The organism is Mycobacterium spongiae (genome assembly GCF_018278905.1).
Classification (GTDB): domain Bacteria; phylum Actinomycetota; class Actinomycetes; order Mycobacteriales; family Mycobacteriaceae; genus Mycobacterium; species Mycobacterium spongiae.
Window position 1 is genome coordinate 4092060 of sequence record NZ_CP046600.1, and the last position, 57671, is coordinate 4149730.

47 protein-coding genes (2 of these 47 cut by a window edge) are annotated in these 57671 nt (G+C 65.0%); 25 read left to right on the plus strand and 22 right to left on the minus strand.

Going from position 1 to position 57671, the window contains the following annotated elements; all coding sequences use genetic code 11:
• The 3 genes in view from F6B93_RS16580 to F6B93_RS16590 are tightly spaced (at most 20 nt apart) and all read right to left on the minus strand, a layout consistent with a single transcriptional unit that may run on beyond the window.
• Positions 1 to 1444: the 5' portion of a GMC family oxidoreductase gene (locus F6B93_RS16580; protein WP_211696051.1), read on the minus strand. Its footprint begins 143 nt before the window's first position; 1444 of the gene's 1587 nt are visible here — the first part of the coding sequence; its start codon is at positions 1442 to 1444; its stop codon lies off the left edge, out of view.
• Positions 1445 to 1464: 20 nt separating this feature from the next.
• The gene (locus tag F6B93_RS16585) at positions 1465 to 4113 is read right to left on the minus strand and encodes an AAA family ATPase (RefSeq protein WP_211696052.1); all 2649 of its coding nucleotides are present in this window, start codon (positions 4111 to 4113) and stop codon (positions 1465 to 1467) included.
• Positions 4110 to 5270 (minus strand): metallophosphoesterase family protein, encoded by a 1161-nt coding sequence (locus F6B93_RS16590; RefSeq protein WP_211696053.1) that lies wholly within the window; start codon positions 5268 to 5270, stop codon positions 4110 to 4112. The genes F6B93_RS16585 and F6B93_RS16590 overlap by 4 nt, the downstream gene beginning before the upstream one ends.
• A 128-nt stretch (positions 5271 to 5398) precedes the next feature.
• Between F6B93_RS16590 and F6B93_RS16595 the strand changes: the two genes are divergently transcribed.
• The gene (locus F6B93_RS16595; protein WP_211696054.1) at positions 5399 to 6778 is read left to right on the plus strand and encodes an HNH endonuclease signature motif containing protein; all 1380 of its coding nucleotides are present in this window, start codon (positions 5399 to 5401) and stop codon (positions 6776 to 6778) included.
• Positions 6779 to 6811: 33 nt separating this feature from the next.
• A complete protein-coding gene (locus F6B93_RS16600) occupies positions 6812 to 7318 on the plus strand; it encodes a SixA phosphatase family protein (RefSeq protein ID WP_211696055.1) in 507 nt (168 codons plus the stop codon).
• Positions 7319 to 7349: 31 nt separating this feature from the next.
• Here F6B93_RS16600 and F6B93_RS16605 read toward each other — a convergent pair whose 3' ends face one another.
• Both F6B93_RS16605 and F6B93_RS16610 read right to left on the minus strand, forming a co-directional pair.
• A complete protein-coding gene (locus F6B93_RS16605) occupies positions 7350 to 7892 on the minus strand; it encodes a DUF3558 domain-containing protein (protein ID WP_211696056.1) in 543 nt (180 codons plus the stop codon).
• Positions 7889 to 8458 carry a DUF3558 domain-containing protein gene (locus tag F6B93_RS16610; RefSeq protein WP_425518464.1) on the minus strand — a complete coding sequence of 190 codons (570 nt, stop codon included), beginning with the start codon at positions 8456 to 8458 and terminating at the stop codon, positions 7889 to 7891. Before F6B93_RS16610 ends, F6B93_RS16605 begins: the two co-directional genes overlap by 4 nt.
• 182 nt (positions 8459 to 8640) lie before the next feature.
• On the opposite strand from F6B93_RS16610, the gene F6B93_RS16615 reads away from it, so the two are divergent.
• The 3 genes from F6B93_RS16615 to F6B93_RS16625 all read left to right on the plus strand — a co-directional run bounded on the left by F6B93_RS16615 (position 8641) and on the right by F6B93_RS16625 (position 13314).
• On the plus strand, positions 8641 to 10386 hold the full coding sequence (locus F6B93_RS16615) for an ABC transporter ATP-binding protein (RefSeq protein WP_211699553.1): 1746 nt from the start codon (positions 8641 to 8643) through the stop codon (positions 10384 to 10386).
• Entirely contained in the window at positions 10386 to 12323 is a 1938-nt protein-coding gene (locus F6B93_RS16620; protein WP_211696057.1) for an ABC transporter ATP-binding protein, read from the plus strand. The genes F6B93_RS16615 and F6B93_RS16620 overlap by 1 nt, the downstream gene beginning before the upstream one ends.
• Before the next feature lie 160 nt (positions 12324 to 12483).
• Positions 12484 to 13314, plus strand: a complete 831-nt coding sequence (locus F6B93_RS16625) for a phthiotriol/phenolphthiotriol dimycocerosates methyltransferase (protein WP_425518465.1) — start codon at positions 12484 to 12486, stop codon at positions 13312 to 13314.
• 16 nt (positions 13315 to 13330) lie between these two features.
• On the opposite strand, the gene F6B93_RS16630 is transcribed toward F6B93_RS16625, so the two are convergent.
• Complete coding sequence (locus F6B93_RS16630; protein WP_211696058.1) at positions 13331 to 14125, minus strand: SDR family NAD(P)-dependent oxidoreductase; 795 nt, start codon at positions 14123 to 14125, stop codon at positions 13331 to 13333.
• 169 nt (positions 14126 to 14294) lie between these two features.
• Here F6B93_RS16630 and F6B93_RS16635 point away from each other — a divergent pair, with 169 nt between their 5' ends.
• From F6B93_RS16635 to F6B93_RS16665, 7 genes are all read left to right on the plus strand, one after another.
• A complete protein-coding gene (locus F6B93_RS16635) occupies positions 14295 to 14627 on the plus strand; it encodes a DUF732 domain-containing protein (RefSeq protein WP_425518466.1) in 333 nt (110 codons plus the stop codon).
• A gap of 118 nt (positions 14628 to 14745) precedes the next feature.
• The gene (locus F6B93_RS16640) at positions 14746 to 15486 is read left to right on the plus strand and encodes an LppX_LprAFG lipoprotein (protein ID WP_211696059.1); all 741 of its coding nucleotides are present in this window, start codon (positions 14746 to 14748) and stop codon (positions 15484 to 15486) included.
• Positions 15487 to 15565: 79 nt separating this feature from the next.
• Positions 15566 to 15937 carry a DUF4189 domain-containing protein gene (locus F6B93_RS16645; RefSeq protein WP_211696060.1) on the plus strand — a complete coding sequence of 124 codons (372 nt, stop codon included), beginning with the start codon at positions 15566 to 15568 and terminating at the stop codon, positions 15935 to 15937.
• 337 nt (positions 15938 to 16274) lie between these two features.
• Positions 16275 to 17447, plus strand: coding sequence for an ATPase/transcriptional regulator EmbR (embR, locus tag F6B93_RS16650; protein ID WP_211696061.1), 1173 nt, complete (start codon positions 16275 to 16277; stop codon positions 17445 to 17447).
• A 312-nt stretch (positions 17448 to 17759) separates the two neighbouring features.
• The gene (locus tag F6B93_RS16655) at positions 17760 to 19562 is read left to right on the plus strand and encodes a serine/threonine-protein kinase (protein ID WP_211696062.1); all 1803 of its coding nucleotides are present in this window, start codon (positions 17760 to 17762) and stop codon (positions 19560 to 19562) included.
• 156 nt (positions 19563 to 19718) lie between these two features.
• Entirely contained in the window at positions 19719 to 22091 is a 2373-nt protein-coding gene (locus tag F6B93_RS16660; protein ID WP_211696063.1) for an FHA domain-containing protein, read from the plus strand.
• 131 nt (positions 22092 to 22222) lie between these two features.
• Positions 22223 to 24199, plus strand: coding sequence for a serine/threonine-protein kinase PknH/PknJ (locus tag F6B93_RS16665; RefSeq protein WP_211696064.1), 1977 nt, complete (start codon positions 22223 to 22225; stop codon positions 24197 to 24199).
• A gap of 32 nt (positions 24200 to 24231) precedes the next feature.
• On the opposite strand, the gene F6B93_RS16670 is transcribed toward F6B93_RS16665, so the two are convergent.
• Positions 24232 to 24816 carry a hypothetical protein gene (locus F6B93_RS16670; protein WP_246541150.1) on the minus strand — a complete coding sequence of 195 codons (585 nt, stop codon included), beginning with the start codon at positions 24814 to 24816 and terminating at the stop codon, positions 24232 to 24234.
• Between the two features lie 72 nt (positions 24817 to 24888).
• Positions 24889 to 26127 (minus strand): adenylate/guanylate cyclase domain-containing protein, encoded by a 1239-nt coding sequence (locus F6B93_RS16675; RefSeq protein ID WP_211696066.1) that lies wholly within the window; start codon positions 26125 to 26127, stop codon positions 24889 to 24891.
• A gap of 38 nt (positions 26128 to 26165) precedes the next feature.
• On the opposite strand from F6B93_RS16675, the gene F6B93_RS16680 reads away from it, so the two are divergent.
• A complete protein-coding gene (locus F6B93_RS16680; protein ID WP_211696067.1) occupies positions 26166 to 26684 on the plus strand; it encodes a DNA-deoxyinosine glycosylase in 519 nt (172 codons plus the stop codon).
• Here the strand turns inward: F6B93_RS16680 and F6B93_RS16685 are convergent.
• The gene (locus F6B93_RS16685; RefSeq protein ID WP_211696068.1) at positions 26679 to 28070 is read right to left on the minus strand and encodes an amidase; all 1392 of its coding nucleotides are present in this window, start codon (positions 28068 to 28070) and stop codon (positions 26679 to 26681) included. The genes F6B93_RS16680 and F6B93_RS16685 overlap by 6 nt on opposite strands.
• Positions 28071 to 28154: 84 nt before the next feature.
• Here F6B93_RS16685 and F6B93_RS16690 point away from each other — a divergent pair, with 84 nt between their 5' ends.
• The gene (locus F6B93_RS16690; RefSeq protein ID WP_211696069.1) at positions 28155 to 28589 is read left to right on the plus strand and encodes an HIT family protein; all 435 of its coding nucleotides are present in this window, start codon (positions 28155 to 28157) and stop codon (positions 28587 to 28589) included.
• A gap of 4 nt (positions 28590 to 28593) precedes the next feature.
• A complete protein-coding gene (locus tag F6B93_RS16695; protein WP_211696070.1) occupies positions 28594 to 29052 on the plus strand; it encodes a nitroreductase family deazaflavin-dependent oxidoreductase in 459 nt (152 codons plus the stop codon).
• Between the two features lie 75 nt (positions 29053 to 29127).
• On the opposite strand, the gene F6B93_RS16700 is transcribed toward F6B93_RS16695, so the two are convergent.
• From F6B93_RS16700 to F6B93_RS16715, 4 genes are all read right to left on the minus strand, one after another.
• Positions 29128 to 29379 (minus strand): hypothetical protein, encoded by a 252-nt coding sequence (locus tag F6B93_RS16700; protein ID WP_211696071.1) that lies wholly within the window; start codon positions 29377 to 29379, stop codon positions 29128 to 29130.
• Positions 29380 to 29530: 151 nt separating this feature from the next.
• Positions 29531 to 30574, minus strand: coding sequence for an LLM class flavin-dependent oxidoreductase (locus tag F6B93_RS16705; protein WP_211696072.1), 1044 nt, complete (start codon positions 30572 to 30574; stop codon positions 29531 to 29533).
• A 54-nt stretch (positions 30575 to 30628) separates the two neighbouring features.
• A complete protein-coding gene (locus F6B93_RS16710) occupies positions 30629 to 31756 on the minus strand; it encodes an FAD-binding protein (RefSeq protein ID WP_211696073.1) in 1128 nt (375 codons plus the stop codon).
• A gap of 3 nt (positions 31757 to 31759) precedes the next feature.
• On the minus strand, positions 31760 to 32587 hold the full coding sequence (locus F6B93_RS16715; protein ID WP_211696074.1) for a uracil-DNA glycosylase: 828 nt from the start codon (positions 32585 to 32587) through the stop codon (positions 31760 to 31762).
• Between the two features lie 71 nt (positions 32588 to 32658).
• On the opposite strand from F6B93_RS16715, the gene tap reads away from it, so the two are divergent.
• The 4 genes from tap (at position 32659) to F6B93_RS16735 (ending at position 37239) form a co-directional block, all read left to right on the plus strand.
• On the plus strand, positions 32659 to 33912 hold the full coding sequence (tap, locus tag F6B93_RS16720) for a multidrug efflux MFS transporter Tap (protein WP_211696075.1): 1254 nt from the start codon (positions 32659 to 32661) through the stop codon (positions 33910 to 33912).
• A 32-nt stretch (positions 33913 to 33944) separates the two neighbouring features.
• Complete coding sequence (locus tag F6B93_RS16725) at positions 33945 to 35312, plus strand: FAD-binding oxidoreductase (protein WP_211696076.1); 1368 nt, start codon at positions 33945 to 33947, stop codon at positions 35310 to 35312.
• 104 nt (positions 35313 to 35416) lie between these two features.
• Complete coding sequence (locus F6B93_RS16730; RefSeq protein ID WP_211696077.1) at positions 35417 to 36646, plus strand: cytochrome P450; 1230 nt, start codon at positions 35417 to 35419, stop codon at positions 36644 to 36646.
• Complete coding sequence (locus F6B93_RS16735) at positions 36646 to 37239, plus strand: TetR/AcrR family transcriptional regulator (RefSeq protein ID WP_211696078.1); 594 nt, start codon at positions 36646 to 36648, stop codon at positions 37237 to 37239. The genes F6B93_RS16730 and F6B93_RS16735 overlap by 1 nt, the downstream gene beginning before the upstream one ends.
• Here F6B93_RS16735 and F6B93_RS16740 read toward each other — a convergent pair.
• From F6B93_RS16740 to F6B93_RS16750, 3 genes are all read right to left on the minus strand, one after another.
• Positions 37211 to 37927 (minus strand): siderophore-interacting protein, encoded by a 717-nt coding sequence (locus F6B93_RS16740; protein ID WP_211696079.1) that lies wholly within the window; start codon positions 37925 to 37927, stop codon positions 37211 to 37213. The two genes, F6B93_RS16735 and F6B93_RS16740, sit on opposite strands and share 29 nt — an antisense overlap.
• A gap of 78 nt (positions 37928 to 38005) precedes the next feature.
• The gene (locus tag F6B93_RS16745) at positions 38006 to 39145 is read right to left on the minus strand and encodes an acyltransferase family protein (RefSeq protein ID WP_211696080.1); all 1140 of its coding nucleotides are present in this window, start codon (positions 39143 to 39145) and stop codon (positions 38006 to 38008) included.
• Positions 39142 to 40815, minus strand: coding sequence for a DEAD/DEAH box helicase (locus F6B93_RS16750; protein WP_211696081.1), 1674 nt, complete (start codon positions 40813 to 40815; stop codon positions 39142 to 39144). The genes F6B93_RS16745 and F6B93_RS16750 overlap by 4 nt, the downstream gene beginning before the upstream one ends.
• Before the next feature lie 68 nt (positions 40816 to 40883).
• Here F6B93_RS16750 and F6B93_RS16755 point away from each other — a divergent pair, with 68 nt between their 5' ends.
• Complete coding sequence (locus F6B93_RS16755; RefSeq protein WP_211696082.1) at positions 40884 to 41492, plus strand: LppP/LprE family lipoprotein; 609 nt, start codon at positions 40884 to 40886, stop codon at positions 41490 to 41492.
• A gap of 40 nt (positions 41493 to 41532) precedes the next feature.
• The gene (locus tag F6B93_RS16760) at positions 41533 to 44955 is read left to right on the plus strand and encodes a TM0106 family RecB-like putative nuclease (RefSeq protein WP_211696083.1); all 3423 of its coding nucleotides are present in this window, start codon (positions 41533 to 41535) and stop codon (positions 44953 to 44955) included.
• Positions 44956 to 44965: 10 nt separating this feature from the next.
• Here F6B93_RS16760 and F6B93_RS16765 read toward each other — a convergent pair whose 3' ends face one another.
• Entirely contained in the window at positions 44966 to 46738 is a 1773-nt protein-coding gene (locus F6B93_RS16765; protein WP_211696084.1) for an MFS transporter, read from the minus strand.
• A gap of 221 nt (positions 46739 to 46959) precedes the next feature.
• On the opposite strand from F6B93_RS16765, the gene F6B93_RS16770 reads away from it, so the two are divergent.
• From F6B93_RS16770 to F6B93_RS16780, 3 genes are all read left to right on the plus strand, one after another.
• A complete protein-coding gene (locus F6B93_RS16770; protein ID WP_211696085.1) occupies positions 46960 to 47727 on the plus strand; it encodes a hypothetical protein in 768 nt (255 codons plus the stop codon).
• Positions 47728 to 47875: 148 nt separating this feature from the next.
• Entirely contained in the window at positions 47876 to 51577 is a 3702-nt protein-coding gene (locus tag F6B93_RS16775) for a multifunctional oxoglutarate decarboxylase/oxoglutarate dehydrogenase thiamine pyrophosphate-binding subunit/dihydrolipoyllysine-residue succinyltransferase subunit (protein ID WP_211696086.1), read from the plus strand.
• Positions 51578 to 51718: 141 nt separating this feature from the next.
• The gene (locus F6B93_RS16780) at positions 51719 to 52555 is read left to right on the plus strand and encodes an SDR family NAD(P)-dependent oxidoreductase (RefSeq protein ID WP_211696087.1); all 837 of its coding nucleotides are present in this window, start codon (positions 51719 to 51721) and stop codon (positions 52553 to 52555) included.
• Positions 52556 to 52579: 24 nt separating this feature from the next.
• Here the strand turns inward: F6B93_RS16780 and F6B93_RS16785 are convergent, their stop codons facing one another.
• Entirely contained in the window at positions 52580 to 53452 is an 873-nt protein-coding gene (locus F6B93_RS16785; protein ID WP_211696088.1) for a glycine betaine ABC transporter substrate-binding protein, read from the minus strand.
• Between the two features lie 6 nt (positions 53453 to 53458).
• Positions 53459 to 54448 carry a malate dehydrogenase gene (locus F6B93_RS16790; protein ID WP_211696089.1) on the minus strand — a complete coding sequence of 330 codons (990 nt, stop codon included), beginning with the start codon at positions 54446 to 54448 and terminating at the stop codon, positions 53459 to 53461.
• A gap of 233 nt (positions 54449 to 54681) precedes the next feature.
• On the opposite strand from F6B93_RS16790, the gene corA reads away from it, so the two are divergent.
• Positions 54682 to 55788 (plus strand): magnesium/cobalt transporter CorA, encoded by a 1107-nt coding sequence (gene corA / locus F6B93_RS16795; RefSeq protein WP_211696090.1) that lies wholly within the window; start codon positions 54682 to 54684, stop codon positions 55786 to 55788.
• A 31-nt stretch (positions 55789 to 55819) separates the two neighbouring features.
• Here corA and F6B93_RS16800 read toward each other — a convergent pair whose 3' ends face one another.
• The 3 genes in view from F6B93_RS16800 to F6B93_RS16810 are tightly spaced (at most 4 nt apart) and all read right to left on the minus strand, a layout consistent with a single transcriptional unit that may run on beyond the window.
• Positions 55820 to 56437, minus strand: a complete 618-nt coding sequence (locus F6B93_RS16800; protein ID WP_211696091.1) for a suppressor of fused domain protein — start codon at positions 56435 to 56437, stop codon at positions 55820 to 55822.
• Positions 56434 to 57624: an ABC transporter ATP-binding protein gene (locus tag F6B93_RS16805; RefSeq protein WP_211696092.1), complete on the minus strand. Its 1191-nt coding sequence runs from the start codon at positions 57622 to 57624 to the stop codon at positions 56434 to 56436. Before F6B93_RS16805 ends, F6B93_RS16800 begins: the two co-directional genes overlap by 4 nt.
• A gap of 4 nt (positions 57625 to 57628) precedes the next feature.
• Positions 57629 to 57671, minus strand: the 3' portion of a protein-coding gene (locus F6B93_RS16810; protein ID WP_211699556.1) for a carbohydrate ABC transporter permease. Its footprint extends 782 nt past the window's final position; the window shows 43 of its 825 coding nt (coding positions 783-825); its start codon lies beyond the right edge, outside the window — the gene reads right to left on this strand; its stop codon occupies positions 57629 to 57631.

Consider the following 57671-nt stretch of genomic DNA (forward strand, 5'->3'; position numbering starts at 1 on the left):
CGCTGGCGTCGTCATTACCCATGCGGCAGGTGCCCATCGGGTGGTACAGGGTGTGCGAGCAGGTGTTGAGCGCCAGTTCAAGGGTGGCCTGGTCGAGCTCGGTGCGGTCGCGCGGTCGCGCGATCGGCCCGAGGAGCGTGCCTAGCGCACGGGTTTCGGCGAGCCGCGCGCACATTCGTAAGCCCTCCATCATTGCCGCGCGATCCGCGCCGCCTGGATCCGAAAGGTAACGCGGTTCGATGATCGGCTTGGCCTGCGGGTCGGCGGACCTGAGTGTGATCTGGCCGCGGCTTTGGGGGGCGACCAGGATCGGGCCGAACACCACGCCATGCCCCGACGGTGCGACCAGCGCCTCGTCGTAAAAGGGAGCTGGAGCAAAGATCAATTCAAGGTCGGGGAGCTCCAGTTCGGGTCGGCTCCGGACAAACCCATACGCCTCGCCCACGTTGGAGGTGAGCATGCCGCGGCGTCGCAGCAGATAGCCGATCAACTGGTTCGGCTTCTCCGCGGCGAACAAGCTGTCGGCCGCGACGTCGAAGCCGAGGACTGCCACGAGGTGGTCGATGAGGTTCTGTCCCACCTCGGGCGCGTGGTAGACGGTCTCGATACCGTGATCGGCGAGGTGGTCGCGGTCACCGACGCCAGAGAGCATCAGCAGCTGTGGGGTGTTGATGGCGCCGGCGCAGAGCACCACCTCGCGGCGTGCATAAGCGATGCACGGCTGGCCATCTCGTTGATAGTGGACACCGACCACTCGGGATCCGTCGAGGAGAAGGCGGGTTGCGGTTGCTTCGGTGAGCACGGTGAGGTTCTTGCGGCGCAGTACCGGTTTCAGATAGGCGTCGGCGGTGCTGAACCGCGCGCCCCGGCGCTGGGTCACGACGGTCTCGCAGAAACCCTCCGGTGCTGGGGAATTCGGTTGCGCAGCGGGAAATCCGCACTCTCGGGTCGCTGCCAGCCAGGCCGCGGTCGAGGGCCGCGGGCTGCGCTGACGGGAAATGCGCAGCGGGCCGGTCACTCCGCTGTCGTCGCCGTTGACAAAATGCCATGCGTCGGTGACGTTCTCGATGCGGCGGAAATACCCGAGCACCTCCGCGGACGACCACTGCGGGCCGGCGCGGAGTGCCCATTCGTCGTAGTCGGCGGCGAATCCGCGTACCCACATCATCGCGTTCATCGCCGACGAGCCACCGAGCACCTTGCCGCGAGGCCAATAGATTTCGCGGTCCGCGAGCTCAGGCTGCGGTTCGGTCAGGTAATCCCAATCGATCTCGCTGCGGAACAACTTGGCGAAGGCCGCGGGAATCCGGATGAACCTGTTCTTGTCGCGGGGCCCGGCTTCTAGCGCCACCACCGTCGTGGCCGGATCGGCACTGAGTCGATTGGCCACGACGGCCCCAGCTGACCCGGTACCGACTACTACATAATCGAAGTGAGCGTCCATCGCACATCCCTGTTTTGGGCTCAGTGTACGGCGTGGAGATCGATCCGGCGCGCACCTTTGACGCCCTGGTAGCGGTCGGGACTGCAGGTCAACACGATCACCTGTCCCTGGCCGCCGACCGTGTCGAGGACCTGCCCCATCTTGGCCAACCGGTCTGGATCGGTGAACCCCAATGCATCATCGACCACCACCGGAACAGTGTCCTCCTGAGCAACCAAAGCCGCGCCAGCCAACCTGGCCAGTATGCCGAGCTGCTCTTTCGCACCGCCAGACAGGGACTCGTACGGCACCGTGGTCTCGTTCAAGGTGCGGCTGTTGATCCGCAAGTCGCTTCCAACCTCGACCTCGAACGTAGGCCCGAACACGGGGCGACCGAGACGTTGCAGCTCGGCGCGGTACGGCGCGACGTAACGCAAGCGGGTGGTGTCTCGGTGGCGCGTCATGACCGACCGTAGTAGCTGCGCGGCCCGGGCCCGGCGGCCCACCCGTGCGTGCTCGTCGACGGCATGCTCGCGCTCCGTTTCGGCCACGTCAAGCTTGCCTTTACGCCCCTCGCTGCCGAACACCGCAAGTTCAATACTGATCTCGCGTAACGCACGGCTGGCATCGCGGTGGCGTTCCTCCAACGACTCGGTCGCTTCTGCGGCTTCGGCCAGTTCCACGGTTACCGCGTCCGGCGCAGTGGCGGCCAGCGCTTCGTTCAGCTCCGCCAGTCGCCGCTCGGCGGCCTGTTGAGCACGCATATCCGCGTCGGCCGCGCAGGCGAGTTCCTCATCGCGGACCAACGCCCGCTCCCGGGCCAATCGAGCTGTGGCCACATCGAGTTCGCCGCGTTGCGTTGCTGCGTTGTTCCGCAGCACCGTTAACCCCGTTGATGCTTCGGTGCAGCGGTCAGCGGCGGCACCGGCGATCAGACGGCGGCTCTCGTGCTCGGCCGCCGCCGTTGCACGAGCCGCCTCCGCCGCCTCGAGTTCGGCTCGGGCGGCCTTGCTATCGAAACAACCGTCCGTCGTCAGCACATCGGGTTCGCCCGGTTGTCCAGCAAGCAACTGCGCGAGCCGTTCGCGCAGCTGGTCGACCTGATCATCTCCGCACAGACCGGAGAGGGTGGCGGTGAGCTTGTCTCGGCTGCTCTCCAATTCGCGACGCCGCAGGTCCTCGGCCCGTGCGGCGCCAAGATCCGCAACATCGCCGGCCACCAGTGCCTGAGCCAATGTTTCCTGTGCCGCAGCATATTTCGCCTGCACGTCGAGTGCGGTGGCGCCGGGGGTAACCCGCACCGTCAGGACGCCGGGCACGTCCACCTCGGTGGGGCCGGTGGCCGTGACCGACCAGCTCTGGCCGGCCGCCAACGATACCCGCCGCTCGCCGGCGCTCAGCTCGATGTCGGCGACCGACGTGAATTCCACCGCGGTCGAGATCGATGCCAGCTGTGCGGCGATGCGGTCGACGGCGGCGGCGGCATCGTCGATTCGGCCCATCACCTCGGTGTCCACCGTGACCGCGGACAAACTCGCGCACACGCGGTCGCGCTCATGCCGGATCTCGTCGACTTTGGCCAGCCGACCTCTCAACCGGTCGGCCTCCTCGCGGTCGAGCAGATGATCGAGAGCGCGCCGAGCAGATTCGACGCGAAGCTGTCCCGTCGTCAGTGTCCGAGTGGCATTCTCGAGCGCGCTGTCGCAAGCCTCCGCAGCCGCGCTCGCTGTCGTCAGTTCATCGGCGGCTTCTGCGGCTTCGGCCTCTAGGCCGGCGACCGTTGCAGTGCGAGTGTCGATTTCGGTCAACAGCCCCAACCGGGCGGCGTGGACGCCGGCCGACGCAGCGGCTGTCGCCGCCGCGGCCGTGGCAATGAGGTTCGCTTCCCGCGCTTCATCGGTGAGCGCCGCGAGCTGCTCGGCCGCGGCCCGCGCCGCCTCAAGCCGGGGACCGCTAGCCTGCCGTTGCCGTGCCAGCTCGGCCACCCGGTGGGTCAGTGCGGCGTGGCGCCCAGCTCGGTCGTCGACCTCGGCTACCGCCGCCGCGCATTCCGCCGCCGCGGCCTCCGCGCCGGCCAACCGCGAGATCGCCGCGCTCCACTCGCCAGTGGGACGCCCGGTCGGGGTGAAGTAGCGGGCATATTCGGCCTCGATTCGCTCGATGAGCACCGGCTCGGTACCTGACAGCGCGGCGTCGGCACCGGAATCTGCGGCGGCGATGTCGAGCGCACGCGAGAGCGCGTCGCAGCCGGACAGGTCCACCGCCGCCGTGGAGGCCGCCTGCAACACTCGCTGCGCATGCCAGAGCTCGGTGTCGAGCGTCTCGGCCAGCATTGCTCGGACGCGCTCATGCGCTTCGTCGCCCGTCAGCTGTTCGCGGCGCGGCGCTAGGAGCGTCAGCGCCGTTTCACACTTCTTGTGAAAGCGCTTGCGGTATACGAACCGGTAAGGACCGCTGCTGATTTCGGCGGTGATCTCCGAGCCGACGTCGGCATTGGTCGGCTTGACCCGCCGGACTTCCTTCTTTGTTGACCGGTCCTTGAACTCGAGGAGTAGATCAAGCGCCTCGATCATCGACGACTTGCCGATCTCGTTGGCACCGCACACCACGACGACGCCGTGGTCGGGAAACTCGATCTCCCGATGCGCGATGCCGCGGTAATTGGCGAGGACCAGCCGGTGCAACTTCATGCCGCACCCCGATCGGCGAGCCGGAGCAAGAGTGCCAGTGCGGCCTGGGCATCGACCGACGTTTCATCGTCGCTTGCGCGCGCGGTCGCGACCAGTTCGTCGACGGCGGCAGCAGCGAATCCCCCGAATCCAAGGTCGGAGAACTCCCCATCGGCAGGCATTACCGTCAGCTCGCTGTGGCGTTCCCACAGCCCCAACCAAGCGAAGAGCCGCGCGTACCTGTCCAGGCAGGCATCGAGCGCGGCACGGTCGGTGACCGTCAACGAGCCGGTCAGCACAAGCCGCACCACGGTACGGTCCTTCTCGGTCATCAGGTCCAGGTTCAGGTCCAGGTCAGCGATGTCACGGCTGGTATCCACCTGATGGCGCAACGTGACAAACCGCCAACGGCCAATTCGTCGGGCTTCGACGGTGACAGCGCGGTCTGGGTCGTTGTCGTCGATGTCGACGACGAGTACCTGACCCGGATCGGATTCGACGTCGTCAAAGTTGGTGACTTCTGGCGAGCCGGAGTACCACACTCGGCCGGTGCCGCCGACCCGAGTGAGCGAGTGCTTGTCCCCCAAAGCGACGTAGTGCACTGTCCCATTGGCCAGCGCTTGGTGGACCTCGGTGAGCCGGATCAGCGCGGGGTTGTCGCGGTCGGGGTCCAGCGCGTCGATGCCGCCGTGGGCGACGAGGACACGGGTGCCAGCGTGCTTGGACAAGTCCCGCAGAGCTTCCAGCGCTTCGGTGACCAGGTCGGTGGTGGGGGCCTTGGACCGCCACGGAGCGGCGACGATCTGCACGCCCGGTCTGACCTCATGAATGCCGGCCAGGTCGAGCACGGTGACGTTCTGCGGGCATTCGGCTCTAAACAGCGCGCTGGTGTACACCGACGTTGCATCCAAGGGGTCATGGTTTCCCGGAAGCAAATAGACCGGAATACCGATGGCGCGCATGGCTTCCAAGGATTGGCTGATTACCTGCGGCGCGAGCTGATTGTGTTCGAAGACGTCGCCGGCCACCACCACGAACTCGGCACCGACCTCGTCGGCCAGCGCGCCCAGCCCGGCGACTACGTCGCGGCGGGCCGCCGAATAGCGCGGCTGGGCGTCACCTGCCAGGAAGTGGCGGGTCATGCCCAGCTGCCAGTCGGCGGTGTGCAGGAACCGCATCGTGTCGCTCCTCCTGATGGCTCGCGGTGAAGGCAAGGCGAGTCTATGGCTGGGCACCGACATGGCGTGGGACGTCGCAGCGATTTCGGCGCGGGATTCGTGTCGGTCGCCTGTCATAGAATTCGAACATGAGTTCGAGCACTCGTGAGGAGATCCTGGCGGTCCTCGACGCGCTCGAAGACGGTCTGGACCGCGCCTGCGGGTTGTCGTTCGATGCCCTGACGACGCCGGAAAGGCTGGCGCTGCTCGAGCGCGTGGAGACGCTGCGCCGCCGGCTACCCGTCGTCGAGCATGAGTTGATCAACCAGATCGGCGAGCAGGCCACCGCGACCGAGCTCGGCGCCACGCTGCCCAGAGCGCTCGCCGACCGGCTCCACATCACCCGCAGCGACGCCAGCCGCCGGATCACCGCGGCCGCCGACCTCGGGCCCCGCCGTGCCCTGACCGGCCAACCCCTGGCACCGCTGTTGACCGCGACCGCCCAAGCCCAGCGCGACGGCCTCCTCGGCGACGGCCACGTCCGCGTCATCCGGGAATTCCTCGGTCGGCTGCCCACCACGGTGGATGCCCACACCCGCGAGCACGCCGAAGCCCACCTCGCCGCGCTGGCCACCGGGTTTCGCCCCGACGAGCTGGCCAAGCTGGCCCAGCGGCTCCTGGACTACCTCCACCCCGACGGCGACTACACCGACGAGCACCGCGCTCGCCGGCGCGGACTCACGCTGGGCAACCAAGACATCGACGGCATGTCGAAGCTGACCGGCTGGCTCACGCCCGAGGCGCGCGCCACCCTCGAGGCGGTGCTGGCCAAACTGGCCGCACCCGGAATGTGCAATCCCGACGACCAGACCCCGGTGATCGATGGTCCCGCTTCGGAGGAGACCGCCCAGAGGGATACCCGCAGCAATGCCCAGCGCCAGCACGACGGGCTCAACGCCGCGCTGCGCGCCGTGCTGGCCAGCGGAAAACTAGGTCAACACAACGGATTACCGGCGAGCATTATCGTGTCAACCACGCTGCGCGAGCTGGAATCGGCCACGGGCAAAGCACTCGCCGGCGGGGGCAGCTTGTTGCCGATGGCCGATGTCATCCGGCTGGCCCGCCATGCCCACCATTACCTGGCGATTTTTGACAAGGGCAAAGCCATCGGGCTCTACCACACCAAACGGCTGGCCTCGCCCGGGCAACGCATCGTGCTCCACGCCAAAGACCGCGGCTGCACCCGCCCCGGCTGCGATGTGCCCGGCTACCAGTGCGAAGTGCACCATCTCACCCCGTATGCGGCCTGCCGCACTACCGACGTCAACGACCTGACCTTCGCCTGCGGCCAAGACCACCCGCTCGCCGAAAGAGGCTGGACCACCCGGAAACGCGCAAACGGCGACACCGAATGGATCCCTCCCCCGCACTTGGACTCTGCGGTTCTACGGGGCCAGCCCCGCACCAACAGCTATCACCACCCCGAAAAGCTCTTGTGCGACGGCGACGAAGATGACGACGCGGCGTAGCGACTCGACCGACTACTGATTAACGTGAGCCCGGTGAACGAGCAGCGTCTCAATCTCGTGTTGATGCGGCACGCGAAGTCCGCATACCCCCACGGCGTCACCGACCATGATCGGCCGCTGGCGCCCCGGGGGGTCCGCGAGGCGGGGCTGGCCGGCGATTGGCTGCGCGCCAACGTGGCGCCCGTTGACGGCGTCCTGTGCTCGACGGCGACGCGCGCCCGAGAAACGCTGGGACACACTGGCATCGATGCGCCGGTCCATTATGCCCAGCGGCTCTATGAAGCCACCCCTGGCACGGTCATCGAGGAAATCAACCGGGTCGCCGAGGACGTCACGACGCTACTGGTGGTTGGACACGAGCCGACGACGTCTTCGCTAGCGATCATTTTGGCCGGGGCTGCCGGTACCGACGCCGCCGCGCAGCAGCGCCTCGCGGAGAAGTTCCCGACGTCCGGGCTCGCCATGCTACGTCTCGACGGTTCCTGGGAAGATCTCGAACCGGGCGGCGCCGCGCTCGTCACCTTCCACGTGCCACGCTAAACAAGCAACTACGGCCCCAGCGAACTGCGCCCTAGGCGTTGGTGGCGAGCGTCAGCTCCATCAGCTTGATCGCCTGCGCACAGGCATCAATGCCGGGCGCTTGCGGATTGACCCACCAACCGACAACTCCTGCCGCATCGCTCGCGACGCCGCAGGACCCATTCGGGTCGTCGGGCCGCATCACAATTGAGTCAATGCCCTGAATCGAGCGGGTCTGGACGTCGTAGTGCAGGCCATCGGCGACCTTGCGTTCGTTGCTCAGACTGCCCTGCTCGAACCAGAACCGGGTGATGTCAATCAAACCGGCAGGGTTGGCGGCCTGCCACCGACAGATCGCCCCGACGAAGGTGCTTTGGATATCAAGCGGATCGGCACCGACGGTCTTGGCCAGGATATCGCTGGTCAGGACCTCACATTCCTTCAGCAGATTCGGATACCGCTCTTGAGAGTCATTATTACGCGGAACGCCGGCACCACCCGCCTTGACCGCGGTGCCCGAGATGGACTTCGTGCAGCCGGTCAGAATACCCAATGCGGCAATCACCACGGCCGCGCACGCGAGTAGGCGCTTCATTTCGAGTTCGCAATCGATTGACGAGTCAGTTCTTTGGCGACGTCGCAGGGTGACGGGAAGGGTTTGCGACTGAAACTCACCGACCACTCAATGAAGTCGTCCTGAAACTGGATTCCGACTTCGCAGAGCGAGTCACCCAGAGTGGGCTCATTGCCGATGGCGATGAAACCGTTGTGACCATCGATGTTGATGTCCTCGACGCTTGCGCGCGACAACTCTTCGGTCTTGCGTTCCCGCCCGATCGGGCTACCGCGGTACCAGGAGAACGAGAAGTGCGGACCAAGGATGCCGCCGCCTGCCAGCCATTGACAGCCGACCGAATTCTTGGCCGTGTTGATCAGCCCGGGCACCCTGGTTAGCTCCGCCACCGTTTGATCGCTGACGCCACCGCACTGGGGAAAGAAGGGACCGTGACGGCCCTCAGCGTTCCCCGGGGTCGAGGGGATCGTCGCTCCCGGCTCCTCGTCGCCGGATGAGGAGCACCCGGCAACCGTCGGGATCACAACCATCAGGGCCATCAACGCTGCCCGTGCCGCCAACGCCAGCGTCCGCGCGTTACGTCGCACTGCTGGGTCTCCTCATGCTGGTCCTTCTGCTGATCACAGCAGTCACTGTAACCGCAGGCCCGCGGGTCAACCACCAATGTCGCTTGAGCTGGCGTTTCGGCCGCGTCCGCGGAACCAGCGCCAGTGGGAAACCCGTCGTTGGTGGTGGGACCTGGGCTTCGGCGATGTGCGACAGTTACCAGATGCTTCTGGCCTTGCTGCGCCAGTACATCCGGCCATACCGGCGGCTGATCGCCGTGCTGATGGTGCTGCAGCTGATCAGCACCCTGGCTTCGTTGTATCTGCCGACGGTCAACGCCTCGATCATCGACGACGGCATCGCCAAGGGCGACACCACGACCATCGTCAAGCTGGGCATGGTGATGCTCGGGGTCACCGCCCTACAGATACTGTGCTCGGTCGGCGCCGTCTACTTCGGCTCACGGACCGGGACAGGCTTCGGCCGCGACCTACGCTCCGCCATGTTCGAACACATCATCACCTTCTCCGAACAGGAGACGGCCCGCTTCGGGGCGCCGACGTTGTTGACTCGGAGCACCAACGACGTCCGGCAGATCGTGTTCCTGGTTCAAATCGCCGCCACCGTGCTGGTCAGCGCCCCCATCATGTGCGTCGGCGGGATCATCATGGCCGTTCACCAAGAGGTCGCGCTGACCTGGCTGCTCCTGATCAGCATCCCAGTTCTGGCGATCGCCAACTACTCGATCATGAGGCGTACGCTGCCGCTATTTCGCAGCATGCAAGGCCTCATCGACGGCATCAACCGGGTCATGCGCGACCAGCTGTCCGGTATGCGGGTAATCCGCGCGTTCGCCCGCGAACGATTCGAACGCGACAGGTTCGCCGCCGCCAATGCCGCACTATCGAACACCGCAATCAGCGCGGGCAATTGGCAGGCGCTGATGCTGCCGGTGACCACCCTGACGATCAACCTGTCCAGCGTCGCGGTGATCTGGTTCGGCGGACTCCGCATCGACCGGGGCCAGATGCAGATCGGCTCGCTGAGCGCCTTCCTGGCCTATTTCGCACAGATCTTGATGGCGGTGTTGATGGCGACGATGACGCTGGTCGTGCTCCCCCGCGCGGCCGTCTGTGCCGAACGGATCACCGAGGTGCTCGCTACGCCTGCTTCGCTACACAATCCGGAAGATCCCCAGTATCCGGCAGAAGGGATCACGGGTGTGGTGCGCCTCGACAGCGCGACATTCGCCTATCCCGGCGCCGACCTCCCAGTGCTACACGATGTCTCGTTGGCGGCACTGCCCGGCACCACAACCGCGATCGTCGGCGGCACCGGTTCGGGCAAGTCGACGCTGGTGTCGCTGATCTGCCGACTCTACGACGTCACCGCGGGCGCCGTGATGGTCGACGGCGTCGACGTCCGCGACTACCACACCGACCGACTCTGGTCGGCAATCGGACTCGTCCCCCAACGCAGCCACCTGTTCTCGGGCACCGTCGCGGACAATCTGCGCTACGGCGCGGCCCCAGAACAGCCGGTATCCGACGACGACATGTGGGAAGCGCTGCGGATTGCCGCGGCAGACGACTTCGTACGGCCACACGGACTGCACATGCGCGTCGCCCAGGGCGGCGCCAACTTCTCCGGGGGGCAACGTCAACGGCTAGCCATCGCCCGTGCGGTCATCCGCCGCCCGGCCATCTACCTCTTCGACGACGCATTCTCGGCCCTAGACGTCCACACCGACGCACGCGTCCGCGCCGCACTGCGCGAGGTCGCCACCGATTCCACAATTATCGTTGTAACCCAAAGAATTTCGACGGCTGCGCAGGCCGAGCAGGTGCTGGTCGTCGACGACGGCAAGATTGTCGGGGCGGGCACCCACGAATCGCTGCTGGCGGACTGCACCATCTATGCCGAATTCGCCACCTCGCAATCTGCGACCGCCACAATCGGGAGGGCGTAATGACCGCGGCAGCAGGTGCCAGGCCACGGGGTTCCGCGCCGGCGCCGGTCGCCCGGTCGCGCGACTTCTGGGGTACCGCGGCCCGCTTGGTCAAGCGGCTGGCACCGCAGCGCCGGCTCAGTTTCGCGGTGATCACGCTGGGCGTCAGCGGCACCGCGATCGGAGTCGTCGTCCCGCGGATCCTCGGCCACGCCACCGATCTGCTGTTCAACGGCGTGATCGGACGGCAGTTGCCCGCAGGCATCAGCAAGGCACAGGCGATCGCGGCCGCGCGGTCCCGCGGCGACAACACCTTCGCCGACCTCCTGTCCGGGATGGATGTGGTGCCGGGCCAAGGCGTGCATCTCGCCGCGGTAGCACGCACGTTGGCGCTGGCGTTGACGCTGTATCTGATTGCCTCGCTGCTAGTTTGGGGACAGGCCCGCCTCCTCAACGTCACCGTGCAGCGGACCATAGCTGGGCTGCGTTCCGACGTCGAAGACAAGGTGCACCGGCTGCCGCTGTCCTACTTCGACGGGCGCCAACGCGGGGAACTGCTGAGCCGCGTCACCAACGACATCGACAACGTGCAATCCTCGCTGTCGATGACGATCAGCCAACTGCTGACATCGATTCTGACGGTGGTCGCGGTGCTGGCGATGATGGTCTCGATCTCGCCGCTGCTCGCGCTGATCACGCTGCTGACGGTGCCGATGTCGCTGCTCGTGACGCGAGCGATCACGCGACGTTCGCGGCGCTTGTTCGTGGCGCAGTGGACCAGCACGGGAATTCTCAACGCCCATCTGGAAGAGACCTACAGCGGGTTCACTCTCGTCAAGACATTCGGCCACCAGCTCGCAGCGCGACAACAGTTCCAGAAGTTCAACGACGACGTCTATCAGGCCAGTTTCGGCGCTCAGTTGTTCTCCGGTCTGGTGCAGCCGTCGGCAACCTTCATCGGCAACCTCGGCTACGTCGCGGTCGCGGTCGTGGGTGGCCTGCAGGTGGCCACCGGGCAGATCACTCTCGGAAGCATCCAGGCATTCATCCAGTACGTCCGCCAATTCAACACGCCTGTGAGTCAAGTGGCCGGCATGTACAACACCCTGCAGTCCGGGGTGGCCAGCGCCGAGCGGGTATTCGATCTGCTCGACGAGTCCGAGGAAGCACCGGACCCCGAACCGGCCCGCACGTCGATCTTGTCCCCGCCCCTCGGCTCGGATGCAGTGGGCGCCGACCTATCCGGCCGCGTTGAGTTTCAGCACGTGAGCTTCGCCTATCACCCCGACACTCCGGTCATTCGGGACCTGTCCATGGTGGCCGAACCGGGCCGCACTCTGGCCATCGTCGGACCAACCGGAGCCGGCAAGACGACGCTGGTGAACCTGCTGATGCGGTTCTACGAGGTCGATTCCGGGCGAATCTTGATCGACGGGGTCGATATCGCGTCGCTGAACAGGCAAACATTCCGATCGCGAATCGGCATGGTGCTGCAAGACACTTGGCTGTTCGACGGAACAATTGCCGAGAACATCGCCTACGGACGGCCGGAGGCCAGTGCGGACGAGATCGCCGAGGCCGCGAAGGCGGCCTACGTCGACAGGTTTGTCCATACACTGCCGGCCGGCTACCAGACCCGGATCAGCGGGGGCGGCGGCAATATCAGCGCCGGTGAAAAACAACTGATCACCATCGCCCGCGCCTTTCTCGCCCGCCCGCAGCTGTTGATTCTGGACGAGGCAACCAGCTCGGTCGATACTCGCACCGAGTTTCTCGTCCAGCGGGCTATGCGCGAACTGCGCAGGGATCGCACGAGTTTCATCATTGCCCATCGCCTTTCGACAATTCGCGATGCGGATCACATCGTGGTTGTGCGAGCCGGCAAAATCGTCGAACAAGGTAACCACGGGGAACTGCTGGCCCGCCGCGGCGCCTACTTCGAAATGATTCGCGCCTAGCCGAGCTGGTGCCCGGCGCCAGGGTTACTTGCGATGCAAGGACACCGAGCTGGGCCAGTCGTGTTCAGTCGTTATATGACAAGCCGCATAGCGGCTGGACCACCACGCGAATCCCCACAACACTATTTTGGTCGCAGGTGCATCGTGGGACAATTTGTGGATGTCCTCCACAAATACAATTGAAAAAATCGCCGTGCGATCCTACATGCGCTGGACGAGTTTTAAGAGCGCGGCAGCATATATGTACTTTTGGGTGACCCTCTTTATGACCCGCCGGCGCACGGTCGATGACGTTCTTTTCCTCAATTGGGGCTACGAGGAAGACCCTCCGATGCGCATACCGCTCGACGAGTCGGACGAGCCAAACCGGTACAGCATCCAGCTCTACCATCGAACCGCAACCCAAGTAGATCTGACCAACAAGAACGTCCTCGAGGTCGGTTGTGGTCATGGCGGGGGAGCTTCGTACCTCACGCGCACGTTGCACCCGGCTACCTATACCGGGTTGGATCTCAACTGGGTGGCCGTCAGGTTCTGTCGCGGCCGGCACGACGCGCCCGGGTTGCATTTCCTGCAAGGCGACGCGGAGAAGCTACCGTTCCCGGACGAATCCTTCGACGCGGTGATCAATGTCGAATCGTCGCACTGCTACCCGCACCTTTCACGTTTCTTCGCCGAGGTCGCACGGGTACTGCGGCCCGGAGGGTATTTTCTGTACTCCGATATGCGCCGCGCGCCGGAGATACCCAACTGGGAAGCGGCGATAGCTGATACCGCGATGCGGATGCTGGACGACAAGGCCATCACTGCCGACGTGCTACGCGGATTGGCGAACAATTCGGCACGGCAAGCCAGAGTGGTCAACAGTACTTTCCCTGCCTTCGTCCGCTGGATGATCCGTCCAGTATTCGGCGTAGAAGGAGGCTCGTTCTACCGAAGCCTCCAAACCGGGGGCATCTCCTACCGGATGTTTTGTTTCGTCAAACCGTGATCGGCTGCCAGCCGGGTCAGGTGGCCTGATGGGACATCCCGGTTAGTACGAATTCAGTAGCACGCCTGGGTATCTCGACAATCATTGATACCGCCGCCGCTCGTTTGGGGAGCCGCACGTGCTTTCGCCCCTTTTGCACCGCGATAACGGTTCGCTCAGCTACTTTTTCGGCAGGGATGGCCACCAGCGCCCCGGTGTAATGCAAGCGGCGAAACGACCGCGCGGTGGGCTCGTAGGTCTTGGTCTTGGCCAGCATGTCTGTCGGGATCGGGCCAAGTTCCACGAGTGTAGTGGATATCGGCAATCCACGCAGATCCACTCGCAGCCCGGCGGTGAAGTGCGAAAGCGCAGCCTTAGAAGCGGAATAGACCAGCAGGCCAGGCAGATTCGTACAGCCCATCAGCGACGATACGTTGACGATATGACCGCCGTTTCGTTGGAGCATCCGCGGGATTGCTTGCCGGCAGAGCTCGGCAGCAGCCAAGTAGTTGACCTGGGTAACCTTGTGCAGCTCATCGGCGTGCACACTGGCGAAACCGGCGACAACGACATCCGCGGCGTTGTTGACGAGGACATCAACCGGCCCCGCCTGATCCTCAATGTCGGCGAAAAGCGTTGCTACCTCGGCGGGGTCTGACAAGTCAGCGATGTGCGCCGTGCCTCCGAGCTCGTTCGCAAGTTCTGTGAGCGTGTCCTCGGTCCGCGCGACAAGCGCGACGACGGCACCGGCATCGCGGAAGGCGCGCGCAAGAGCCGCACCAATACCTCGCGACGCCCCGGTGACAACTACCCGCTTGCCCCGCAGGTTCACGACCGAGATTGTAGGTGCTCACCGGAACAAAGCGCAGCCGAGAGCCCGGCGATCGCGGATCGCGGCCGTGGGCGTATCCCTGCCGCCAAGAAGTTGTTGAGAATCCACCAAGCGCCCGGCTCCACGCTGAGGTCATCAAGCGAAATCCCACAGACAAAGGATTGCCACGATGATCTCATCCCGCGTCATTGCAGCTTTCACCACGGCGGTCGGCGCCAGCGCGATCGGCCTTGCGGTTGCTACCGCCGGCACCGCCAGCGCCAACACCACCGACGAAGAGTTCCTAGCCCAGATGAGGGCCATCGGGGTCAGCTTCTCCTCGCCCCAGGCGGCTGGTCAACAAGGCCAACAGGTCTGCGGTGAGTTGGCCGCAGGCAAGAACGGGACTGACATTGCCGAAGAGGTCCTGAGCCAGACCGACCTGACCGCCAAGCAGGCCGCCTACTTCGTCGTCGACGCGACCAGGGCCTACTGCCCGGAATACGCCAGCCAGCTCACCTGATCGATCCACTCGGGCCGCGGGGATCCCGGTCGTTTGAGCTGAGCATCTGGCTGTTGACTACGCTGCTCGGCAATTGCTATGCAGTACACAGCCCGTGGGCCAACACAGGGAGATTCCGATGAAGCTTGCGCCTCGTACTCTTGCCGCCATCGCAGCACTAGCCCTCGTGCTCGCCATCGGCGGCTGCTCCAGTGACGACGGCTCCGGCGCCTCCGGGCCAACGACGGGCACGGCCGCCACCGCATCCACCGGCGACGCCACCACAATGCTCAACCAGGCCGCCGATGCCATGCGAAAAGTCACCGGGATGCACGTCAGCCTCACGGTCGACGGCGACGTGCCAAATCTCCGGGTGACCAAGCTGGAGGGCGATATCTCCAACACGCCGCAAACGGTCGCAACCGGGAGCGCGACCATGCTGGTCGGCAGCGACAAGAAAGAAGACGCCAAGTTCGTCTACGTCGACGGTCATCTGTACTCCGATCTGGGGCAGCCCGGCACCTACACCGATTTCGGGAACGGCGCCTCGATCTACAACGTGTCGGTGCTCCTCGACCCCGACAAAGGCCTGGCCAACTTGCTGGCCAACCTCAAGGACGGATCAGTCGCCGGCAGCGAGCAGGTGAACGGGGTGTCCACCACCAAGATCACCGGGGAGTCTTCGGCGGACGACATCGCTACGCTCGCCGGGTCACGGTTGACCTCGGAAAACGTCGAGACAGTGCCCACCACCGTCTGGATCGCGACGGACGGATCGTCTCACCTAGTCCAGATCGAGATCGTCCCAACGGCGAACACGTCGGTGACATTGGTGATGTCCGACTGGGGCAAACAGGTCACCGCCACCAAACCGACATAGCCACCGTGGTAGGCGTCGCAGCAGTTGATCGCAAACCGTTGAAACCGCCGGACCGCCGGCACTCGGAAAGGACGCACCATTGACGACGATGATTACCCGTCGGCGGCGGTTCACGGTGGCCGTCGCGGGCGCGGCTACTCTCACCGCGCTGGCCGCGGGGCTTGCTCCCGCCGCAGGTGCCGCTGACAATTACGGCGCGATTGCCTACTCTGGCAACGGCTCATGGGGCCGATCGTGGGACTACCCAACTCGCGCCGCGGCTGAAGCCACCGCGGTCAAGTCGTGTGGCTATTCCGACTGCAAGGTGCTCACGAGCTTCACCCAGTGCGGTGCCGTCGCCGCCGATGGCGAGGCGTTTCAGGGCGGCGTCGGACCAACGCTGATCTCGGCCATGAAAGACGCTTTGAGCAAGCTCGGCGGTGGCTATATCGACACCTGGGCCTGCAACTGATCTACGTCGAGTTCGGCAGTCCGGCGCTGCTCGGCCGTGCCGGCCCGTCGGCGCCTCCCCAATGTCGATCGTCCGCCTCCGCTGGCGTGTTCGGCTGACCACCAATAGAGCTTGCGTCCGATATCAACAATTATCTTGGTGGCGTGGGTGTTTCAGCCATCCTGCTCACCAGGGACGCGCGACGAGTAAGAGCGAGCGCAATTGTCGACCGCGGCATCGAAGAAGCTCGACGGCGTGCCGGCATCCCGGTTGTTACCGGATCGGCACACTTCGTACCACAATGACAAGCAACGACACCGTGTTGGCACCGTGATGATGAAGTCACAGAGGACCCGGAATGGCTGGTAGTGCAATGCCGGAACAGCATCTCGAGTTCGGTCTGCTCGGGCCGTTGGAGATGAGCGTTGGCGGCGCGCCGGCGCCGCTGGGCACACCCAAACAGCGGGCCGTGCTGGCCATGCTGGTCATCAACCGCAACAGACCGGTCGGCGTCGACGCCCTCATCACGGCCCTATGGGAGGGGAAGCCCCCTTCGGGGGCAAGGGCAAGTATCCATTCGTATGTGTCCAATCTGCGCAAGCTGCTTGGCGGCGCGGTGGGTGACCCGCGGGCATTGTTGGCCGCGGCGCCGCCGGGCTATCGACTCAGTATCGCCGAGAGCACCTGCGATCAGGGGCGGTTCCTCGCCGAGAAGAACGCTGGCGTACACGCTGCGGCTGCCGGCCGGTTCGAACTGGCCAGCCGCCACCTGTCGGCGGCACTGGCCGAATGGCGTGGACCGGTGCTTGACGACCTGCGCGACTTCCAGTTCGTCGACGTCTTCGCGACCGCGTTGGTAGAGGAAAAAATTCTGGCGCACACCGCCAAGGCGGAAGCCGAAATCGCTTGTGGCCGGGCGGCGGCGGTGATCACCGAACTTGAAACTCTGACGGCCGAAGACCCCTACCGAGAGCCGCTATGGACACAGCTGATCACCGCCTACTATCTCACCGACCGGCAATCCGACGCCCTGGGCGCCTATCGCCGGGTCAAGGCAACACTGAGTGACGATCTCGGCATCGACCCCGGCCATACACTGCGCGAACTCCACGAACGGATCCTGCGTCAGGAACCGCTGGACGTGAAGAAAACCGCACAGACCACCGCCGCGGACACCGTCACGGCGCTCGATGAATACACCAGGGTGTCGGGCCAGCTGGCCGAAGCCTTCCTGCACGACGTGGCTTCGGGTCGCGATCACCCACTGCAATCCGCGGCCACCAGGATCGGGCGTCTTCACGACAACGACATCGTGCTGAACAGCCCGAACGTCAGCCGCCACCACGCTGTCATCGTCGATACGGGTACCAACTACATCATCAACGACCTCCGGTCGTCGAACGGAGTGCATGTCGAGCACCAGCGGATCCGCTCCGCCGCCACCCTCAACAATGGCGACCACATCCGCATCTGCGACCACGAGTTCACCTTCCAGATCACCGCGCGGTCCGCTACACGTGTCGATGGATGATGCTGCTGCGCAATGCTTCTCCCTGTTGCCGGGCCTGATCAAGCCGAACAGGACAACCGGCAGCGTGTTGCTGATCGCCACAAGGCGAATCGCCACAAGACTTTTCGTGACAATCCCGCAGCGCACGTAGTGGGTAGCCACCACCGCCCGGGTGCAGCGTAGGAAGGCGACGCGCGATGTGGCGGATTTCATGCGCTGGCGCCGGCAAGCGCATAACGTCATGGTTGCTGGACCCGGGCGACGGCCGATGCGATGCCAAGTCGCTGTTGATAGTGTCGGCGGCATTGCGGGTTGGTTGGGAGGAAACGAGCGATGAGCGACGCGCAGGACTCTCGCGTGGGATCGATGTTTGGTCCCTACCACCTCAAACGGCTGCTGGGCCGCGGCGGGATGGGCGAGGTCTACGAGGCCGAGCACACGGTCAAAGAATGGACGGTCGCGGTCAAGCTGATGACCGCGGAGTTCAGCAAGGACCCGGTGTTTCGTGAGCGGATGAAGCGCGAAGCCCGTACTGCCGGCCGGTTGCAGGAACCCCACGTCGTGCCCATCCACGACTACGGCGAAATCGACGGGCAACTCTTCCTGGAAATGCGCCTCGTCGAAGGCACCGACCTCGACAGCGTCCTCAAACGCTACGGACCACTGACCCCGCCCCGCGCGGTCGCCATCATCACCCAAATGGCCTCAGCCCTCGACGCCGCCCACGCTGATGGAGTGATGCACCGCGACGTCAAACCGCAAAACATCCTGGTGACCCCGGACGACTTCGCCTACCTTGTGGACTTCGGCATCGCCAGCGCCACCGGCGACGAGAAGCTGACTCAGTTGGGCACCGCGGTGGGCACCTGGAAATACATGGCCCCGGAACGGTTTTCCAACGACGAAGTGACCTACCGCGCCGATGTCTACGCACTGGCGTGCGTGCTGCACGAGTGCCTGACCGGCGCCCCGCCCTACCGCGCGGACAGCGCCAGCATGCTGGTCACCGCCCACCTCATGGATCCGATCCCGCAGCCCAGCACCGTGCGCGCGGGCATCCCGAAGGCCTTCGACACGGTGATCTCGCGCGGTATGGCCAAAAAGCCCGAGGACCGCTTCGCCAGCGCTGGTGATCTGGCGCTGGCCGCGCACGACGCGCTCAGCACCCCCGACCAGGACCACGCCGCGGACATCGTGCGCCGCAGCCAAGAATCCACCCTGCCCGGCACCGCGGCGGCTGCCCCGCAGCCGCCGACCATGCCCGCGACGACCCCGCCAACTCCGCCCGGGGTGTATCCGCCGGCGCAGTCCTACGGCGACCCCGCGACTTCTGGCCCGATGCCGCAATCTTCACCACCCGGCCAGTCTGGCTGGACTCCCGGGAGCGGCCCGATGCCGGCGGTGAGCCCACCCACCCCGACCCCCCAGTACTACCAAGGTGGCAGCTGGGGCGGCACGCCGCCCAACACACCCACGCCACCGCAGCACGGCGGGGCCTCCTCCTGGAATCAGCCGTCACCACCAGGCAAACGCAGCCCGTGGCCCATCATCGCCATCGCCGTCGCCGCGGCGCTCGTACTCGTCCTGGTGGTCGGCGCGATCGGCGTGTGGATCGCCACGAGGCGTGGCGATCGGCAGACCGCGGATAGCGGCACGACGCCGATATCCACCTCACCGGAATCCACGACGACGACCCCGTCGAGCAATCTGCAGAACAAGCTCCTCAGCCTGCTGCCTTCGGGCTACCCCGCCGGCACCTGCAAACCGACCACTCCGAAACCGGACAGCATATGGGTGAATGCGGTGGCGATGTTCGACTGTGGCCAAAACACCTACCAAGGAGGCCCCAGTCGCGCGGTCTATGGTTTGTTCACCGACACGGACCAGCTGAAAAAGGCGTTCGACGACGACATCGCCGCGGTGGATTTGCTGAACTGTCCGGGCGAAGGACCGTCGCCGGATGGCTGGCATTACAACCAAAACCCAGACGTGACAGCGGGCATGATCGCCTGCGGAACCTACAAGGACCACCCGAACGTCGTGTGGACCAACGAGACGAAGCTGACGCTCAGCGACGTCTTCGGCGACCCCGCCACACTCGATGAACTACACGACTGGTGGGCGAAATATGGCTGATCAAGGCAGTGCACCCAGCTAGCCCGGCGACAAATCAGGGACTCGCACACCACCCGGTGCCGGCGGTGCTCCCCAAGCTGGTGGACCCTGCATCCTTGTCTAGCCTTGTCACAGGCACGGTTCGGCGGAAGCTGCGCAGACGCACGGAGGCCACCAATGGACGACACGGCCGATATGGTCGCTCCCCATCCAGCCCGACTGGAGTTGCGCGCCGCCGGGCGTATCTGGCACGCGATGGCCGGGCGCTCCTGGACCATCGGCCGGTCCAGCGAAGCCGACATTCACTTGGACAATCCGCGGGTATCACGCGAGCATGCAGTGCTGGAGACGACGCCTGCGGGTTGGGTCCTGGTGAACCGCAGCGCCAATGGCATGTTCATCAATGGCCAGCGGGTAGAGCGGCTATCGATCGCTGAACCGATCACCGTAACGCTCGGTTCGGCGTCGTCCGGTCAGCAGCTGCACCTCAACCCGATCGTCCCGCCTCCCGCTGCTCCCACTGGACCTACAGTCGCCGAACCAGAGCGACGATCGGACGCAACGACGGTCGCCCGGCCGCCGACCGCGGTCTACACCATCGACCAGTTGATCGTGACAATCGGTCGCGCACCCGACAACGACGTGGTCCTCGACGACCTGCTGGTTTCTCGCCGGCACGCCGTACTCCGCCGCACCGGAAGCCAATGGGAGCTCGCGGACAACAGCAGCGCCAACGGCACCTATGTCAACGGTGCCCGGATCGACCGAGCGCTCATCGGACCCAACGACATCGTGGGCATCGGCCACCAGCTATTGCACCTATCCGGCGATCGCCTCGTGGAGTACGCCGACACCGGCGATGTCGCGTACGAGGCCGCAAACCTACGGGTGGTCGGCAAGAAGGGCCGCGTGTTGTTGGCCGACGTGGGCTTCGTCCTTCCGCAGCGCAGCCTGCTGGCGGTGGTAGGCCCAAGCGGCGCCGGAAAATCGACCCTGCTTGGCGCCCTCACCGGATTCCGCCCCGCCGACAGCGGCAGCGTGCGCTACGACGAGCGCGACCTCTACGACAACTACGCACAACTGCGACACAGGATCGGGTTCGTGCCGCAGGACGACATCCTGCACACCCCGTTGACGGTGCGGCGAGCGCTAAATTACGCTGCGCAGCTTCGCTTTCCCCAGGACGTGTCCGCCACCGAACGCGAGCAACGCGTCGCGGAGGTGCTGTCAGAACTCGGTTTGGCCGCACAGGCCGATCAACGCATCGACAGTCTGTCAGGCGGTCAGCGCAAACGCACCAGCGTCGCACTGGAGTTGCTGACCAAACCGTCGCTGCTGTTCCTCGACGAACCCACGTCTGGCCTCGACCCAGGGTATGAGAAATCGGTCATGCAGACCCTTCGCTCGTTGGCCGACGACGGTCGCTCGGTGGTGGTCGTGACCCACAGCACCGCTCAGCTGAAGATCTGTGACCGGTTGCTCATTTTGGCCCCCGGTGGTCGACTGGCGTATTTCGGTCCACCCCAAGAGGCGCTGCGCTACTTCAACTGCGCCGACTTCGCCGACCTGTTCACCCTGCTCGAACGCGATACCGCCACCGACTGGACCGGCCGGTTCCAAGCCTCGCGCCTCCACGACGCCCTCGCTCGGCCCGCACGCGAGCGTCCGGCTCAGCTTTCGGATGCGTCGGCACGACCAGCCGTGGCCCAGCAAAGCCCGTTTGCCCAGTTCGCCGTCTTGTGCAGACGGTATTTGGCTGTCATCGCGGCCGACCGCCAGTATTCGCTATTTCTGCTGGCACTGCCGCTGCTGTTAAGCGTGTTCGCGCACGCCGTTCCGGGCAACGTCGGACTCTCGCTGACCAAAGCCATCGAGCAAGAGTCGACACAGCCCTCGCAGTTGTTGGTGCTGCTGATCATCGGGGGTGCGCTCATGGGCTGCGCCGCCTCCATCCGCGAAATCGTCAAAGAACAGGCGATCTATCGCCGCGAGCACGGCATCGGGTTGTCGCGGGGCGCTTATCTGGCATCCAAGTTGGTAGTCCTGTCGGCGCTGACCAGCCTGCAGGGACTGATTCTGGGGTTTCTCGGGGTAGCGTTCCTGCCCGGACCCGATCAAGCACTGGTGCTGGTGTGGCCGCGGCTCGAAGTGGCAATAGCGGTCGTCGCGGTCACCGTGGTCTCCATGGTGATCGGCCTGTTGATTTCAGCCATGATCGGCAATGCCGATCGCGGCATGCCGGCGTTGGTGCTGGTGGTCATGGCCCAACTCGTGCTCTGCGGTGGGATGTTCGAAGTCGTGGGCCGACCGCCCCTCGAGCAATTGGCGTGGCTGTCCCCATCGCGCTGGGCCTACGCGATGGCCGCATCGACCGTCGACCTTAACGACCTGCGCCGGACCGCGGGTGCCGACCAAGACCCCATGTGGAATTACCAGGCCAGCAGCTGGCTTTTCGCCGCGGGCGCGTGCGCTGTCCAGGCGATCGTCATGGTAGCCCTGCTCGCGATACGGCTCAGGCAACGTGAGAGCCAACGCCGAGCGGGTAGGTGACCCAATCAGCGAGCAGGGGCGCGCTCCTTCCGAGGATTGATGTGCTTATTGGGGGCAATTGCGCTCGGTGCGGTGCCTAAAGGCTGTTGATAGTGTCGGCGGCATCGGAGGTTGGTTGGGAGGATCTAGCGATGAGCGACGCGCAGGACTCTCGTGTGGGGTCGATGTTTGGTCCCTACCACCTCAAACGCCTGCTGGGCCGCGGCGGGATGGGCGAGGTCTACGAGGCCGAGCACACGGTCAAAGAATGGACCGTCGCGATCAAGCTGATGTCGGAAACCTTCAGCAAGGACCCGGTGTTTCGCAAGCGCATGAAGCGCGAAGCCCGTACCGCCGGCCGGTTGCAGGAACCCCACGTCGTGCCCATCCACGACTACGGCGAAATCGACGGGCAACTCTTCCTGGAAATGCGCCTCATCGAAGGCACCGACCTCGACAACATCCTCAAACGCTACGGACCACTGACCCCGCCGCGCGCGGTCGCCATCATCACCCAAATCGCCTCAGCCCTCGACGCCGCCCACGCCGATGGAGTGATGCACCGCGACGTCAAACCGCAAAACATCCTGGTGACCCCGGACGACTTCGCCTACCTTGTGGACTTCGGCATCGCCAGCGCCACCGACGACGAGAAGCTCACTCAGTTGGGCACCGCCGTGGGCACCTGGAAATACATGGCCCCGGAACGGTTTTCCAACAAGCAGGTGACCCACCGCGCCGATGTCTACGCACTGGCGTGCGTGCTGCATGAATGCCTGACCGGCGCCCCGCCCTACCGCGCGGACAGCGCCAGCATGCTGGTCACCGCCCACCTCATGGATCCAATCCCGCAGCCCAGCACCCTGCGCGCGGGCATCCCGAAAGCCTTCGACACGGTGATCTCGCGCGGCATGGCCAAAAAGCCCGAGGACCGCTTCGCCAGCACTGGTGATCTGGCGCTGGCCGCGCACGACGCGCTCAGCACCCCCGACCAGGACCACGCCGACGACATCGTGCGCCGCAGCCAAGAGTCCACCCTGCCGGCACCCACCAAGGTCCCGCCGGCACCGACCCTGCCGGCTACCGGAATGGCGCCCGGTATGGCTGCGCCCCCGCGCGCGGCGGGTCCGCCACGATCTACACCCGTCCAGCCGCCGCGGGCGCCCTACCCGCCCGCGGCCAGTTCGGGACCCAGCAGATCTGCGGGACCCGCCCGACCTGCCCGCCCCCCGGGCCGGTCCCGGGCGATGCCGCAGCAGACGCCGCCCGGTCCGCCCGGCTGGGCTCCAGGGAGCGGTCCAATGCCAGCGGTGAGCCCGCCCCCCACCACCCCGCCGCAGTACCAGGGCGGCAGCTGGAGCGGCACCCCACCCAAGACACCGCCGCCACCACAGCCCGGCGGTCCGTCATCCTGGGATCAGCCGCCGGCACCAGCCAAGAGGTTGCCCTGGATCGCCGCTGCAGCGGTGGCCGTTGTGTTGGTGTTCGTCGTCGGCGGCGTAGGCATCTGGATGATCACCCGACCTAAACCGACGCCGCCGCCCAAACCCGTGGCGGAAGAGCGTCTGAGCGCGCTCCTGCTGGGCACGGCGGAAATCAACTCCGTGATGGGCTCGTCGTCGATGAAGCCCGGGAAGCCCATCACGTCGATGGACGCCTCGCCGGTAACGTTGTCGGCGCCGGAGTGCCAAGGAGCGCTCTATACGACCCAGGATCCGGTCTACGCGGGCAGCGGCTATACCGGAGTCAGCGGCCTCGTGTCATCCGAGCCGGGAGACAACTACGACCACTGGGTCAACCAGGCCGCGGTGACCTTTACCTCGGCGGACAAAGCCAACGCGTTCCTGCAGACGTCGCTGCGCACGTGGAAGCGCTGTGCAGGAAAGACGGTCACCGTCACCAACAAGGGCAAAACGTATCGATGGACGTTTTCCGAAGTCCGGGGCGGCCCCGCGGCCATCACGGTCGTGGACACCCAGGAAGGCGCCGACGGCTGGGAGTGCCAACGCGCCATGAGCGCGGCGAACAATGTGATCGTCGAGGTCAATGCGTGCGGGTTTCACATCACCAATCAAGCTGGCGAGATCGCCGAAAAAATGGTCGAGAACGTCAACCAGGAATCGCAGTAGATCGGTGACTTGCTGAGGGACGAAAGCGTTTCTCAATCCGCAAGATCGGGACCCTGCGCACGCAGGTCGTCGACCGCGGACATGGCCGTTCGTAGCTTTGCCAGCCACTCCTCGGCGTGCTCCCCCACCAACTTCACCGACCACGCGAGCGCGTCGGCTCGTGAACGTGCGACGCCGGCGTCGACCAGTGTGTCCAATACCTGGCGCTCTGGCTGCTTCAAGCGCGTCATCACCGGAACCGCGATGTGAGTGAACAAGACTCGCTCGGTGCCGGAGCCGGAGCCGACGTCAACGCCCCAGGAAACCTTGCGGCCGTAGCGGTCCTGCGCCTCGTCGGCGATGTCTATCCGTTCTGCCCGGGTTTCTTCGCGGAACCGCGAGACCCGGCCTTCGGCGCGCGCCGCGGATTCGTCTTTGTCGGAATTCTCGGATTCGGCCAGCTTGCCGATGACCGTGATCTCTTCGCGGTCGACGATGACCGTTGGATCGCCGTCGAACCAATCTTCGGGGAGCCGTCCGGCGAACCATTCGGCCGCGCCGCTGGCGTCGGGTTGCTGTGCCTGTTGCCAGCCTCCAGCGCGACTGTAACGACGTCCGTGCAGGTGATGGTGCTTCATGATTACATGATTACATTGTTCTATATGTAAGGGAAGGTAGTTCACCGGCAGCGAACGGTGTCGAGGTCCCACTTATGACGACGCGCCGGGCGAATCGCCCTCGTGGGGAGCAGGAGAGGCACTCGCAGCGCCAGCCGTCGCCGAACCTCGCCTAACCCGATACAGCTTGACGTCATTCTTGATGCCCTTCAGCCGGCGCGAGCCCGCATACGACCACCGGAAGTCAGCCAACCCAGCGCCATCGGCCGTATCGGCCGTATCGGCCGTATCGGCCAGGGCCTCGCATACTGATTCGGCGACCAACACCGCGCCCGGCCGCGCGACTCCGGTGACCCGGCTTGCCACGTTCACCGGACTGCCGAACCAGTCGCCGGCCCGGCTCACCGCCATGCCAGAGGCGACTCCGGATCGTAGCGGCGGAAAAGCATCGTCGGCGTCGACGGCGTCGACCAGCTCCAGGACGGTATCCAGCAATGGCGCCGGATCGGGACAGACCAACATCACCGCATCTCCGATGGTCTTGATGAATCGCACCGGCGGAGCCGTCACATCACGGGCCAGGTCCGCCAGCCGGCCGGCGAGCTGACCCAGCTCTTCGGCAGAAACCGCCTCGCCCAGCGGCGTGAAGCCAACGAGGTCGGCGAAGGCGACGCTCACCTGGCGCGCTCCCGGCAGGGGTTTGCCGGCGGCTCGCTCTCCGGCATTGACGGCCTCGGTCTCCATCGTGTGCCGTAGCTGCATGAACAGCATGTCCTGAACCATCGGGCCCAGCATCGGCGTGACTTGACTCAGCAGGGTCGTCGACGCCTTGGCAATCTCCAACTCAGTAGCTCCCGGGCGCAAGATGGCCGACAGCGCCACGTAGCGCATGACCTCGGAAGCATGGGCCAGGCCCTCGGCCAGCACGCGCACGACGAGCACGATTTGATCAGGGTCGAGCCCCAGGTCAACGAACCGCTGCGCGTGTGCGGCCGCCTCGCCGTCGGCGCGCATGTGTACGGCGGCGTCCGGGTCGTCCACTCTGGCCAGGCCGATAGCGCGCTGCACTCGCTGCAGCAGGTCCAGGTCGACGCCGTAATTCTCGCTGATCTCGCGGGTGGATACGTAGGTCCCGTCGTCTCCGATGAGATGGCGGGTGGCCAGCAACAGCGGCGGGTTCGCAGCCCGGATCTCCTCGGCAGCAATCCCCTGCTCGAGCAACCACTCGACAAGTTCGGCGCGCTCCGCACGCGCCGCACCGTCGAGGTCGCCGACCAAATCGTCGACTTCGGAGTCAGCAGTGCCGTGCCCGTGGTGCCGATCATCGTCCACCAGCCAACGTTAACGCGATTAGGACATTATGTGAGTCGATGACCGCACCAATGCTCCAAGGATTCCCGCCCGTTGTCGACGACCACGCCACCGTATTGATCCTGGGCTCTTTTCCGAGCGCCCAATCGCTACGGGCACGCCAGTACTACGCCAACCCGCGAAACGCGTTCTGGCCCATTACCAGCGAGCTTTTCGGCTTCGACGCCGACGGACCATATGAACTACGGCTGGCGGCACTGCGATCACACGGTGTGGCCCTGTGGGATGTCCTATGGCGATGCCGCCGCACAGGCAGTGCGGACTCGGCGATCGATCCGAGAAGTTGCGTGGCCAACAACTTTGCCGAACTCTTCGACAGCTACCCAACCATCACGAGGGTCTACTTCAACGGCGCCAAGGCCGCCGATCTGTACCGCCGACTCGTCGAAGCGCACGACGGGCCGCTCAGCAACCAGGTCAGCCACCAGGTTCGCCAACGGCTGCCGTCAACGAGCCCGGCACACGTCATGCGCCCGGGAGCGAAACTAGCCGCCTGGCGGCCGGTTTCGCTGTCATGACACCGGCGGCCGCCGATGCGCCCACGGCCTGGCGGCTTCGATCTGCGCAGCCAGCGACAACAACGTCGCCTCCTCATACGGGCGGCCGACGAGCTGCACCGACATCGGCAGGCCGTCCCCGTCGAAATCCCACGGCACGACGGCGGCGGGCTGACCGGTCAGATTCCAGACCTGTAGATACGGCACCCGCCGTGCGACCAGCAGCAGCGTCGACACTGCGCCACGCCGCTGGTACGCGCCAATGCGAGACGGGCCCACCGCCGCGCCCGGCGTCAGGACCACGTCGACATCGTCGAAGATTGACTGGATCCGATCGCTGACCGCGGCCTCTGCGGCGCATATGGCCTGCATTCGCCGATCGGACAGAAACGAACCCATGCGCGCTATGGCGCGGGTACGCGCCTCCAGGCGGTTGGGGTGGGCCAAGGAGTCGGCATCGTCGCTGATGCCGCGCAGGAATCGCGGAAGGTAGTTCGCGTAGATCGTCCAGGTCGGATACCGCGGATCGCGGACGATGACGTCGTGGCCCAAGTCGCGAAGCAACGCACCCGCCAGCTCGACTGCGGCCAGCTCCGCCTTCTGACACCGGACCGGCAACGGAGTTGGCACCTTGGTGCTCAACGCAATTCGTAGCCGGCCAGGTTCGCGTGCCGCCGCGGCAACGAATCCACCCTCGGGGCCTGGCACTGTCGTCGTGGCGTCGAGGATCAACGCCGCGTCGATCACCGAACGGGTGATCGGCCCATTGGCGCTGAGCCCATACCAGGCACCGTCGTGCGGCTCCAGCGAGATTCGGTCCCGTTGCGGCTTCAGCCCGAACAAACCGCACCACGTCGACGGGATGCGAATCGAACCACCGCCGTCCGATCCCAATGCTGCCGGCGCCAGCCCCGCGGCCACCGCGCAAGCACTCCCGCCGCTGCTGCCGCCTGGGGTGCGAGAAGGATTCCAGGGGTTGCGGGTGGCGCCGAAAGCCAAGGACTCGGTGAAAGGCATGATCATCAGCTCGGGCACATTGGTCTTGCCGACGATGACCGCGCCGGCGGCGCGCAGCCGGCGCACCATCTCCGCGTCCGCGTTGACGGCTGGACCGTGTCCCCCGGTTCCGTAGGTTGTCACGTGCCCGGCAAGGTCGACGTCGTCTTTGATCGCAATCGGTACACCGAGCAACGGCAACCGCTCACCGGCGTCGAGGCGTTGCTGGGCCGCCGCAGCCTCCTCGCGCGCACTGTCGTAGAGCACCACACGGTAGGCGCGCAGCTCGCTGTCCAACTGCTCGATCCGTTCCAGGTATACCTCGAGCAGCATCGGTGCGGTGAGTTCACCGTCGGCCAGCATCCGCGCCTGTGCCGCTGCGCCGACGAAGGCCAGATCGCGGGGGTCCACGGCGGCAGCGTATCCCGCTGCGGCGCGCACGTGCTCGGCCGGGCCAGACACGCCGCAAACCGGCAGCCGCAGTACCGTAGCGACATGTCCTGCGTGTTCTGCGCGATCATCGCTGGCGAGGCCCCGGCGATCCGGATCTACGAAGACGACAGCTATCTCGCGATCCTCGATATCCGACCGTTCACCCGCGGGCACACTCTGGTGCTGCCTAAACGGCACTCGGTGGACATCACCGACACCCAGCCGGAAACCTTGGCCGGCATGATCACCGTCGGCCAATTGATCGCTCGCGCCGCACGCGCCACGGAACTGGCCGACGCAACGAACATTGGCATCAACGACGGCCCAGCCGCGTTTCAGACGGTGTTCCACATTCACTTGCATGTGTTGCCACGACGCACTGGAGACAAACTGGCGGTTGCCCGCGGGATGATGCTGCGCCGCGACGCCAACCGGGAAGCGACCGGTGCCATCCTGCGGGAGGCGGTGGCGCGGATCGACGCTAGTCAGTCAGACTGAACCCATGAGCAACCTCACGACGTTCGAGAAGCTGGTGGGCGTACCGATTTTGCGTCTGCACGACAAGATCTACCGCAAGACCCAAGGGCGGATCGGACACCGGATTCCCGGAGGTCCCCCGAGCCTGCTGCTGCACACGGTCGGCGCCAAGACCGGAGCAGCGCGGACCACTTCGCTGTCGTATGCGATTGACGGCGACTCCTATCTGATCGTCGCATCCAATGGTGGCGACGAGCGCTACCCAGGCTGGTACCACAACTTGCGCAAGCGCCCGGAATGCGAAATCAACGTCGGCCCTAAGCGATTCGCCGTGACCGCGCGGCGTGTCACCCCCGACGACGCCGACTATGCCAAGATGTGGCAATTGGTGAACGAGAACAATTCGAACCGGTACTCGAGCTACCAAAGCCGTACGGCGCGGCCAATCCCCATCTTCGTGCTGACCAAGAACAGCAGCAGCTAGTGGCGGCCCCGGCCTGAAGCTGCTCAACCCAGCTCATTGGCCGGCGGCGTCACGGCCATTCGCGGGAATCCACGTTCACGCATAGAGGCAGTGTGGAAACTCTGCCTCAAGAACCGCGATGGCCGTGCGGCCCGTGGTGGTGCCCATCCCTGATAGGCCTGGCACCCGTTTCTGGAGATCGGCGTCATCGAGAGCGGCGACAACGGCGGTAACGGCGACGTCGCCGCCGTTGGGTGGTTGCGCGAACACAGCTTCAGCGCCGAGGACACCAAAGCCGGTCAACACCGCGACGAGGGGCACAACTATCCAGTCTGGCAGTCGTTTCACGATCTGCTCCTTGTAGGTGGGCACATCTGGCGTGGTGCGTCTACCTTCGCTGGCCAATGTGAGATCCGGTCGAGATGATGATGAGAGGTCTCTCATGTAGGGGCCTGATCGATCGTTGCGTGACTGAAGGGTCACCCGCGGGCGTCGCCAACTAGAACAGCTCCTTCGCCAGCAGCTCCAGCGTCGCGACCCGGGCCGGGGCGGTACGCGGGTCGGTGCCGCGGTGGGCCGACGCGACTGGATGCACCATTACCTCGTCGACGTCGAACTGCTGGGAAAGCGCCCGCACTTGTTCGGCGGCCTCCGCTGGTGAGCCGACCACGGCGCGTTCGAGTCCACTGTCTACGATGCGCCGCTGTTGCGGGGTCAGCTCCGCAAAGCGCGCCTCCTGAACAAGCCGCACCGGCCCCAGCGGCTGGCCGGTTCGCAGCTGGGCCATCAGCTGCAGGTTGGGCAATATCAATGCCGTTGCCTCGTCGCGTGTTTCGGCGACTGCGGCATTCACCGTCAGGAATGTCATCGGCTCGGTCGCCAGACCACTGGGCACGAACCGGGAGCGGTACCAGTCGAGTGCTTCCTGGGTCCCGTTGCCGGAGAAGTGATGGGCGAACACATACGGCAGCCCCTTCGCTGCAGCCAGGTGCGCCGAGTACATCGACGACCCCAATAGCCACAGCCGCGGTGCGGTGATCGCGGCCGGGGTGGCCTTGAGGCTGTAGTCCCCGGAACGCAGCGGCACGCGCACGCCACTGGGGCTCATCAGTGCGACCACGTCGTCGAGATAGTCCGGGAAATTCGCAACGTCTCGATCCTGTTCGGCTGGCGAGCGACCGCCACGCAGCGCGTACGACGTCACCGGATCCGAGCCCGGTGCACGACCGATTCCCAGGTCGATCCGGCCGGGCGCTGCGGCTTCGAGCAGGGCGAATTGCTCGGCCACCGCCAGCGGCGCATGATTGGGCAGCATCACACCACCAGACCCGAGTCGCACGCGTGAGGTCTGAGATGCGAGGTAGGCGATCAGCACGGGCGGGCTGGTGGCACCCACGGACGCCATATTGTGGTGTTCGGCAACCCAGTAGCGCGTGAAACCTAGGCGGTCCGCAGCCTGGGCCAGCGCCACGGTGGCCGCTAGTGCGTCACCGGTCGCCTGGTCGGTGCGCACCGGGACGAGATCAAGAACGGAAAGGCGCACGATCGCGTCAACGCCTGCGGCGACGTGTTCGTTCCCGTCCCCAGTCGGACCCGGTCAGTATTCCTCGAGCGTGAGCGAGTGCACGACGCGTTCGAAGTCCTCCTCGGGTATCGGGTCGCCGCCGGGGATGTTGTCGGTGGCCAGCCATTGGTTGCGCTCGACGTAGCCGCTGAATTCGGCGTAGTAGTTGGCCAAGCCGCGCTGGTAATCCGCACCCGCTCTCGTGAGTTCGCCAGCCAGGATGTAGGCGCCCAGCAGCGCGACACTGGTCCCCTGACCCGACAGCGGCGAACAGCAATATGCGGCGTCGCCGACCAGTGTGACCCTGCCTTTCGACCAGTGATCCATGACGATTTGTGACATCTCATCAAAGTAGAAGTCCGGTGCGGACTTCATGTAGTGCAACAGTTGCGCGCGCACCCAGCCGTCCTCGATCATTCGCCGTTCCAGCTCGGCGAATTGAGCCGCGGTGTCGCGGTAGTCGATCTGCAGTTCAGTGTCCATGAACGCCAACGCAGCTCGCGCCTCGGTGTTGTTGCGCGCGCTGTAAACGCCGGCCATGGTCGAGTCGCCATAGTGCCATTTCTGCCAGTAGTCCAACTCGAGGAAGTTGGGCACCGTGAAGATCGCAGCGTGCGTGCCCAATCTCTTCAGGAATTGTTCCTCGGTCCCGAAAACCAACCCGCGCACGTTGGAATGCAATCCGTCGGCACCGACGACGAGGTCAAAGCTGCGGGCGTCGGCGCGCTCGAAAGTCACCCCGACCGCGCTGCCGTCATCGTCCAGCGCGGCGATGCTGTCGTCGAAGAGGTATTCGGTTGCGTCTTGGGTTGCGCCGTAAAGCAATTCGAGCAGATCGTCGCGCAACAACTCGATGTTGGGGTTGTCGATCGGACCGCCGGTAGGCGTCGACTCGGTGTCCCGGGACAGCTCGTTGCCATCGCGATCGACGACCGAGGCACCGCGAATGCCCGTCTTCATCTCCTCGGCGGCCTCCAGCAACCCCATGCGTTCCAGGACCGTCAATGCGGGACCACGAACGTCGATCGCCTGGCCGCCCGGCCGGAGTCCGGGGTGGCGCTCCACCACGGTGACCGAATAGCCTTGCTGTCCAAGCCAATACGCTGCGGCGGTACCGGCTACGCTGGCACCGGAAACCAGCACCTCCTGAACCGTTGTCACTGTCTACCCAATTCCTGCCAGTTTCTTGGCGTCGCGGAAAACGTCGTCGAGCATTGCCGGAGTCAACCTACCGGTGAACATATTCTGCTGGCTGGGGTGGTAGCAGCCGAGCAGATCTACACCGGCCGGCAACTCCGCGACGACCCCGTGGCCGAACCGCGGCTTGCGCTTGCCAACCTCTCCCGGCAAGCGCAGGGCGATCTGCCAGGCAAAACCCCCGAGGGCAACGATCACCCGGACGTGATTGGCCACCAGGCGCCATTCCGCCTGCAACCAGGGCCAGCACGTCTCGCGTTCAACCGGAGTCGGCGCGTTGCCCGGGGGCGCGCACCGCACGGGCGCGGTGATCCGAATCTGGTTGGCTGCCAATCCGTCCGCGGCATCGACGCTGATCGGTGAGTTCACCAGGCCGGCCCGGTGCAAGGCGGCATACAACTGATCCCCGGACCGGTCACCGGTGAACATCCGTCCCGTCCGGTTGGCCCCATGGGCAGCCGGTGCGAGCCCAACGATCAACAGCCGCGGCCGCTGCGATCCCCAGCCTGGCACCGGCCGTCCCCAGTACGGCTGGTCGGCAAAGGCGCGCCGCTTGACGTCGGCGACGTCCTCACGCCAGGCGACCAGCCGCGGACAAGCCCGGCACACACTGGCCGCCGCGTTCAGCTCCGGGATGGAGCCGGCTCTGCCGGCCAGCAACGACACCTGCCCCGCATCGGCGGCCACCGGGGTCTGCGGCGTCGCGGGATCACCCGGCCAGCCGCTCCCCGGGCCGACCGGGGAATCGAACGGCTGACCAGTATTCGGATGCGGGAGCACACAACCATCCTGCACGCGGGGCTCGGCGGCCGCGAAAATCGGTGGCTCCGATAGGTGGTTGGCACTACATTCAGCCGCGATATGCCATGAGAAACAACAACCGCAGCCCTGCGTTACTCATCCTCTTCGCGACGCTCATGACTGCCGCGGGTGATGGTGTTTCGATCGTCGCGTTCCCGTGGCTGGTATTGCAGCACCACGGCAGTGCCGGGCAGGCGTCGATCGTCGCGAGTGCGACCATGCTGCCATTGCTGTTTTCCACACTGGTCGCCGGTACCGCGGTCGACTACTTCGGGCGTCGCCGGGTATCGATGGTGGCCGACGCGCTCTCAGGTGCGGCGGTGGCCGGCGTCCCCATCGTGGCCTGGGCGTATGGCTCCGACGCGGTCAATGTGGCGGTCCTCGCGGTGTTGGCGGCCGCTGCCGCCGCCTTCGACCCGGCGGGGATGACCGCTCGCGACTCGATGCTGCCCGAAGCGGCCGCCGAGGCGGGCTGGTCGCTGGACCGCATCAACAGCGCCTATGTGGCGATCCTCAACCTGGCCTTTGTCGTCGGTCCGGGGGTCGGCGGCCTGATGATCGCGACGGTTGGCGGCACCACCACGATGTGGATCACCGCAGCAGCGTTCGGGATGTCGATCCTCGCGATCGCCGCATTGCAACTCGAAGGCGCCGGGACGCCGCAACCGGACACACGGCCCGAAGGATTGGTGTCCGGGATCGCCGAAGGACTGCGTTTCGTCTGGAACCTGAAGGTGTTGCGCACACTCGGATTGATCGACCTGACCGTCACCGCGCTCTACCTGCCTATGGAGAGCGTGCTGTTCCCGAAGTACTTCACTGACCGGCAGCAACCAGCCCAGCTGGGGTGGGCGTTGATGGCGCTCGCCGGCGGCGCCACAGTCGGCGCAGTGGGCTACGCCGTGATGTCGGGGCACGTGCGCCGCCGCGCAACCCTACTGACGGCGGTTCTCGTCCTCGGCGTGGCATCGATGGTCATCGCGTTCCTGCCGCCGTTGCCGGTCATCCTGGTGTTGTGCGCCGTGGTCGGCCTGCTCTTCGGGCCCATCCAGCCGATCTACAACTACGCGATACAGACCCGGGCACCGCAGTATCTACGCGGCCGGGTGGTGGGCGTGATGACGTCACTGGCCTATGCGGCCGGCCCCTTGGGCTTGTTACTGGCCGGCCCGCTGACCGACGCAGCGGGACTACACGCCACGTTTCTCGCGTTGGCACTGCCGATCGTCGTTACCGGGCTGATCGCTATCCGGCTACCAGCGCTGCGCGAATTGGATCCAGCGCCCGAGCAGGATGTCAGCCAGCCGTCGCCGCGGTAGCGGTGCCAGTCACGACCCGTAGGATCGGCGCAGTGAGTACAGGTGTGCTGGCGGACTTGATCGCCGGACTGCCCGACGGGATGGTGGTCACCGACCCCGCCGTGACCGAGGGCTACCGGCAAGACCGCGCTCTAGATCCTGCGGCCGGCAAGCCGCTGGCAGTCGTTCGGCCACGGCGTACCGAAGAAGTGCAGACCGTGCTGCGCTGGGCCAGCGCCAACCAGGTGCCGGTGGTGACCCGGGGAGCCGGTAGCGGCCTATCCGGCGGGGCGACCGCGCTCGACAACGGGATCGTGCTGTCCACCGAAAAGATGCGCGACATCACCGTCGACCCGATTACCCGCACCGCGGTGTGTCAGCCCGGCCTGTTCAACTCCGAGGTGAAGCAGGCCGTAGCCGAACACGGCCTGTGGTACCCGCCCGATCCGTCGTCATTCGAGATCTGCAGCATCGGCGGAAACATCGCTACCAACGCCGGCGGGCTCTGCTGCGTGAAGTATGGCGTCACCACCGACTATGTGCTGGGCATACAGGTGGTCCTGGCGGACGGCACGGCGGTCCGGTTGGGCGGCCCGCGGCTCAAGGACGTCGCCGGCCTGAGCCTGACGAAGCTGTTCGTCGGCAGCGAAGGCACGCTGGGCGTGATCACCGAAGTGACCCTCAAGCTCCTACCCGCGCAAAATGCGTCGAGCATTGTGGTGGCTAGCTTCGCGTCGGTACAGGCGGCGGTCGACGCGGTGCTCGGGGTGGCCACCCGCATCCGGCCCGCGATGCTCGAGTTCATGGATTCAGTGGCCATCAACGCCGTCGAGGACACCTTCCGGATGGACCTGGACCGCGGTGCGGCTGCCATGCTGGTCGCCGGCTCCGATGAGCGTGGCCGCGCGGGAACCGACGACACCGAATTGATGGCCTCCGTATTCGCCGACAACGGCGCCACAGATGTGTTCTCGACCGACGACCCTGACGAGGGCGAGGCGTTTGTCGCCGCTCGGCGGTTTTGCATCCCGGCGGTCGAGAGCAAGGGATCGCTGTTGTTGGAAGACGTCGGCGTGCCACTGCCCGCCCTGGGCGAACTAGTCACCGGGATCGCGCACATCGCCGACGAGCGGGACCTGATGATTTCGGTGATCGCCCACGCCGGCGACGGCAATACCCACCCACTGCTGGTGTATGACCCCGCAGATACAGCGATGATGGAACGCGCCCATCTCGCCTACGGGGAAATCATGGACCTGGCCGTGGGTCTCGGCGGCACAATCACCGGTGAGCATGGCGTCGGCCGGTTGAAGCGGCCGTGGCTGGCCGGCTATCTAGGTCCCGAGGCCATGGACCTGAACCAGCGCATCAAGAATGCGTTGGATCCCCAGGGCATCCTCAATCCGGGCGCGGGAATCTAGATCCGTTGCGCCGCGGGTGAGCCACCTGACGGCCCACCGACTGTCGTGTCGTGAGTTTTACGCCAACGATTGACAGAGCGGCTAGTGCATCTTATAAACGAGACATGGCGCTTTTGATGTCTCATCCGTTTCGGCTGGCTACTGCGGAAACCTGGCCGAATCCTTGGCCGATGTACCGGGCGCTGCGCGACCACGACCCGGTGCACCATGTTGTTCCGCCGGAAAAACCCGACCACGACTACTACGTGCTATCCCGGCACGCCGATGTCTGGGCGGCGGCCCGCGACCATGAGACGTTCTCCTCCGCACAGGGGCTGACCGTCAACTACGGCGAGCTGGAACTGATCGGGCTGCAGGACAACCCACCGATGGTGATGCAAGATCCGCCGGTGCATACGGAGTTTCGCCGGCTAGTGTCGCGTGGGTTCACCCCCCGAAAGGTCGAGGCGGTGGAGCCAAAGGTCCGACAGTTCGTCGTCGAGCGGATCGAGAACCTGCGAGCCAACGGTGGCGGTGACATCGTCACCGAGCTATTCAAGCCGCTGCCGTCGATGGTGGTGGCGGATTATCTCGGCGTACCCGAGGAGGATCGCACACAGTTCGACGGATGGACGCAGGCCATCGTCGCGGCCAACACTGCCGAGGGTGGCATCGCGGGCGCGGTGGAAACCGTCGGCGATGCGGTGGGGTCGATGATGGCCTACTTCAGCGGGCTGATCCAACGGCGCCAAGCCGAGCCCGAGGACGACACCATCTCGCACCTCGTCGCTGCCGGCGTCGGTGCAAACGGCGACATCGCCGGAACGCTGTCGATATTGGCATTCACGTTCACGATGGTCACCGGCGGCAACGACACCGTCACCGGAATGCTCGGCGGCTCAATGCCGTTGCTGCACCAGCGGCCGGACCAGCGTCAGCTGTTGATCGACGACCCGGATAGCATCCCCGACGCCGTCGAGGAGCTGCTGCGGCTTACCTCGCCCGTCCAGGGCCTGGCACGAACCGTGACGCGCGACGTCACGATTGCCGGGACCACCGTCCCAGCCGGTCGCCGGGTGCTGCTGCTCTACGGGTCCGCCAACCGCGACGAACGCCAATACGGCGCGGATGCAAGCGAACTCGACGTAACGCGGCGCCCGCGCAATATCCTCACCTTTAGCCATGGTGCGCACCATTGCTTGGGCGCCGCGGCCGCGAGGATGCAGTCTCGGGTGGCGCTGACAGAGCTGCTGTCCCGGTGTCCGGAGTTCGAGGTCGACGAGTCGGCGATCGTGTGGGCCGGCGGCAGCTATGTTCGGCGCCCGCTGTCGGTGCCGTTCCTGGTGGAGTCCTGATGGCCGGTAACGATTGGCTGGCCGGCCGACGAACCGAGATGGCCGCAGACCGGATCCTCGACGCCGCCGAGGAGCTATACATCGAGCATGGCCCGGCGTCGATCGGCATGAACGAGATCGCAAAGGCCGCCGGCTGCTCGCGTGCGACGCTATACCGGTATTTCGAAAACCGGGAGGCGCTGCGGACGGCCTACGTGAACCGCGAGACGCTCCGGCTCTTCGCCGAAATCCAACAACGGATCAGCGACGTCGACTCGCCAAGCGAAAGACTCATCGTCGCTGTCGCCACGGCACTGAAGATGGTTCGCGACAGCCCCGCATTGACGGCGTGGTTTGCTGCTACCCGCGAGCCAATCGGCGGCGAGATGGCCGGCCAGTCCGAGGTGATCATCGCGGTAGCCAGCGAGTTTCTCCGCGCCGCGGGGCCGGGCGAAGAAGCCACTCTGCAACGCCGTGCCCGTTGGTTGATCCGGATGATCACATCACTGCTGATGTTCCCCGGTCGTGACGAAGCCGACGAGCGAGCCATGCTCGAGGAGTTCGTCGCACCCAGCGTCCTGCCAGTCAGGCCATCCAATAGGCTTGTGCCTTAATGGATTTCCGCGGAATTCCGTAGTCGTCGCGGAGAACCTTGGCCACCGGGCGGGTAGTGCGGTTGCTGCAGGCTACCCAGCCGAAGTGGTCACCTGCGTCGAACGCCGCCGAACGCACCGCCTCTAGCAGCGAATCACCGTCGTTCCTGCGGTCCACCCAGATGACATCGGTTTCGCGCGCCACGGGCAGGGACTTGTCGTCGTCGTAGCACGCGCCCAGGAAGACGCGCGCCGGCGCGTCCCCAATCGACTTCAGCAGTGAGTTGATCGCGGGCAGCGAGGCGGTGTCACCGACGATGACATACCCGGTCGGCGGCGGGTCCGGAATGGCGAACTTGCTGCCCAGCACGGTCGCCTCGATCGTGTCGCCGGGCCGCGCGGCGCGCGCCCATTGCGACGCGATTCCGTCGTGCAATGCGAACTCGACGTCCAGGGTGCCGGCGGACGGATCGGGGTCTACCAGCGTGTAGCCGCGTTGGTGGAGCTTGTCGCCGTTTGCGAACCACATGCGGATCCACATGGTGGGATGCACGCGATGCTCGTCGAGCATTCCACCGTCGTCGAAGCTCAACCTCAAGTACTGGGGGCTGATCTCGCGTCGACCGGTCACGGTGAGTCGGTAGTCCCCGGCGCGCAGCAGCTTCAGCACCGTCCCATGCCACCCCCGTGACGGCTTGTGTTCAGTCATCCGTCCTGACACTCCTCAAAGCTTCGCCATCATCGCGTTGACTTAGGACAGGGTAACCTACCTAATGGACGGCCCTCGTCAGCTGCGCACCCGCGTGAAGCGATGCAACAACCACGCCAAGGGGATCGTCAGCACCATCGTCGCGACAAAGACGTTGAGCATCGAACCGGTATAGACCCGGTACCGGACCACGTCGACCATTGCGATCTCCATCGTCACAAGATGGATGAGGAAGATCTCGTAGGAGATCTCGCCAAGCCACACCATCGGCCGACTGGCCAGCAACCGCGAATACCAACCCTGGTCCCCCAGGGCCAGTGGAGCCACCGCTAGCGCGGCGATCACGGCATAGAAGCCGTTCTTGACCAGTGCCTCGCCCAGCGCAGTGGGCGACGTCGTGGGTGCGCCGGCGATTGGGGTGGCGACGATGAAGTAGCAAACAACCGCGAGCGGAATTGCCGCGAGCGCATAGCAGCGCACGCCCATCGCCTGGAGCACGGCCAGGATCATGCCGCCGATGAACCAGGAAAGATAGGTCGGCAGCCACAGCCGGGCACCGTCGGGCAGCCAATGCGTTGCGTGCAGCCCGATCAACCAGGCCGGGCTTAGCGCCGCCATCCCGAGCAATGCGGCAAGCATCGGTACCGGCCGCCAAACCCGGCGGCATACCAGCACCACCAGCACGTAGGCCAGCACAGGCAGCGCTACATAGAACGCGACCTCCACCGCCAGGCTCCACATTTGGGTCAGCCCCTGGTGCAGATACGAACCGAGGTAGCTATCGGTGTAGATCTGGGTGAGTGTGAGGTTGCGGAATAGCCCTGCCCACGTGTGCCCGGGGTTTGGCCCAGCCGTGCGGAAGTGGTAGACGGCGTAGGCCGCAAGAACGGTGACGAGGTAGGCGGGCATAATTCGCCGAACTCGGTGCCAGGAATAGCGACTCAGCGATGGCGGCGGAGCGCCTGTCGCCAGTGAGTTGACCCACGGGCGGAATAGCAGGAAGCCGGACAACACAAAGAAGATCGGCACCCCGATCTCCAGGCGCGCGGACACCAGGCCCCAATAGCCGTGGGTGTACTTGCCGGTGCTGTATGCCGCGTGGGTGCCGACAACCAGGAGGGCGGCTACCGCACGGATCCCGGTCAGCGAAGCGACCCGGTCCACGCGGGAGATCTGCTCGAGGCCGCCCTGGGCGTCTTCGGCTTTCGACAGGGTCATCCGATGCGTTTCCGACGTGGTTTGCCGCTGTGTGGCCGGAGGTTGATCAACACACCCGAGATACGCGTTTGACCAAGCTTTTTGAGCGTTGCGCGGGGAAGTTGTGCCGGCAACTCGACCAATGAGAAATCTGGGCCGATAGTGATCTGGCCAAAATCACTGCGGTGCAGTCCGCCCTCGTTGGCAATGGCTCCTACAATTGCGCCCGGACCAATCTTGTGCCTTTTGCCGACTGCAACGCGGTAGGTCGTGAAAGCTCGTCCGCGTCTTGGTTTTTCGCGGAGTGATCGCCGGTCGTTCGGACTGTTCTTCTCGCGCTTGGGCGGCGGCTCGGGCGCCATCAAGAATGCCTCGCCATCGTGGGACTGCACGGCTAGCGCAGCGGCGATGTCGGCCATCGGAACGTCGTGTTCGCGTTCATAATCTTCGACCAGCTTGCGAAAAAGCTGGACCCCTGGACGTGCCAGGGCGTGCGTGATGGAATCGGCGAATCTCGCTACTCGCTGGGCGTTGACATCCTCGACGGTCGGCAGCTCGACCTGAGCCAGTGTTTGCCGGGTAGCTTTCTCGATCGCTTGGAGCAGGTGGCGTTCCCGTGGTGACACGAACAACAGCGCATTTCCCGAACGCCCAGCCCGCCCGGTGCGTCCGATCCTATGTACGTAGGACTCGGCATCGTGCGGGATATCGTAATTCAGCACATACGATATCCGGTCCACGTCGAGCCCGCGGGCGGCGACATCGGTAGCGACCAGGATGTCGATCCCGCCCTCTCGGAGCGCTGTGATAGTCCGTTCCCGCTGCACCTGCGGAATATCGCCGTTGATGGCTGCTGCGGAAAAGCCTCGGGCACGAAGCCTTTCGGCTACCTGCTCGGTCGCTTGTTTGGTGCGGACGAAGACGACCATCGCCTCGAACTGCTCTACTTCAAGGATCCGCGTCAAGGCGTCCATTTTGCGCGGACCTGCAACCTGGATATAGCGCTGCGAAATATTCTCAGCTGCACCGGCTTTCGCTTCTGATGCGACTTCCAGCGGGTCGTGCAGATACTTGGCGGTGATTTTTCGGATAGCGCGCGGCATGGTCGCAGAGAACAACGCGACTTGCTTGTATTCCGGGGTCTCGGACAAGATGCGTTCCACCTCTTGGGCAAAACCCATGGCGAGCATCTCGTCGGCCTCATCGAGTACCAGGTAGTCCACCCGCGAGAGGTCCAGCGTGCCGCGTTCGAGGTGGTCGATCACCCGACCAGGCGTTCCGACCACCACCTGCGCGCCCCGTTTGAGACCGGACAGTTGTCTGGCGTAGGACGAGCCGCCGTAGATCGGCAGCACATTGAGCTGCGGTAGATGAGCCCCATACCGGCTCACCGCCTCGGCAACCTGCAAAGCGAGCTCACGCGTGGGGGCCAATACCAGCGCTTGAGTTGTTGTGCTGGTGACGTCGATCTTGGACAGGAGCGGAATCGCGAAGGCGGCCGTCTTGCCGGTGCCGGTCTGCGCCAGTCCCACCACGTCAGAACCCGCCATCAGCGCGGGGATCGTCGCCGCCTGGATGGCGGTCGGCGACTCGTAGCCCACGTCCGCGATCGCTTGCAAGACACCCCGATGAATCTGTAGGTCGGCAAACCTGTCACGGGGTGGCGCGGGCGAGTTCTCCGGGGTGGCCATCAGGACATGGAGTTTAGTGGTGACCATCCGGCCACGCCTGACACACCTGCCAGCCCGGTGCAGGTACCGTGCGCGGTGTGTGGTCGCTCTCCTCCCGAGCCGCGCCACTGATATGCGTGTCTGCGGCATTGGTGACAGCGGCGCTGACCAGCTGCGGCTCAGGGGACTCGACGGTCGCGAAAACCCCGGAAGCCACAACGACCCCGTCAACTGCCACGTCCGACCCGCCGAATAGCCCAACGAACACGCCGTCCGCGACGGCCGAACCCCCCACCAGCAGCGATCCGCCGGTTGACCCGTGTGCGGTCAATCTCGCCTCGCCGGCGATCGCACGGGTCGTCTCCGAACTACCCCGCGATCCGCGCAGCGAGCAGCCGTGGAACCCCGCACCGCTGGCCGGCAACTACAACGAGTGCGCTCAGCTATCGGCGGTGGTCATTCAGGCCAACACACACACCGACAATCCCGCCACTCGGGCGGTGCTGTTCCATCTCGGCAAGTTCATCCCCGAGGGGGTGCCCGATACCTACGGGTTCAACGGAATCGACCCATCGCAATGCACCGGCGACACGGTGGCGTTGACATATCCCAGCGGTATCAGCGGGCTGGGCAGCGTGGTGAAGTTTCGATGGAATGGCAGTGGCGTCGAGCTGATCGGCAACGCCGCGGGCAGCTAGTCGTGCGGGCACGGCGGCACTGCGGCCTAGAGTTGCTGCTGTGTTCGTCGCCGACAACACCGTGCTCACCAGCGCTACGGATCTGGCTACCGCCGCTGATTGCCAATACAGCCTGCTTCGGGCCTTCGATGCGAAAATGGGCCGCGGCCCGGCCGCCCACGATTCCGATGAGCTGCTCGCACGTACCGCCCTACTGGGTACCGAACACGAACGACGCCGACTCGACCAGCTGCGTAACCGGTTCGGCTGCGGCGTCGCCGTCATTGGGCGACCGGCATTTACCCTCGCCAGCCTTGCCGCCGCCACCGAGGCGACCCAGCGTGCCATTGCCAACGGCGCCCTTGTCGTGTATCAGGCCGCAATGCTCGACGGTCGCTTCGTAGGATTTGCCGACTTCCTGATCCGGGACGGCGAACGCTATCGAGTCACGGATACCAAGCTGGCCCGCTCACCCAAGGTCAGTGCGCTGCTGCAACTGGCGGCCTACGCCGACATGCTGACCCGCTCGGGCGTACCAGTGGCCGACGATGTCGAGCTGGAACTCGGCGACGGCACGGCGCTGCGCTACCACGTTGCTGATCTCATCGGCGTCTATCGCACTCAGCGCGCGGCAGTACAACAGCTACTCGACGACCACTATGCCGGTGGCACCCCGGTGCGCTGGGAAGACGAGCGAGTCGGGGCTTGCTTCCGGTGTGATCTCTGCACCGAACAGTTGCGCAAGAACGACGATCTGCTGCTGGTCGCGGGTATGCGAGTCGCCCAACGCGAAAAGCTGCTCGAGTCCGGCATCAGCACGATCACGGGGCTGGCAGACCACACGGGTCGTGTGCCCGATATGACACCCGGTGTCTTGAACAGACTCACCATGCAGGCCAAACTGCAAGTACTGCAACGTAATACCGGTAGGCCGCAGTACGAGGTCGCCGACCCGCAGCCGCTCGCACTGTTGCCCGAGCCGAACGCCGGCGACCTGTTCTTCGACTTCGAAGGCGATCCATTGTGGACGGCCGATGGCCGCGAGTGGGGCCTGGAGTATCTGTTTGGTGTGTTGGAAGCGGGGCACAAGGGAGCCTTCCGGCCGCTGTGGGCACACGACCGCGCAGCCGAGCGCAAAGCGCTGACGGACTTCCTGGCGATCGTTGCCAAACGTCGTCAACGCCACCCCAACATGCACATCTACCACTACGCGCCGTACGAGAAGACGGCCCTGTTGCGGCTCGCCGGACGGCATGGAGTCGGTGAGGACGCCGTCGACGAGCTGCTGCGCACCGGCGTCTTGGTTGACCTGTACCCGCTAGTACGCAAGAGCCTCCGAGTAGGTGCGGAGTCGTTCAGTTTGAAAGCGCTAGAGCCGCTCTACCTGGGAACCATGCTTCGGTCCGGGGAAGTCACCACCGCGGCCGACTCGATCACTTGCTATGCGCGATACTGCGAGCTGCGCGCAACCGGGCACACCGACGACGCGGCAACGGTGCTCAAGGAGATCGAGGACTACAACCAATACGACTGTCGGTCGACACGCGCCCTGCGCGACTGGCTAGTGATGCGTGCGTGGGAATCGGGCATCACACCCATTGGCGTACAACCGGTTGGCCACCGCGACGAGAGCGAAGACCGCGACCAGTTGGCTGCTACCTTGTCGACCTTCGGCGGAGACACGGCGGGTGAAGACCGGGCACCACATCAGACCGCGGTGGCTCTGGTGGCTGCCGCCCGCGGCTACCACCGCCGCGAGCACAAACCCTTCTGGTGGGCGCACTTCGACCGGCTGAACTATTCTATCGACGAATGGGCATACGACACAGATGTTTTCGTGATCGACGATGCGTCTGTCGCGGTCGACTGGCACACGCCTGCGCGAGCGCGCAAGCCACAGCGACGGGTACGGCTGACCGGAAAACTCGCGCGCGGCGAGCTGAAACGAAGTGTATTCGCGCTCTACGATCCGCCGGCTCCGCCCGGCATGGCCGACGACCCCGACCGTCGCGCCGCGGGCCACGCCGAGGTCGTCGACGTCGACGATCCCGCGCTGCCCAACGAAGTTCTACTTCTCGAGCGAACCGGTAAGGACGGCAAAACATTTCACCAGCTGCCGGTCGCACTCACGCCCGGGCCACCCGTGTCGACGACGATCTTGCGAAACTCGATCGAGGCTACCGCGGCCGGCGTGGCGGCCAGCCTTCCACAACTACCTCGCACGGCAGTGATCGACGTGCTGCTACGGCACCCACCGCGCACGTATGGCGGCAGCGCGCTATCCCGCGGTACCGACATCGTCGCGGACATCACGGCAAGCGTGCTGGACCTGGACTCGTCGTACCTGGCGGTGCATGGACCCCCGGGGACAGGTAAGACACACACCGCCGCCCGCGTGATCAGCCGATTGGTCGCGCAGCATGCCTGGCGGATCGGCGTTGTCGCACAATCGCACGCGACAGTGGAGCACCTGTTGGACTGTGTGATCGATGCCGGATTGGATCCCGGGCACGTCGCCAAGAAGCGCTACGACCACACCAATCCGCGCTGGCGGGAGATCGACGCAACTGAGTACCCGGCGTTCATCGCCGACCACGCGGGGTGCGTCGTTGGCGGTACCGCTTGGGATTTCGCCAATGCGAACCGTGTTGCGCCCGGCGCCCTGGATCTCCTGGTGATCGACGAAGCAGGCCAGTTCTGTTTGGCGAACACGATCGCTGTGGCGCCAGCGGCCACCAACCTCCTGCTCCTCGGTGACCCACAGCAATTGCCGCAAGTCAGCCAGGGCACTCATCCCGAACCTGTTGACGTCTCAGCGCTGGATTGGCTGCTCGATGGGCAACGCACCCTGCCCGACGAACACGGCTACTTCCTCGACCGCTCGTACCGGATGCACCCGGCGGTCTGCGCGGCGGTCTCCGGACTGTCGTACGAAGGCAGACTGCAATCCCACACCGCGACCACCGCAGCGCGGCAGCTGAGCGGATATCGCCCCGGGGTGCATGTGATCAACGTTGATCACCAGGGTAATTCGACCGAAAGCCCCGAAGAAGCCGCGGCATTACTCGCCGCGATCGGGCCCCTGGTGGGCTCGTCGTGGACCGATGAACACGGCACCCGCGCGTTGGAGGCCTCCGACCTGCTGGTATTGGCTCCGTACAACGCGCAGGTGGCCCTGCTGCGCCACACGTTCGCATCCGCTGGCCTGGACCGGGTTCGAGTCGGCACCGTCGACATGTTCCAGGGCGGGCAAGCGCCGGTGGTCTTCGTCTCGATGACGGCATCGTCTGCCGATACCGCAGCGCGCGGAATCTCTTTTCTGCTCAACCGGAATCGGCTCAACGTCGCCATCAGCCGAGCACAGTATGCGGCAGTGATAGTGCGTTCAACCCAGCTGACCCGCGAGCTGCCCAGCACCCCCGCCGGCCTGGTCGACCTGGGCGCATTCCTGGCGCTAACATCGGACGGGGTGTTGACCGCCTGACGTAGCGTCGCTATCTGCCCGACGAATGTCGACCATGGCTGGCGGGCCCATCGAGATCGAGAGGTTGCAGAAACTCAGCGATCGGGCGACCTCGCTGCTCATCATCGATGTGAGAGCCGTTGTGGGCAACGACAATCGGTTCAGCCCGCGGCGCGCCCGACGGGATCCCGGCATCCGGCGCGAGGTCGCTGTCGTGGGAACGCCGTAGCACACACTCGACATGGTCATCGCCGTCGCAGCCAACATCCACAATGCCGTCGTCGGCCTCGGCTGCCGGTTCCCGGGCAATCACCAAGGTGCCAGCGCCAACCAGGAAGAGCGCGGCAACGATCCCGAAGACAGCGACGAATGCCGGCAGCAACATCGACTGCGACATCGCCGCCGAGAAGGGTGCCCGCAAGAACACGGGCAGTTGCAGGGTGGTAGCCGCCCGGGGGACCTGCCCGGCACTGGGTATCGGCATCTCCGCGCTGATCCGCGACGTCATGAACGCGGCCATGCCAGCGCTGCCGAGCACTGCACCAAGCTGCCGGGTGCCGTTGTACACGCCCGAACCCGCCCCGGCTAGGTGGGACGGCAGGTTGCGAGTAGCGGTGGTGGTCAGCGGCGACCAGATGAACGCCATCGCGACACCCATCGCAGCCAGTGGCAGTGCCAGCCGCCAGATCGGCGTGGTGGGGTCCATCTCCAGGGCGAGCCACGTCAGCGAGACCGCTAGCACGGAAAAGCCGGAACCGAGCACGAGCAGCGGATGAAAACGGTCCGCGACCATGCCGCCCAACGGGGCGAACCCGCCGCTGGTGATCGCCAGCGGCGCGATCAATAGGGCCGAGCGGGTCGGCGATAATCCGCACACCGCTTGCGCGTAGAACATCAGCGGCAGCATCGTCGCTGTCGTCGCGAACGCGCTGATGGCCACCCCGGCGTTGCACAGACTGAAGTCGCGGTCACCGAAAATCTCGAGCGGAATCAGCGGCTCGCGGCCGCTGATCGACTGCCAATACACAAACGCCCACATGAACCCGACTCCGGCGACGAGTACCGCCCAAATCCACGGCGCCCAGTGGGCGGATTGCCCTTCCTGCAGCCCGAACACCACCAGAAACATCCCTAGGCCCGACAATCCCACGCCCACGAGGTCCAACCGGTGAACGTGGGTGGGCAAGACGGGAACCCACCGCATGGCTAGCGCCACGGCGACGATGCCGACGGGCACATTGATAAAGAAGATCCACTGCCAACCGAGCCCGTCGACGAGCCCGCCGCCGGCCAACGGCCCAACCAGGCTGGCGAGGCCGGCGGTAGCACCCCACACGCTCAGCGCCGTCCCGCGTCGGTGCGCGGGGAAGATCCGGGTGATGGTCGACAAGGTCTGCGGAGTGAGCAACCCCGCTCCGACACCCTGGACGACCCGGGCCGCGATGAGCATCGCCGCCGTGCCCGACAGACCGCACCACAATGATGAAGCCGTGAACACGACCAGCCCGATCAAGTACAGATTCTTCGGGCCGAAACGGTCACCGAGGCGGCCGGCGACCAGCAATACCACCGCAAATCCCAGCAGGTAGGCGCTGGTCACCCAGACCACCGTCGCGTAACTCATCTGCAACTCGACCATCAGGGTTGGATTGGCAATCGTGACGATGTTCGAGTCGAGCATGATCATGAAGAAACCGATCATCATCGACCACAACGCGGTCCACGGGTTTCCGACGCGAGCGAACTGGTCCGAACTCAAGTCCGCGCGTCGCTCGCCCCGTGGTTCCGCGAACGTCGTGATCATGAACGAACCTCGTTTCGCATCCCCACCAAGTCACCGGGGGAGCCACTGCGCCTCGGCGCGCAGCAGAGCGACCCCCGGTGCCGCCGGCCATTGTCCAGCCTGCATTATTCCGGGTCATGCAAGCGCCAATGCCAGCCAGATCGCGAGGAGTAACTCAGCTCGGCACGCATAGCCTTGAACTGGCGCTAGCCTAAGATGATGCCATTGCCAGGAGAGGCACTATGAACGCCCGACGAACCAGATCACGGCCTAGCTCCGAGCCCACCTCATATTCAGGGTTGCCAACCGGACGGCCCAAAGCGTCCGCGCGAGCATTGGCGCAGATCATCGAACGTAGCGCCCATGTCCAGGGCCCGGCGGCGGAGGCCTATGTGGCCCGATTGCGCCGCGCCCATCCCGGCGCAGGCCCTGCCGACATCATCGACAAGCTGCAAAAGCGTTACTTGGCGGCGGTCACAGCCAGCGGGGTCGCGGTGGGTGCGGCGGCGACGATTCCGGGTATCGGCACGTTGAGTGCGTTGTCTGCAGCCGCGGCAGAAACCGTGGTGTTCCTGGAGGCCACCGCCCTGTTCGTGCTGGCTCTCGCGGTCGTGCACGGCATTCCCGCCGACCACCGGGAACGACGCCGTGCCCTGGTGTTGACGGTGTTGGTCGGCGACAACGGCAAGCACGCCGTCGCCGAATTGATCGGTCCGGCCCGCACTAACGGCGGGTGGCTGGCGGAAGGAATGGCCACGCTGCCACTGTCGTCGATGTCGCGGTTGAACACGAGGCTGCTCAAATACGTCGTCAAGCGCTACACCTTGCGTCGCGGCGCGCTGCTGTTCGGCAAGCTGTTGCCAGTCGGCATCGGCGCACTGGTAGGCGCCATCGGCAACTACCTGGTGGGCCGCAAGATTGCCCGCAACGCCAGCATGGCGTTCGGCGACCCGCCGGCGCGCTGGCCGGTCACCTTGCACCTGCTACCGCCGGTGCACGAAGCCAGCTAGCGCACGGGTGCCGGTCTCGCTGGCTAGCTGCCGCTGAAGCGTTAGCCTTTAGTGGGCGGGCACTGGCGTTTCCGGACCCAGACGAGCACTTAGACGAGCACCTAGACGAGCACCGAGACGAGCAAAGGAATCGAGGCGAACGGCGGCCGTGAGCAACATAGGTTCACCATTCGGACAAAACGAATGGCTGGTCGAGGAGATGTACCGCAAGTTCCGCGACGACCCCTCGTCAGTCGATCCAAGCTGGCACGAGTTCTTGGTGGATTACAACCCCGAACAAGCCGCTGAGCCGACGCCTGCCAGCCAGGCACCCGGCGACGGGAAGCCCCCCACAGCACCCTCGACAGACAAGGCCGCCACCGCGCCGCCGGCAGAGCCCACGAAGCCCGCTGGTACGGCCGCCACCGGCAACGGCTCACCAGCCGCACCCGCGGCCAAGGCCGCCGCGCCCGCCGAGGGGGATGAGGTGCGGGTGCTGCGCGGTGCCGCGGCGGCCGTCGTCAAGAACATGTCCGCATCGCTGGACGTACCCACCGCCACCAGCGTCCGGGCGGTGCCAGCCAAGCTGTTGATCGACAATCGGATTGTCATCAACAACCAGCTCAAGCGCACCCGCGGCGGCAAGATCTCCTTCACCCATCTCTTGGGTTACGCATTGGTGCAAGCGGTCAAGAAATTCCCCAACATGAACCGCTACTACGCGGAGGCCGAAGGCAAACCCACGGCCGCCACGCCCGCCCACACCAATCTCGGCCTGGCGATCGACCTGCAGGGCAAAGACGGCAAACGTTCCCTGGTGGTGGCCGGCATCAAGCGGTGCGAGACGATGCGATTCGCGCAGTTCGTTACCGCCTACGAAGACATCGTCCGCCGCGCTCGCGACGGCAAGCTGACGGCGGAAGACTTTGCCGGCGTGACGATTTCGTTGACCAACCCGGGAACCATTGGGACCGTGCACTCAGTGCCGCGCCTGATGGCAGGCCAGGGCGCCATCATCGGCGTCGGCGCCATGGAGTACCCGGCCGAGTTCCAGGGGGCGAGCGACGAACGTATCGCCGAACTAGGTATCGGCAAGCTGATCACCCTGACCTCGACCTATGACCACCGCATTATCCAGGGCGCGGAGTCCGGCGACTTCCTGCGCACCATCCACCAAATGCTGCTTGCCGACGATTTCTGGGACGAGATCTTCCTCGAACTGGGGATTCCGTACCTGCCGGTGCGCTGGAGCACCGACAACCCGGACTCGATCGATGACAAGAGCGCCCGCGTCTTGAAGCTGATCGCCTCCTACCGCAACCGCGGCCACCTGATGGCCGACACGGATCCGCTGCGGTTGGACAAGACCCGGTTCCGCAGCCACCCCGACCTCGAAGTACTGACCCACGGCCTGACGCTGTGGGATCTAGATCGGGTCTTCAAGGTCAGCGGCTTCGCCGGCGCGGAGTACAAGAAGCTCCGCGACGTTCTGGGGCTGCTTCGCGACGCCTACTGCCGCCACATCGGTGTCGAGTACACCCACATCCTCGACCCCGAACAGAAGGAGTGGATGGAGCAGCGTGTCGAGACCAAGCACGTCAAACCCACTGTTGCCCAACAGAAATACATCCTGAGTAAGCTCAACGCCGCCGAGGCCTTTGAAACGTTCCTCCAGACGAAGTACGTCGGGCAGAAACGCTTCTCCCTGGAAGGCGCCGAAAGCGTCATCCCCCTGATGGACGCCGCGATTGACCAGTGCGCGGAACACGGCCTGGACGAGGTAGTTATCGGGATGCCACATCGCGGCCGGCTCAACGTGCTGGCCAACATCGTCGGCAAGCCTTACTCGCAGATCTTCACCGAGTTCGAAGGCAACCTGAACCCGTCGCAGGCCCACGGCTCGGGCGACGTCAAGTACCATCTGGGCGCCACCGGCACCTACATACAGATGTTCGGCGACAACGACATTGAGGTGTCGCTGACGGCCAACCCGTCACACCTGGAAGCCGTCGACCCGGTGCTGGAGGGTCTGGTACGGGCCAAACAGGATCTACTCGACCATGGAGCCGCGGACAGCGATGGCCAACACGCCTTCTCCGTGGTGCCGCTGATGTTGCACGGCGACGCCGCATTCGCCGGCCAGGGAGTGGTCGCCGAGACGCTGAACCTCGCCCGCCTGCACGGCTACCGTGTGGGCGGCACGATCCATGTCATCGCCAACAACCAAATCGGCTTCACCACCGCCCCTGAGCACTCCAGATCCAGCGAGTACTGCACCGATGTCGCGAAGATGATCGGGGCGCCGATTTTCCACGTGAACGGCGACGACCCGGAAGCGTGTGTTTGGGTGGCCCGGCTGGCCGTGGATTTCCGGCAGAAGTTCAAGAGCGATGTGGTCATCGACATGCTGTGCTACCGGCGCCGCGGACACAACGAGGGCGACGACCCGTCGATGACGAACCCGTACATGTATGACGTTGTGGATACCAAGCGTGGGGCTCGCAAGACTTACACCGAAGCCCTGATCGGCCGCGGCGACATCTCGATGAAAGAAGCCGAGGACGCGCTGCGCGACTACCAGGGCCAGCTGGAGCGCGTGTTCAACGAGGTTCGCGACCTGGAAAAGCACGGCGCTCTGCCCAGCGAATCGGTCGAGTCCGACCAGATGATCCCCGCGGGGCTGGCCACCGCGGTGGACAAGTCGCTGCTAGCCCGCATCGGCGACGCGTTCCTCGCCCTGCCGGACGGATTCACCGCGCACCCGCGAGTCCAGCCGGTTCTGGAAAAGCGCCGCGAGATGGCCTACGAGGGCAAGATCGACTGGGCCTTCGCGGAGCTGCTGGCGCTGGGGACGCTGGTGGCCGAGGGCAAGCTGGTACGGCTGTCAGGACAGGACACCCGGCGCGGCACGTTCTCCCAACGGCATTCGGTGATCATCGACCGCCACACCCGCGCGGAGTACACCCCGCTGCAACTGCTCGCGACCAGCACTGACGGCACACCCACCGGCGGAAAGTTCTTGGTCTACGATTCGCCGCTGTCGGAGTTCGCCGCGGTCGGCTTCGAGTACGGCTACACCGTGGGCAACCCGGACGCCGTAGTGCTGTGGGAGGCCCAGTTCGGCGACTTCGTCAACGGAGCACAGCCGATCATCGACGAGTTCATCAGTTCCGGGGAGGCCAAGTGGGGCCAATTGTCCAACGTGGTGTTGCTGTTGCCGCATGGACACGAAGGTCAGGGCCCTGACCACACGTCCGGCCGGATCGAACGGTTCCTGCAGTTGTGGGCCGAGGGATCGATGACCATCGCGATGCCGTCGACTCCGTCGAACTACTTCCACTTGTTGCGCCGGCATGCGCTCGACGGGATTCAGCGACCGCTGATTGTGTTCACACCGAAGTCGATGTTGCGCAACAAGGCGGCGGTCAGCGATATCAAGGACTTCACCGAGATCAAGTTCCGCTCGGTGCTTGAGGAACCCACCTTCGAGGACGGCGTTGGCGATCGGAGCAAGGTCAGCCGCATCCTGTTGACCAGCGGCAAGCTATATTACGAGCTGGCCAGCCGCAAGGCCAAGGAGAACCGCGACGACATCGCGATCGTCCGCGTCGAACAACTCGCCCCGCTGCCCAGGCGCCGACTTGATCAAACTCTGGACCGCTACGAGAACGCCAAACAGTTCTTCTGGGTGCAGGAAGAGCCTGCCAATCAGGGAGCGTGGCCGCGATTCGGCCTGGAGCTGCCCGAGCTGCTGCCCCGGCTCAGCGGAATCAAACGCATTTCACGCCGAGCGATGTCAGCCCCATCGTCGGGTTCGTCGAAGGTGCACGCCGTCGAGCAGCAGGAGATCCTCGACGCCGCGTTCGCCTAGCTAGCCCGGCGACGGCGAGCGCCGGAACGGCGCGAGTGAGGAGCCGGGCCATCGGGCCATCGGCACTAGCCCGGCGATACCGGGGACCGCTGGTACCGGTTAACCTCGATGGCAGCAGCACGGACACAAGGGAGGGTGCTCATGGAGGGGTTCGCCGGAAAAGTCGCCGTCGTTACCGGGGCTGGATCAGGCATCGGGCAGGCGCTGGCCATCGAGCTGGCACGGTCGGGTGCCAAGGTGGCGATCAGCGATGTCGACGTCGAGGGCCTGGCGCGTACCGAGGAACAGATCAAGGCAATCGGTGCGCCGGTCAAGGCGGACCGACTCGACGTCAGCGAGCGGGAGGCGTTCCTGGCCTACGCCGAAGCGGTCAACGAGCACTTCGGCAAGGTCAACCAGATCTACAACAACGCGGGTATCGCCTTCAGCGGCGATGTCGAGGTTAGCCAGTTCAAGGACATCGAACGAATAATGGACGTCGATTTCTGGGGCGTGGTCAACGGCACCAAAGCATTTCTGCCATTCCTCATTGCCTCCGGGGACGGCCACGTGGTCAATATCTCGAGTGTGTTCGGGCTGTTCGCGGTGCCGAGTCAGTCGGCGTACAACTCGGCCAAGTTCGCCGTCCGCGGGTTCACCGAAGCACTACGTCAGGAGATGCTGCTGGCAGGCCATCCAGTCAAGGTGACCACGGTGCATCCCGGTGGAATCAAGACCGCGATCGCTCGAAACGCTACCGCCGCCGAAGGACTGAACACCGCTGAGCTGGCCGACAGGTTCGACAAGACGGCCCGCACCAGCCCACGACGGGCCGCCCGCATCATCCTGGGAGCAGTACGCAAGAACAAGGCCCGCGTGCTGGTCGGCGCCGACGCCAAAATCTTGGACGTCATCGTGCGGCTGACAGGCTCGGGATACCAGCGGCTGATCATGCAGACGCTCGGCCGAATGACCCCGCGCACCACGAACAAGGAGTAACACCGACCCGGACTGTGCCGAGGGTTACTTGCCCAGCGGGTGCTCACCCAGCCATTCGTCGGCCACTGCCTGCGGCTTAGCACCTGCGCTGACCTGGCGTCGCATCTCGATGAGTGCCGCGGTGTCCAAAACGCCGGCTACCTCGTTGATGGCGAGCAGTTGACGTTCGTTGAGTTCATTGCGCCGATACAACGGAACCACATTCTGGGCTTGGACCAGCGCGGGTCGGCCGTCGGCCAAAACGACGAGGTCGTCGGGAGTATCGGGTGCGGCGGTGCTCGTCCACGCCACAGTCAGCTCCCCACCCCGCAGCGCCGCAAACATCACTGCACTATCCGAGTATTCGTGGGGTGGGGGCAGCGTGCAGGAGCCGACCCTGGCCGGAGGACGGACCCGGGCGGCCCTACCCACGACCAGCCCGTCACAATGACGCGGCAGCACGGCGAGCTCGCCGCTACCCCAGGCCATGGCGGTGTCCTCGGTGACCACCAGCGCGGGTTTGTCTTCGGCAGCGGTGGTGTAGTCACCTGCCGCGATGCCCTCGGGCAGCGCGGCCACCATGGCGCGGTAGACCAGGGCGTCGGACAACACACCCGCGCCGGGCTGCAACGCTTGCAAGACCTGGCCAGTGAAAGCCGGAACCACGATGAACTCGCCCGAGTCCAGTTTGGACATCGGGTCACCCGCAGTTTCAGCGCGCGCCGCGAACCCGTATGACCGCAACGCCGCGACGTAGACGTCGGCCAGCAGGATCGATTCGGATGCAGGTGCGGACCCAACAACCAGCTCCGGTGCCCTCCCGCGGCCGCCAGCATCACATCCAGCCACCACCAACGCCGCCACCACCAGCAACGGCGCGACCAACCTGCCAACGCTTACGGCCCCGGGCGTTGACACCAGCGCTTAGATCAGGCCGAGGTCAGTGACCGCGCTGCGCTCGTCGGCGAGCTCAGCGGTCGATTTGTCGATCCGGCCGCGGGAGAACGCATCGATCTCCAAGCCGCTGACGATCGTCCAGTCGCCGGCTTGGGTGGTCACCGGGAACGAGGAGATCAACCCCTCGGGGACGCCATAGGATCCATCGGAAACGACCGCCATCGAGACCCAATCATCGGCGGGCGAGCCGAGCAGCCAGTCGCGCGCGGCGTCGACGGTTGCCGACGCCGCCGAGGCGGCCGACGAAGCGCCGCGCGCATCGATGATCGCGGCGCCGCGCTTGGCGACGGTCGGGATGAAGTAGTCCTCGATCCAGGTTTGGTCACCCACGGCCTCGACCGCGTTCTTGCCCGAGACTTCGGCGTGGAATAAGTCGGGATACTGAGTCGCCGAGTGGTTGCCCCAGATCGTCATCTTCTTGATGTCGGTGACCGCGGCGCCGGTCTTGGTCGCCAGCTGCGAGATCGCCCGGTTGTGGTCGAGGCGCGTCAGCGCCGAGAACCGCTCGCGCGGGATGTCGGGCGCGTTGGTCATCGCGATCAACGCGTTGGTGTTGGCCGGGTTGCCGGTCACACCGACACGAACGTCATCGGCAGCGACCTCGTTGAGAGCCTTCCCCTGGGCGGTGAAGATCGCACCGTTGGCCTCGAGCAAGTCGCCGCGCTCCATCCCCGGGCCGCGCGGACGAGCCCCGACGAGCAGCGCCAAGTTCACCCCGTCGAAGATCTTGCCCGGATCCGAGCCGATTTCAACACCGGCCAACAATCTGAACGCGCAGTCATCGAGTTCCATGACCACACCCTCGAGCGCCTTGAGCGCGGGCTCGATTTCGAGCAGTCGCAGCTCGATCGGGCGGTCGGGGCCCAGCAGCGAGCCGCTGGCCAACCGGAACAACAGACTGTAGCCGATCTGACCGGCGGCGCCGGTGACGGCGACCTTGAGGGGACTAGCGCTCACGTCGGTTTGCTCCTTGTGGAGAGAGTCGTAGGTTCGGTAGAAGGAACATGCTCGGGGTCGAAACTAGCGCACCAGCGCCGAAGGACAATCTCCGGTCTGGCACCAGCACACACTCTCCCTACACTTCTGGCATCAATTGCTGGGCACCTATCGCCGACTTTCACCGCCAGCAATCCAGCACGCGTAGCATGAAACACCGCCCAGTCAGGCCTGCGTCGCGATGGGAGGTTGCTGTGTTCCCTGGGTTTGATGCGCTCCCCGAAGCACTGAGGCCGCTCGCGAAGCCCAAGACTGCAGCGCCACAAGCAGCGCCCGTGTCCAGCTCACCCGAGCAGGCCTTGGTCGACTGCGGGGTCTACGCCGACGGCCATCGGCTACCCGGCAAGTACACCTACGACGCCGCGCTGCGAGAGGTACGCCGGATCGAACTGACGGGCCAGGCGGCATTCGTCTGGATTGGGTTGCGCGAGCCCGACGAGCTTGAGATGCAAGACGTCGCAGACGTCTTCGGGCTGCACCCGTTGGCGGTCGAGGACGCCGTGCACGCCCATCAGCGACCCAAGCTGGAGCGTTACGACGAGACGCTGTTCCTCGTCCTGAAGACCGTGAACTACGTCCCGCACGAATCGGTGGTCCTGGCCCGCGAAATCGTGGAAACCGGCGAGATCATGATCTTCGTCGGGCGGGATTTCGTCGTCACGGTCCGCCATGGCGACCACGGCGGGCTGTCCGAGGTACGCAAGCGCATGGATTCCGACCCCGAGCAGCTGCGTCTAGGTCCGTATGCGGTGATGCACGCGATCTCCGACTACGTCGTGGACCACTACTTGTCGGTGACCAATCTGATGGAGACGGATATCGACGCCATTGAGGAAGTGGCGTTCGAGCCCAGCCGCAAACTCGATGTCGAACCGATTTACCTGCTCAAGCGTGAAGTCGTGGAACTGCGCCGATGCGTGCACCCGCTCTCCGGTGCGTTCGCCCGGATGCAGACCGAGAACAAAGACCTCATTTCCAAGGAGGTACGGCGCTACCTGCGCGACGTCGCCGATCACCAGACAGAGGCCGCCGACCAGATCGCCAGCTACGACGAGATGCTCAACTCGCTGGTGCATGCCGCGTTGGCCCGCGTGGGCATGCAGCAGAACATGGACATGCGCAAGATCTCGGCCTGGGCGGGCATCGTGGCGGTGCCCACCATGATCGCCGGAATCTACGGTATGAACTTCCAATTCATGCCCGAGCTCAACGAGTGGTGGGGCTACCCAGCGGTCGTCGGCACGATGGTCATCATCTCGCTGTTCCTATATCGCAATTTCCGAAACAGAAACTGGCTCTAAGTCGATCCAGCTCGCGCGGGAGAGGAACCGCTCAGTCAGGTTGGGCGGCTCGGCGATTCGGGTCCCGCACGTCCACGCCCGCGTTGTGCCATGCCTCCCGCAGCGCTTGACCGCCGCCGGCTCCCCGCAGCCGCAACCAGGCTGCCTCGTTTGCGCTGACAGGCGTCGCGGACAGAAAACAGACAGACTCGCGCGGCGGCCCTAGTGCGAGATCGGGGATGTCGCTGCGCCCCAACAACACCGCGGTGAACGGCACCCGACCCGATGGCTGTGTCCATAGGGGCGCGCCGAAGTCGACCAGCGCGTCGGCGGCCAACACCACCCCTTCAACGGCCGGGGTGGCTGCCAGCACCGCCATGGTGCGCGCCAGACCACTCACGAGGACCGGATTCCGCAGACAGAGGACCACTTCGGCACGTGGGCCCGCAATCGAGCCCGCCTCGATCTCGGCCGGATCATTCATCGGGTGACGCGAGCATCCCACCGAAACGTAATGCACACAGTCATCCGCGGTGGAGCGGAACCGCAGTACCTCAATCGGTTCCGCACCCACAAATGTCACACTCGCGGATTGCGGCTCGGCATCGCCGGCTGCCTCCGCAAAGTGGCCGCACAGGTACTTGCGCACCCTCTCGACAGTCTGGGTCACTGTCCATCTGGAGATGCCGGAATAGTCAGATTCACCCCGGAATCGGCATCGAACACCACGAGCTTGGCGGTGTCGAACGCCAACTCGATGGACTGCCCGATCGTCACCTTCGACTCCGCGGGAACTCTTGCCACGAAATTATTTTCGTGTGGCTCCGACTCTCCCTCCGCCACTGCGAGCTCGTCCAATTGCGCTGCGTGGACGGCAGCGCCCGCGGTGGTGAAATAGACGTACTTGTCCGAGCCCAGCGACTCGACGAGGTCAGCGTTCACTTCGAAAGCGAGCGCTCGGATGCGTTGGTACGCGTCGATGAGTGCGGCATCGGTGATGTGCTCTGGCCGGATGCCGACGATGACGTTTTCCGGTTTGGGGTGCTGCGCAACGACGGCCTGCACCTCGGGAGTCAGCGTCACCTCGCCGAATGGCAGGGTCAATGCGACCGCGTTCAACGTAGCGGGGAAGAAATTCATCGCCGGCGAGCCGATGAAGCCGGCGACGAACAGATTCGCCGGCCGCTCGTAAAGCTCTTGGGGAGTGCCGATCTGCTGGACCACGCCCCCATACATCACCACCACCCGGTCACCCAGCGTCATGGCCTCGGTCTGGTCGTGCGTGACGTAGACGGTCGTAGTGCCCAGTCTGCGCTGCAACCGGGCGATCTCCCCGCGCATCTGCACGCGCAGTTTCGCGTCGAGGTTGGACAACGGCTCGTCCATCAAGAATGCCTTGGGATGTCGCACGATGGCCCTGCCCATCGCGACCCGTTGGCGTTGACCACCCGACAACTGCGATGGCTTACGATCCAACAGGTTGCTGAGATCCAGGATTCTGGCCGTGTCCTCGACCTTCTGGGCGATGTCGGCCTTTTTCATCTTCGCCAGGGTCAGCGGAAACGCGATGTTCTGCCGTACCGTCATATGCGGGTAGAGCGCATACGACTGGAACACCATGGCGATGTCCCGGTCCTTGGGCGCCTTTTCGTTGACTCGCTCGCCGCCGATTCGCAGCTCTCCTGAAGAGATATCCTCAAGTCCAGCAATCATATTCAGCGTTGTGGTCTTTCCACAGCCGGAGGGCCCGACGAGGATGAGGAATTCGCCGTCGGCGATGGTGAGGTTCAGGTCCTGCACCGCCGTGGCGCCGTCGGGGTAACTCTTGTTGACGTGATCCAGCACAATCTCGGCCATCGCGCTATCCCTTCACAGCGCCAGAGGTCAACCCGGCAACAATGCGT

What these genes read in the sequence shown, in the direction of transcription:
- F6B93_RS16640 (WP_211696059.1), top strand. Translation starts at nt 14,746, where the DNA reads ATGAAGCTTGCGCCTCGTACTCTTGCCGCCATCGCAGCACTAGCCCTC.
- F6B93_RS16605 (WP_211696056.1), bottom strand. Translation starts at nt 7,892, where the DNA reads ATGAAGCGCCTACTCGCGTGCGCGGCCGTGGTGATTGCCGCATTGGGT.
- F6B93_RS16695 (WP_211696070.1), top strand. Translation starts at nt 28,594, where the DNA reads ATGAGCAACCTCACGACGTTCGAGAAGCTGGTGGGCGTACCGATTTTG.
- F6B93_RS16765 (WP_211696084.1), bottom strand. Translation starts at nt 46,738, where the DNA reads ATGATCACGACGTTCGCGGAACCACGGGGCGAGCGACGCGCGGACTTG.
- F6B93_RS16735 (WP_211696078.1), top strand. Translation starts at nt 36,646, where the DNA reads ATGGCCGGTAACGATTGGCTGGCCGGCCGACGAACCGAGATGGCCGCA.
- F6B93_RS16805 (WP_211696092.1), bottom strand. Translation starts at nt 57,624, where the DNA reads ATGGCCGAGATTGTGCTGGATCACGTCAACAAGAGTTACCCCGACGGC.
- F6B93_RS16655 (WP_211696062.1), top strand. Translation starts at nt 17,760, where the DNA reads ATGAGCGACGCGCAGGACTCTCGCGTGGGATCGATGTTTGGTCCCTAC.
- F6B93_RS16665 (WP_211696064.1), top strand. Translation starts at nt 22,223, where the DNA reads ATGAGCGACGCGCAGGACTCTCGTGTGGGGTCGATGTTTGGTCCCTAC.
- F6B93_RS16670 (WP_246541150.1), bottom strand. Translation starts at nt 24,816, where the DNA reads ATGAAGCACCATCACCTGCACGGACGTCGTTACAGTCGCGCTGGAGGC.
- tap (WP_211696075.1), top strand. Translation starts at nt 32,659, where the DNA reads ATGAGAAACAACAACCGCAGCCCTGCGTTACTCATCCTCTTCGCGACG.
- F6B93_RS16740 (WP_211696079.1), bottom strand. Translation starts at nt 37,927, where the DNA reads ATGACTGAACACAAGCCGTCACGGGGGTGGCATGGGACGGTGCTGAAG.
- F6B93_RS16615 (WP_211699553.1), top strand. Translation starts at nt 8,641, where the DNA reads ATGCTTCTGGCCTTGCTGCGCCAGTACATCCGGCCATACCGGCGGCTG.
- F6B93_RS16660 (WP_211696063.1), top strand. Translation starts at nt 19,719, where the DNA reads ATGGACGACACGGCCGATATGGTCGCTCCCCATCCAGCCCGACTGGAG.
- F6B93_RS16770 (WP_211696085.1), top strand. Translation starts at nt 46,960, where the DNA reads ATGAACGCCCGACGAACCAGATCACGGCCTAGCTCCGAGCCCACCTCA.
- F6B93_RS16635 (WP_425518466.1), top strand. Translation starts at nt 14,295, where the DNA reads ATGATCTCATCCCGCGTCATTGCAGCTTTCACCACGGCGGTCGGCGCC.
- F6B93_RS16680 (WP_211696067.1), top strand. Translation starts at nt 26,166, where the DNA reads ATGACCGCACCAATGCTCCAAGGATTCCCGCCCGTTGTCGACGACCAC.
- F6B93_RS16690 (WP_211696069.1), top strand. Translation starts at nt 28,155, where the DNA reads ATGTCCTGCGTGTTCTGCGCGATCATCGCTGGCGAGGCCCCGGCGATC.
- F6B93_RS16625 (WP_425518465.1), top strand. Translation starts at nt 12,484, where the DNA reads ATGTCCTCCACAAATACAATTGAAAAAATCGCCGTGCGATCCTACATG.
- F6B93_RS16585 (WP_211696052.1), bottom strand. Translation starts at nt 4,113, where the DNA reads ATGAAGTTGCACCGGCTGGTCCTCGCCAATTACCGCGGCATCGCGCAT.
- F6B93_RS16590 (WP_211696053.1), bottom strand. Translation starts at nt 5,270, where the DNA reads ATGCGGTTCCTGCACACCGCCGACTGGCAGCTGGGCATGACCCGCCAC.
- F6B93_RS16595 (WP_211696054.1), top strand. Translation starts at nt 5,399, where the DNA reads ATGAGTTCGAGCACTCGTGAGGAGATCCTGGCGGTCCTCGACGCGCTC.
- embR (WP_211696061.1), top strand. Translation starts at nt 16,275, where the DNA reads ATGGCTGGTAGTGCAATGCCGGAACAGCATCTCGAGTTCGGTCTGCTC.
- F6B93_RS16745 (WP_211696080.1), bottom strand. Translation starts at nt 39,145, where the DNA reads ATGACCCTGTCGAAAGCCGAAGACGCCCAGGGCGGCCTCGAGCAGATC.
- F6B93_RS16780 (WP_211696087.1), top strand. Translation starts at nt 51,719, where the DNA reads ATGGAGGGGTTCGCCGGAAAAGTCGCCGTCGTTACCGGGGCTGGATCA.
- F6B93_RS16730 (WP_211696077.1), top strand. Translation starts at nt 35,417, where the DNA reads ATGGCGCTTTTGATGTCTCATCCGTTTCGGCTGGCTACTGCGGAAACC.
- F6B93_RS16620 (WP_211696057.1), top strand. Translation starts at nt 10,386, where the DNA reads ATGACCGCGGCAGCAGGTGCCAGGCCACGGGGTTCCGCGCCGGCGCCG.
- F6B93_RS16750 (WP_211696081.1), bottom strand. Translation starts at nt 40,815, where the DNA reads ATGGCCACCCCGGAGAACTCGCCCGCGCCACCCCGTGACAGGTTTGCC.